55 protein-coding genes and 3 tRNA genes (1 of these 58 only partly in view) are annotated in these 56,400 nt (G+C 58.0%); 30 read left to right on the top strand and 28 right to left on the bottom strand.

Annotation, left to right across the window (positions count from 1 at the left end; all coding sequences use genetic code 11):
- The 4 genes from ACRZ95_RS00290 to grxD form a co-directional block, all read left to right on the top strand.
- Positions 1-1,795, top strand: partial view of a mechanosensitive ion channel family protein gene (locus tag ACRZ95_RS00290; protein WP_170675983.1) — the 3' portion only. 467 nt of this gene lie to the left of the window's left edge; only the last 1,795 of its 2,262 coding nucleotides appear in the window; the start codon falls outside the window, past its left edge; it ends in the stop codon at positions 1,793-1,795.
- Between the two features lie 188 nt (positions 1,796-1,983).
- Positions 1,984-4,143 carry a phosphoribosylformylglycinamidine synthase subunit PurL gene (gene purL, locus ACRZ95_RS00285; protein ID WP_170675982.1) on the top strand — a complete coding sequence of 720 codons (2,160 nt, stop codon included), beginning with the start codon at positions 1,984-1,986 and terminating at the stop codon, positions 4,141-4,143.
- A gap of 138 nt (positions 4,144-4,281) precedes the next feature.
- Positions 4,282-4,518 carry a BolA/IbaG family iron-sulfur metabolism protein gene (locus ACRZ95_RS00280; RefSeq protein ID WP_170373612.1) on the top strand — a complete coding sequence of 79 codons (237 nt, stop codon included), beginning with the start codon at positions 4,282-4,284 and terminating at the stop codon, positions 4,516-4,518.
- Positions 4,519-4,767: 249 nt separating this feature from the next.
- Positions 4,768-5,130: a Grx4 family monothiol glutaredoxin gene (gene grxD / locus ACRZ95_RS00275; RefSeq protein ID WP_170458109.1), complete on the top strand. Its 363-nt coding sequence runs from the start codon at positions 4,768-4,770 to the stop codon at positions 5,128-5,130.
- Positions 5,131-5,137: 7 nt separating this feature from the next.
- Here the strand turns inward: grxD and ACRZ95_RS00270 are convergent, their stop codons facing one another.
- The 3 genes from ACRZ95_RS00270 to ACRZ95_RS00260 are packed head-to-tail and all read right to left on the bottom strand — an operon-like array spanning position 5,138 to position 6,725.
- A complete protein-coding gene (locus tag ACRZ95_RS00270) occupies positions 5,138-5,485 on the bottom strand; it encodes an MliC family protein (protein ID WP_170675981.1) in 348 nt (115 codons plus the stop codon).
- Positions 5,482-5,874, bottom strand: a complete 393-nt coding sequence (locus tag ACRZ95_RS00265) for a cell division protein ZapA (RefSeq protein WP_170638781.1) — start codon at positions 5,872-5,874, stop codon at positions 5,482-5,484. The genes ACRZ95_RS00270 and ACRZ95_RS00265 overlap by 4 nt, the downstream gene beginning before the upstream one ends.
- The gene (locus ACRZ95_RS00260) at positions 5,874-6,725 is read right to left on the bottom strand and encodes a hypothetical protein (RefSeq protein ID WP_170675980.1); all 852 of its coding nucleotides are present in this window, start codon (positions 6,723-6,725) and stop codon (positions 5,874-5,876) included. The genes ACRZ95_RS00265 and ACRZ95_RS00260 overlap by 1 nt, the downstream gene beginning before the upstream one ends.
- 236 nt (positions 6,726-6,961) lie before the next feature.
- Between ACRZ95_RS00260 and tkt the strand changes: the two genes are divergently transcribed.
- A complete protein-coding gene (gene tkt, locus ACRZ95_RS00255; RefSeq protein ID WP_170373607.1) occupies positions 6,962-8,983 on the top strand; it encodes a transketolase in 2,022 nt (673 codons plus the stop codon).
- Positions 8,984-9,033: 50 nt separating this feature from the next.
- Here the strand turns inward: tkt and ACRZ95_RS00250 are convergent, their stop codons facing one another.
- A complete protein-coding gene (locus ACRZ95_RS00250; protein WP_170675979.1) occupies positions 9,034-9,834 on the bottom strand; it encodes a thioesterase family protein in 801 nt (266 codons plus the stop codon).
- A gap of 77 nt (positions 9,835-9,911) precedes the next feature.
- Positions 9,912-10,883 (bottom strand): DUF808 domain-containing protein, encoded by a 972-nt coding sequence (locus ACRZ95_RS00245; protein ID WP_170675978.1) that lies wholly within the window; start codon positions 10,881-10,883, stop codon positions 9,912-9,914.
- Positions 10,884-11,064: 181 nt separating this feature from the next.
- Between ACRZ95_RS00245 and gap (ACRZ95_RS00240) the strand changes: the two genes are divergently transcribed.
- The 3 genes from gap (ACRZ95_RS00240) to gap (ACRZ95_RS00230) all read left to right on the top strand — a co-directional run bounded on the left by gap (ACRZ95_RS00240) (position 11,065) and on the right by gap (ACRZ95_RS00230) (position 13,368).
- Complete coding sequence (gap, locus tag ACRZ95_RS00240) at positions 11,065-12,066, top strand: type I glyceraldehyde-3-phosphate dehydrogenase (RefSeq protein ID WP_170467120.1); 1,002 nt, start codon at positions 11,065-11,067, stop codon at positions 12,064-12,066.
- A 71-nt stretch (positions 12,067-12,137) separates the two neighbouring features.
- Complete coding sequence (locus ACRZ95_RS00235; protein WP_170458101.1) at positions 12,138-12,281, top strand: hypothetical protein; 144 nt, start codon at positions 12,138-12,140, stop codon at positions 12,279-12,281.
- 82 nt (positions 12,282-12,363) lie between these two features.
- On the top strand, positions 12,364-13,368 hold the full coding sequence (gene gap / locus ACRZ95_RS00230; RefSeq protein WP_170675977.1) for a type I glyceraldehyde-3-phosphate dehydrogenase: 1,005 nt from the start codon (positions 12,364-12,366) through the stop codon (positions 13,366-13,368).
- On the opposite strand, the gene coaD is transcribed toward gap (ACRZ95_RS00230), so the two are convergent.
- From coaD to ACRZ95_RS00215, 3 genes are all read right to left on the bottom strand, one after another.
- Positions 13,360-13,851, bottom strand: a complete 492-nt coding sequence (gene coaD, locus ACRZ95_RS00225) for a pantetheine-phosphate adenylyltransferase (RefSeq protein ID WP_170548987.1) — start codon at positions 13,849-13,851, stop codon at positions 13,360-13,362. The two genes, gap (ACRZ95_RS00230) and coaD, sit on opposite strands and share 9 nt — an antisense overlap.
- A gap of 85 nt (positions 13,852-13,936) precedes the next feature.
- A complete protein-coding gene (locus ACRZ95_RS00220) occupies positions 13,937-14,374 on the bottom strand; it encodes a CBS domain-containing protein (RefSeq protein ID WP_170659465.1) in 438 nt (145 codons plus the stop codon).
- Between the two features lie 60 nt (positions 14,375-14,434).
- Entirely contained in the window at positions 14,435-15,337 is a 903-nt protein-coding gene (locus ACRZ95_RS00215) for a LysR family transcriptional regulator (protein WP_170675976.1), read from the bottom strand.
- A 106-nt stretch (positions 15,338-15,443) separates the two neighbouring features.
- On the opposite strand from ACRZ95_RS00215, the gene ACRZ95_RS00210 reads away from it, so the two are divergent.
- Both ACRZ95_RS00210 and ACRZ95_RS00205 read left to right on the top strand, forming a co-directional pair.
- Entirely contained in the window at positions 15,444-16,943 is a 1,500-nt protein-coding gene (locus ACRZ95_RS00210; protein ID WP_170675975.1) for a CoA-acylating methylmalonate-semialdehyde dehydrogenase, read from the top strand.
- Positions 16,944-17,145: 202 nt separating this feature from the next.
- On the top strand, positions 17,146-17,730 hold the full coding sequence (locus ACRZ95_RS00205; protein WP_170676142.1) for a L,D-transpeptidase: 585 nt from the start codon (positions 17,146-17,148) through the stop codon (positions 17,728-17,730).
- A gap of 71 nt (positions 17,731-17,801) precedes the next feature.
- On the opposite strand, the gene ACRZ95_RS00200 is transcribed toward ACRZ95_RS00205, so the two are convergent.
- Positions 17,802-18,278, bottom strand: a complete 477-nt coding sequence (locus ACRZ95_RS00200) for a fasciclin domain-containing protein (protein ID WP_170373597.1) — start codon at positions 18,276-18,278, stop codon at positions 17,802-17,804.
- A 71-nt stretch (positions 18,279-18,349) separates the two neighbouring features.
- Positions 18,350-19,201 (bottom strand): class I SAM-dependent methyltransferase, encoded by an 852-nt coding sequence (locus ACRZ95_RS00195; RefSeq protein WP_170675974.1) that lies wholly within the window; start codon positions 19,199-19,201, stop codon positions 18,350-18,352.
- A gap of 139 nt (positions 19,202-19,340) precedes the next feature.
- Between ACRZ95_RS00195 and ACRZ95_RS00190 the strand changes: the two genes are divergently transcribed.
- The 4 genes from ACRZ95_RS00190 (at position 19,341) to mmsB (ending at position 23,629) form a co-directional block, all read left to right on the top strand.
- Complete coding sequence (locus ACRZ95_RS00190; protein WP_170675973.1) at positions 19,341-20,456, top strand: carboxylate-amine ligase; 1,116 nt, start codon at positions 19,341-19,343, stop codon at positions 20,454-20,456.
- 106 nt (positions 20,457-20,562) lie between these two features.
- The gene (locus tag ACRZ95_RS00185) at positions 20,563-21,705 is read left to right on the top strand and encodes an acyl-CoA dehydrogenase family protein (RefSeq protein WP_170675972.1); all 1,143 of its coding nucleotides are present in this window, start codon (positions 20,563-20,565) and stop codon (positions 21,703-21,705) included.
- A 7-nt stretch (positions 21,706-21,712) separates the two neighbouring features.
- Positions 21,713-22,753, top strand: a complete 1,041-nt coding sequence (locus ACRZ95_RS00180) for an enoyl-CoA hydratase/isomerase family protein (protein WP_480554356.1) — start codon at positions 21,713-21,715, stop codon at positions 22,751-22,753.
- A gap of 3 nt (positions 22,754-22,756) precedes the next feature.
- On the top strand, positions 22,757-23,629 hold the full coding sequence (gene mmsB, locus ACRZ95_RS00175; RefSeq protein ID WP_480554354.1) for a 3-hydroxyisobutyrate dehydrogenase: 873 nt from the start codon (positions 22,757-22,759) through the stop codon (positions 23,627-23,629).
- An 81-nt stretch (positions 23,630-23,710) separates the two neighbouring features.
- Here the strand turns inward: mmsB and uvrA are convergent, their stop codons facing one another.
- The 3 genes from uvrA to ACRZ95_RS00160 all read right to left on the bottom strand — a co-directional run bounded on the left by uvrA (position 23,711) and on the right by ACRZ95_RS00160 (position 26,943).
- Positions 23,711-26,569 carry an excinuclease ABC subunit UvrA gene (gene uvrA / locus ACRZ95_RS00170; protein ID WP_170675971.1) on the bottom strand — a complete coding sequence of 953 codons (2,859 nt, stop codon included), beginning with the start codon at positions 26,567-26,569 and terminating at the stop codon, positions 23,711-23,713.
- A 175-nt stretch (positions 26,570-26,744) separates the two neighbouring features.
- A tRNA-Asp gene (locus tag ACRZ95_RS00165) sits at positions 26,745-26,821 on the bottom strand.
- Positions 26,822-26,866: 45 nt separating this feature from the next.
- Positions 26,867-26,943, bottom strand: a tRNA-Asp gene (locus ACRZ95_RS00160).
- A gap of 289 nt (positions 26,944-27,232) precedes the next feature.
- Here ACRZ95_RS00160 and ACRZ95_RS00155 point away from each other — a divergent pair.
- From ACRZ95_RS00155 to ACRZ95_RS00145, 3 genes are all read left to right on the top strand, one after another.
- Entirely contained in the window at positions 27,233-27,952 is a 720-nt protein-coding gene (locus ACRZ95_RS00155; RefSeq protein ID WP_170675970.1) for a porin, read from the top strand.
- A 91-nt stretch (positions 27,953-28,043) separates the two neighbouring features.
- Positions 28,044-28,118 (top strand) — tRNA-Val (locus ACRZ95_RS00150).
- Between the two features lie 89 nt (positions 28,119-28,207).
- A complete protein-coding gene (locus ACRZ95_RS00145) occupies positions 28,208-29,794 on the top strand; it encodes an APC family permease (RefSeq protein WP_170675969.1) in 1,587 nt (528 codons plus the stop codon).
- Positions 29,795-29,833: 39 nt separating this feature from the next.
- On the opposite strand, the gene lon is transcribed toward ACRZ95_RS00145, so the two are convergent.
- The 3 genes from lon to ACRZ95_RS00130 form a co-directional block, all read right to left on the bottom strand.
- Positions 29,834-32,242, bottom strand: coding sequence for an endopeptidase La (lon, locus tag ACRZ95_RS00140; protein ID WP_170675968.1), 2,409 nt, complete (start codon positions 32,240-32,242; stop codon positions 29,834-29,836).
- Between the two features lie 203 nt (positions 32,243-32,445).
- Positions 32,446-33,576 carry a tRNA guanosine(34) transglycosylase Tgt gene (gene tgt / locus ACRZ95_RS00135; protein WP_170675967.1) on the bottom strand — a complete coding sequence of 377 codons (1,131 nt, stop codon included), beginning with the start codon at positions 33,574-33,576 and terminating at the stop codon, positions 32,446-32,448.
- 63 nt (positions 33,577-33,639) lie between these two features.
- A complete protein-coding gene (locus ACRZ95_RS00130; protein ID WP_170675966.1) occupies positions 33,640-34,551 on the bottom strand; it encodes a nucleoside hydrolase in 912 nt (303 codons plus the stop codon).
- Positions 34,552-34,726: 175 nt separating this feature from the next.
- Here ACRZ95_RS00130 and ACRZ95_RS00125 point away from each other — a divergent pair, with 175 nt between their 5' ends.
- From ACRZ95_RS00125 to ACRZ95_RS00115, 3 genes are all read left to right on the top strand, one after another.
- Positions 34,727-35,617 carry an SPFH domain-containing protein gene (locus ACRZ95_RS00125; protein ID WP_170373587.1) on the top strand — a complete coding sequence of 297 codons (891 nt, stop codon included), beginning with the start codon at positions 34,727-34,729 and terminating at the stop codon, positions 35,615-35,617.
- Entirely contained in the window at positions 35,617-35,895 is a 279-nt protein-coding gene (locus ACRZ95_RS00120) for an NfeD family protein (protein ID WP_170675965.1), read from the top strand. Before ACRZ95_RS00125 ends, ACRZ95_RS00120 begins: the two co-directional genes overlap by 1 nt.
- Positions 35,896-35,985: 90 nt before the next feature.
- Entirely contained in the window at positions 35,986-36,348 is a 363-nt protein-coding gene (locus ACRZ95_RS00115; RefSeq protein ID WP_170483907.1) for an SUF system Fe-S cluster assembly protein, read from the top strand.
- Positions 36,349-36,561: 213 nt separating this feature from the next.
- On the opposite strand, the gene ACRZ95_RS00110 is transcribed toward ACRZ95_RS00115, so the two are convergent.
- The gene (locus tag ACRZ95_RS00110; RefSeq protein WP_480554349.1) at positions 36,562-36,837 is read right to left on the bottom strand and encodes a hypothetical protein; all 276 of its coding nucleotides are present in this window, start codon (positions 36,835-36,837) and stop codon (positions 36,562-36,564) included.
- 270 nt (positions 36,838-37,107) lie between these two features.
- On the opposite strand from ACRZ95_RS00110, the gene ACRZ95_RS00105 reads away from it, so the two are divergent.
- Positions 37,108-37,473 carry a HesB/IscA family protein gene (locus ACRZ95_RS00105; RefSeq protein ID WP_170467154.1) on the top strand — a complete coding sequence of 122 codons (366 nt, stop codon included), beginning with the start codon at positions 37,108-37,110 and terminating at the stop codon, positions 37,471-37,473.
- Here the strand turns inward: ACRZ95_RS00105 and ACRZ95_RS00100 are convergent.
- A complete protein-coding gene (locus ACRZ95_RS00100) occupies positions 37,470-38,381 on the bottom strand; it encodes an isopenicillin N synthase family oxygenase (protein WP_170675964.1) in 912 nt (303 codons plus the stop codon). The genes ACRZ95_RS00105 and ACRZ95_RS00100 overlap by 4 nt on opposite strands.
- 127 nt (positions 38,382-38,508) lie before the next feature.
- Here ACRZ95_RS00100 and tpiA point away from each other — a divergent pair, with 127 nt between their 5' ends.
- On the top strand, positions 38,509-39,258 hold the full coding sequence (gene tpiA, locus ACRZ95_RS00095; protein ID WP_170676141.1) for a triose-phosphate isomerase: 750 nt from the start codon (positions 38,509-38,511) through the stop codon (positions 39,256-39,258).
- A gap of 6 nt (positions 39,259-39,264) precedes the next feature.
- Here the strand turns inward: tpiA and ACRZ95_RS00090 are convergent, their stop codons facing one another.
- The 7 genes from ACRZ95_RS00090 to ACRZ95_RS00060 all read right to left on the bottom strand — a co-directional run bounded on the left by ACRZ95_RS00090 (position 39,265) and on the right by ACRZ95_RS00060 (position 46,961).
- On the bottom strand, positions 39,265-39,576 hold the full coding sequence (locus ACRZ95_RS00090) for a DMT family transporter (protein ID WP_170675963.1): 312 nt from the start codon (positions 39,574-39,576) through the stop codon (positions 39,265-39,267).
- A gap of 153 nt (positions 39,577-39,729) precedes the next feature.
- Positions 39,730-41,106: a TRAP transporter large permease gene (locus ACRZ95_RS00085; protein ID WP_170549035.1), complete on the bottom strand. Its 1,377-nt coding sequence runs from the start codon at positions 41,104-41,106 to the stop codon at positions 39,730-39,732.
- Complete coding sequence (locus ACRZ95_RS00080; protein WP_170373581.1) at positions 41,106-41,783, bottom strand: TRAP transporter small permease; 678 nt, start codon at positions 41,781-41,783, stop codon at positions 41,106-41,108. Before ACRZ95_RS00080 ends, ACRZ95_RS00085 begins: the two co-directional genes overlap by 1 nt.
- A 115-nt stretch (positions 41,784-41,898) precedes the next feature.
- The gene (locus ACRZ95_RS00075) at positions 41,899-42,900 is read right to left on the bottom strand and encodes a DctP family TRAP transporter solute-binding subunit (protein ID WP_170675962.1); all 1,002 of its coding nucleotides are present in this window, start codon (positions 42,898-42,900) and stop codon (positions 41,899-41,901) included.
- A 356-nt stretch (positions 42,901-43,256) separates the two neighbouring features.
- Positions 43,257-44,486: a sigma-54-dependent transcriptional regulator gene (locus ACRZ95_RS00070; protein WP_170675961.1), complete on the bottom strand. Its 1,230-nt coding sequence runs from the start codon at positions 44,484-44,486 to the stop codon at positions 43,257-43,259.
- Complete coding sequence (locus ACRZ95_RS00065; protein ID WP_170675960.1) at positions 44,483-46,216, bottom strand: ATP-binding protein; 1,734 nt, start codon at positions 46,214-46,216, stop codon at positions 44,483-44,485. Before ACRZ95_RS00065 ends, ACRZ95_RS00070 begins: the two co-directional genes overlap by 4 nt.
- Before the next feature lie 265 nt (positions 46,217-46,481).
- Complete coding sequence (locus tag ACRZ95_RS00060; protein ID WP_170638810.1) at positions 46,482-46,961, bottom strand: Lrp/AsnC family transcriptional regulator; 480 nt, start codon at positions 46,959-46,961, stop codon at positions 46,482-46,484.
- 141 nt (positions 46,962-47,102) lie between these two features.
- On the opposite strand from ACRZ95_RS00060, the gene cobA reads away from it, so the two are divergent.
- From cobA to infC, 7 genes are all read left to right on the top strand, one after another.
- Complete coding sequence (cobA, locus tag ACRZ95_RS00055; RefSeq protein ID WP_170675959.1) at positions 47,103-47,879, top strand: uroporphyrinogen-III C-methyltransferase; 777 nt, start codon at positions 47,103-47,105, stop codon at positions 47,877-47,879.
- Positions 47,879-48,193, top strand: a complete 315-nt coding sequence (locus ACRZ95_RS00050) for a DUF2849 domain-containing protein (RefSeq protein WP_170373575.1) — start codon at positions 47,879-47,881, stop codon at positions 48,191-48,193. The genes cobA and ACRZ95_RS00050 overlap by 1 nt, the downstream gene beginning before the upstream one ends.
- 65 nt (positions 48,194-48,258) lie before the next feature.
- Positions 48,259-49,923 (top strand): nitrite/sulfite reductase, encoded by a 1,665-nt coding sequence (locus ACRZ95_RS00045; protein ID WP_170641411.1) that lies wholly within the window; start codon positions 48,259-48,261, stop codon positions 49,921-49,923.
- Entirely contained in the window at positions 49,913-50,674 is a 762-nt protein-coding gene (locus tag ACRZ95_RS00040; protein ID WP_170641409.1) for a phosphoadenylyl-sulfate reductase, read from the top strand. The genes ACRZ95_RS00045 and ACRZ95_RS00040 overlap by 11 nt, the downstream gene beginning before the upstream one ends.
- Positions 50,671-51,078 (top strand): DUF934 domain-containing protein, encoded by a 408-nt coding sequence (locus tag ACRZ95_RS00035; RefSeq protein WP_170641407.1) that lies wholly within the window; start codon positions 50,671-50,673, stop codon positions 51,076-51,078. Before ACRZ95_RS00040 ends, ACRZ95_RS00035 begins: the two co-directional genes overlap by 4 nt.
- Positions 51,079-51,183: 105 nt before the next feature.
- Positions 51,184-52,035, top strand: coding sequence for a ferredoxin--NADP reductase (locus tag ACRZ95_RS00030; RefSeq protein ID WP_170675958.1), 852 nt, complete (start codon positions 51,184-51,186; stop codon positions 52,033-52,035).
- A gap of 116 nt (positions 52,036-52,151) precedes the next feature.
- A complete protein-coding gene (infC, locus tag ACRZ95_RS00025; protein ID WP_480554529.1) occupies positions 52,152-52,742 on the top strand; it encodes a translation initiation factor IF-3 in 591 nt (196 codons plus the stop codon).
- Between the two features lie 54 nt (positions 52,743-52,796).
- Here the strand turns inward: infC and ACRZ95_RS00020 are convergent, their stop codons facing one another.
- The 3 genes from ACRZ95_RS00020 to ACRZ95_RS00010 form a co-directional block, all read right to left on the bottom strand.
- Complete coding sequence (locus ACRZ95_RS00020) at positions 52,797-53,186, bottom strand: hypothetical protein (RefSeq protein ID WP_170675957.1); 390 nt, start codon at positions 53,184-53,186, stop codon at positions 52,797-52,799.
- Between the two features lie 73 nt (positions 53,187-53,259).
- Complete coding sequence (locus ACRZ95_RS00015) at positions 53,260-54,576, bottom strand: aspartate aminotransferase family protein (RefSeq protein WP_170675956.1); 1,317 nt, start codon at positions 54,574-54,576, stop codon at positions 53,260-53,262.
- A complete protein-coding gene (locus tag ACRZ95_RS00010; RefSeq protein ID WP_170675955.1) occupies positions 54,573-55,325 on the bottom strand; it encodes a beta-keto acid cleavage family enzyme in 753 nt (250 codons plus the stop codon). The genes ACRZ95_RS00015 and ACRZ95_RS00010 overlap by 4 nt, the downstream gene beginning before the upstream one ends.
- Before the next feature lie 176 nt (positions 55,326-55,501).
- Between ACRZ95_RS00010 and ACRZ95_RS00005 the strand changes: the two genes are divergently transcribed.
- Positions 55,502-56,314 (top strand): MurR/RpiR family transcriptional regulator, encoded by an 813-nt coding sequence (locus ACRZ95_RS00005; RefSeq protein WP_480554345.1) that lies wholly within the window; start codon positions 55,502-55,504, stop codon positions 56,312-56,314.
- Positions 56,315-56,400: the final 86 nt, after the last annotated feature.

Here is a 56,400-nt window from a genome sequence, read left to right as displayed (position 1 = left end):
CCGCTGGCATGTCCAGACCGAGGCCGAAGCCGAAGGCGATCTCTGGGGCGCTGCCCGCTATCTTTTCGGTCGTTTCTGTCGGGAAATCGCAGGGCTTGTAGTGTTCTACGTGGTCATCCGCGCGGTTGGACGTGGCCTGCTGACGCCCGAGCAAATCACATATGCCGGGCCGTTTGTGTTCTACCTGATCTGGATACCACGGCTGGGTGCCGCCGTCTCGCGCTTTGTGCTGGCGCCGAACAAACCTCATTTCCGTCTGGTCAATATCGACGATCACTGGGCGAAGTATCTGCATCGCAATCTGATCGGGCTGCTGATCCTGATCGGTTTCACCCTGTTCCTGCTGCACTTCAACAACCTGAACGGCATCACAGGGGATGATACGCGTATCGGCTTCTGGCTGAACGCAGGCATCCACATCTACATTGGCTTGATCGCATGGAAAGCGCGTGAAGGTCTGTCGCAGATGATGTTGGGAACTGACCCAGACCACACCAAGTTCGACGAGGAAGTGGCACACTATTACCCCTACTTCGCCATCGCGGTCTCGGCAGCGACTTGGCTGCTGGTCGAGTTCCTGGTGGCTCAGCGCAACCCGGCATCGTTGGCTCTGCTGGTTCAGGGCGCGCATTTCACGACCATGTTCTGGCTGTTGATCGCCCCGGCGCTCGACACACTGATCCGAGGGCTTGTCCGGCATCTGCAACCGCCGATGCAGGGCGAAGGTTCGGTGGCTGAACGCGCCTATAAGTCAACCAAGCGCAGCTACATCCGTATCGGTCGGGTTCTGGCGGGCATTCTTGTCATCTTGATGATCGCCAATGCCTGGGATCTCGATCTGCAGGAAATCGCTGGTGGAGACGCGGATTCCGGCAGCAAACTGGTGCAGTTCTTCATCATCATCGCCGTGGGCTACATCCTGAACGAGGTCGTCTCGCTCTGGATCAACCGCCGACTGGCGAAAGAGATGACCGCCGCGCAAAGCCCGGACGAAGAAGCCGGCGAAGGCGGCGGTGCTGGTGGCTCGCGTCTTGCAACGGTTTTGCCGCTGCTGCGGGTAACGGCTCAGGTGGCGATTGCCGTGATCTTCGTTTTGCTGGCCTTAGGCGCCCTTGGGCTCGACATCACACCGCTTCTGGCTGGTGCTGGTATCCTGGGTCTGGCCATCGGTTTCGGTGCGCAAAAACTGGTGTCTGACATCGTTGGCGGCATTTTCTTCCTGATCGACGATGCCTTCCGCGTGGGTGAGTATGTCGATGTGGGTGGCACCACCGGCACGGTCGAGAAGATCTCGATCCGCTCGATGCAGCTGCGTCACCATCGCGGGCCGGTGCACACCATTCCCTATGGTGAGATTCAGAAGCTGACTAACTACAGCCGCGACTGGGTCATCATGAAGCTGAAGTTCACCGTGCCTTTCGACACCGATCCCAACAAGGTGAAGAAGATCTTTAAGAAGATCGGCGCCGAGATGATGGAGGACGAGACCCACAAGGATGGCTTCCTTCAGCCGTTCAAGTCTCAGGGCGTGTTCGACTTTGACGATGTCGGCATGATTATCCGGGGCAAGTTTATGGCCAAACCCGGCAAGCAGTTCACGTTGCGCAAAGAGATCTTCAACCGCGTCAAGGCCGCCTTCAAGGAGAACGGAATTGACTTCGCCCGCCGCGAAGTGCGCGTTGCCATCCCCGGTCTGGATGACGCTGAACACCTGAGTGAAGACCAGAAAGCAGCCGTTGGCGCCGCCGCTGGAGCGGTCGCGCAGCAAGCGCAGCAACAAGACCAACAGAAGTAAACTCACCCGGCACGCGGCTGTCTCTGTCGCGTGCCGGTACCTCATTTGAGGCTCTGTACGATCCGCACAATTTGCACCTTTGTCCGGTTTGCAACAGGACAGCGCGCGGAAAGTGCCTTTTCTCTTCCCCCCGGCGGTCCCTTCCCCTAAAAGGCGCCAAACATTGCCATCTCGGGGACCGAAACAGGATGCAAGAGCCAGCCATCACACCTGATCTGATTGCCGCCCACGGGTTGAAGCCCGAGGAATACGACATGATCCTCGAGATCATCGGGCGTGAGCCGACATTCACCGAGCTTGGCATTTTCTCGGCTATGTGGAACGAGCATTGCTCTTATAAATCCTCCAAGAAATGGCTGCGCACCCTGCCTACATCCGGCCCTCAGGTGATCTGCGGCCCGGGTGAGAATGCGGGCGTGGTCGATATCGGCGACGGGCAAGCAGTTGTTTTCAAGATGGAAAGCCACAACCACCCGTCTTACATCGAACCCTATCAGGGTGCGGCAACCGGCGTTGGCGGCATTCTGCGCGACGTCTTCACCATGGGCGCGCGCCCGATCGCCTCGATGAACGCCCTGTCCTTTGGTGAGCCCGGCCACCACAAGACCCGCCAGCTGGTCAACGGCGTGGTCGAAGGTATCGGCGGCTACGGCAACTGCTTCGGCGTGCCCTGCGTCGGTGGCGAGGTCCGCTTCCACCCGGCCTACAACGGCAACTGTCTTGTGAACGCCTTCGCGGCAGGTTTGGCAGACAGCGATAAAATCTTCTACTCGGCGGCCTCTGGCGTCGGAATGCCAGTCGTGTACCTCGGTGCCAAAACGGGACGTGACGGTGTTGGCGGTGCGACCATGGCCTCGGCCGAGTTCGACGATACCATCGAAGAGAAACGTCCCACCGTTCAGGTCGGCGACCCCTTTACTGAAAAGCGCCTCATGGAGGCGACGCTGGAGCTGATGAAAACCGGCGCCGTGATTTCGATCCAGGACATGGGCGCGGCAGGCCTGACCTGCTCGGCCGTTGAGATGGGCGACAAAGGTGGTCTGGGTGTCCGTCTGGACCTCGAAAACGTACCGCAGCGCGAAGAGAACATGACAGCCTATGAGATGATGCTGTCCGAGTCTCAGGAACGCATGTTGATGGTTCTGAAACCCGAGCTTGAGGCTGAAGCTCGGGCCGTGTTCGAAAAGTGGGACCTCGACTTTGCCATCGTCGGAGAAACCATCGCCGAAGACCGCTTCCTGATCATGCACAATGGCGAGGTGAAGGCTGATCTGGTCCTGTCGAAACTCTCGTCGACCGCGCCGGAATATGACCGCCCATGGGTCGCGACACCCGAGGCTGAGGAATTGGCCGACGTCCCGCAGATCGACCCGATTGATGGTCTGCGTGCCCTGCTCTCTTCGCCCAACTATGCGGGCAAGCAGTGGGTCTATGAGCAGTATGACACCATGGTTATGGCCGACAGCGCCCGCACCCCGGGTCTGGGTGCCGGTATGGTGCGTGTTCACGGTACCGACAAGGTACTGGCTTTCACCTCGGATGTGACGCCGCGCTATGTCCGCGCCAACCCGGTCGAAGGCGGCAAGCAAGCGGTAGCCGAGGCTTATCGCAACCTGACCGCTGTCGGGGCCAAACCACTGGCCACAACCGACAACCTGAACTTCGGCAACCCGGAAAAACCCGAGATCATGGGCCAGTTCGTAGGTGCAATCCAAGGCATCGGAGCCGCCGTTGGCGCGCTGGATGTGCCCATCGTGTCTGGCAACGTCTCGCTTTACAACGAGACCGACGGTCAGGCGATCCTGCCGACCCCTACCATTGGCGCCGTTGGCCTGCTCAACCACACCGATGAGATCATCGGAAACGAGGTGCGCGAAGGTCACGTGGCCCTCGTGATCGGTGAAACCAAAGGCCATCTGGGCCAATCCGCCCTTCTGGCCGAGGTGTTCAACCGCGAAGAAGGCGATGCGCCCCACGTGGATCTTGAGGCCGAGAAACGCAACGGCGACTTCATCCGCGCCAATCGCGAGATGATCAAGGCCTGCACCGACCTGAGCGACGGTGGCCTAGCGCTTGCCGCGTTTGAACTGGCCGAAGCAGCGGGCGTTGGCGTTCACCTCGACGATGCCTCGACCGAGGTACTGTTCGGCGAAGATCAAGCCCGCTATTTGGTCGCCTGCAACTTTGATCAGGCCGAGGCATTGATGATTGCAGCCGGTCAGGCTGGCGTTCCCCTGACCTCAGTCGGTCGCTTTACGGGCGAAACTGTAAAGATCGGCAGTTCCGAAGCCCCTCTGGCCGAATTGACTGAGGTTTTCCGCCAAAGCTTTGCAACCGCGGTCGCCTGATCACACTACTCTTTCTACAAACCAATAGCCCCGCACCCTGATCGGTGCGGGATTTGCATATGTGAAAGACCTTCCACATCTTGCACGCGCCTTCCCATCGCTCTACATCTTGGGAAAGACCTTCAGGAGTAAGCCTACATGCCGATGAGCGCCCACGAGATTGAAACCCTGCTGCGCGAGAGCTTTCCCAACGCGGAAATTCAGGTTGGCGGCAGCGATGGCGTTCACATGTCCGCCATGGTCGTGGACGAGAGCTTTCGCGGCAAGAACCGCGTCCAGCAACAGCGCGCTGTTTATGCGGCCTTGAAAGGCAAAATGGACGGCCCGGACGGTGACCTGCACGCACTTGCTCTAACCACCAAAGTTCCGGAGTAAAATGGAACATGCGATTGTAATCTCAATTGCGGTTTCCGTTTTTGTTTTGCTCATCGCGCTGTTGGCGCGGAACAACTCAAAGACTGGGCGCAAGACGAGGCGTGGATCGCCGCCCGGACAGGGATAACACCTCCTATATTCCTCCAATCAATCACATGACGCTACAATTAGCTCGGCAGAGACCCATATCCCCAAGGATACGCAAGATTACGCCAAAGCTATGATGCCGAAGAGCAAAGGAAACGCGAAATGACCGACGTGAAGACCCAGATCGACGAAACCGTCAAAGCCAATGACGTGGTGCTCTATATGAAAGGCACCAAAGAGATGCCTCAGTGCGGTTTCTCATCCCGTGTGGCAGGTGTGCTGAACTACATGGGCGTGGACTATGCCGATGTGAATGTTCTGGCCGACGAAGCAGTCCGTCAAGGCATCAAGGACTATTCGGACTGGCCGACCGTGCCGCAGCTTTATGTCAAAGGCGAGTTTGTCGGTGGCTGCGATATCATCACCGAAATGACCCTTTCGGGTGAATTGGACACTCTGTTTGATGAAAACGGTGTCGGCTACAACAAGGACGCAGCCGACAAAATCCGTGAGGCCAATGCCTAATCCGGCCTTAACGGCTGGAGCAATCCTGAAAAATGACCTGTTCACTGGCGGCGTTTGTCGCCAGGAAGCTCACCGTGGCATTCCACCCTTTTGATCGCAGGATATAGGTTCCGTTCGTATCCACGGATTCGTACCGAATGCCCGAACCGCTCTCGACCTGACGCATCGCGACCAGAGAATTGTCGACCATCGTTGCCGCGGCGCCTGAACCGTCCGATGCGTTGAAATAGGTCACTGGTAGCGGAATACCGTTCTCGCAGTTGAAGGTCACCGTCAGTATGTCGATCTCGGCCAATGCCTTGGACGCACATACAAGGGCCACGGCCCCGCAAATCAAGCCGCATGCTCGTTTCATTTTGTTTTTTCCTCGATGTCTGATGCCAGGGCTTCGGCCCGTGCGGCCAATTCGGCCAGTGTATCCGTAACCGAAGGCGGCACGACAGCGACCTCGATCCGTTCGGGTTCGGGTGCAGGCGCGCTGCGTAGCGTTTGAAGCTCGGCCTCAGTTTCGGCCAGCTTCGCCTCAAGCGCTTTGACTTTGTCATCAGTCGCGGCTGTTTTATCCGCCAACATTAGACCGGCCATCAACAACATGCGGGATTCGGGCATACGCCCAATCTGATCCGAAAGCACCTGCGCTTCGTCATCCAGCATTTTCGCGGCGGCCTGCAGAAAACTTTCTTCCCCGTCCTGACAAGACACGTCAAACCCGCGCCCGCCGATATGAATGGTCACTTCGGGCATTACTCAACCTCACCTTCTGCCAGTTTCGCCTGCGATAGCAGAGGCTCAAGGCGCGCCAGAACAGCCCGTGCCTCGGCCGCATCGGTCGCTTGGGCAGCGCGTGTTGCTTCCAACTCCGCTACAGTCGCCTGATTCAACAGCTCTGCATCTTGAACACCCTCTTGCGCCGCAGCGCGTAGGGCATCGACAGAATTGCGGAGTTGCTCGTTCGCCTGCCGCATTCTCTGCAGGTCGTCATCAAGACGTGACATGGCAGCCCCGTGGCTTGCACGCTCGGCCCTCAACATCTCCAGCTCCGCGTTCAGCTCGGCCACCCTTTCGCTATCGGCCAATTCGGCCCGCAAACGGTTATTTTCGGCCTCAATGTCTCCAGCCCGCAAAATAGCAGCCCTCATCTCTTCAATCTCGGCCCGCAGCGTTGCCGGGTCTTCGCTACCTTCCAGATCGGCCCGCAATTGCGCGTTCTCGGCTTTCAGAGCGTCCAGTTCCTCGGTGTTTTCCAGTGCCGCCTTCGCCTCAGCCAGTTCGGCTCGCGCAGCCTCGACCGCAGAAAGCTTGGTTGCGGCTTCGGCCAACTCAGCCCGCAGTGCGTCCACATCGGCCGTAGGCTCTGGAGCAGCACGCAGCGCCTCCATATCGGCGCGCATACCGTCAACTTCCTGCTCGTGGCGTTCCTTCAACGAGGTCAGGCGCTCTTGCAGCTGCGCGTTGGCAACACGCTCATCATCCAGCGCTGCTTGCAAGCCATGATCTGCATCGCCCGCGGGTGCGCTTTGCAGGGCTGTCACGCCCGTGCCAATTCGCTCCATCGCAGCAAGAATGCGTTGCTGTAACTCTTCAATCTGGCTCATGCCCCTGTCACCTCTTAACCAAGGTTCATTCTGTTGCCGAACCGTCCGAATCAAGAATCGGTTCCGCTTGGGCCCAGTCTAGCGGAATGTGAGGGAAAATACCCACTGTTTGGTTTCAAAGGCTTGGACAGCTCTCTTCAAGCGGTGCGACCTTGTTTCGCCCGGTTCTGCTTGCACTTTGAGGGCTGAATGCTATTGAGCGCGCAATCTGCTTCAAACCCAAAGGAACAACGCCCGTGGACCTGACTGCGCTGCGCAATGCAAACCCCGAACACTGGGACAAAGCTGCGGCCATCCGCACCCTGACCCTTGACGCCGTCGCTGCCGCCAATTCCGGCCATTCCGGTATGCCGATGGGCATGGCCGATGTTGCGACCGTCCTGTTCGAAAAGCACCTGAAATTCGACGCCTCGGCTCCGAACTGGCCGGACCGCGACCGGTTCATTCTGTCGGCGGGTCACGGATCGATGCTGATCTATTCGCTGCTTTATCTCACCGGCCACGCGGATGTGACGCTGGACGAGATCAAGAACTTCCGTCAGCTGGGCGCGAAAACTGCGGGTCACCCGGAGAACTTCCTGGTCGACGGGATCGAGACCACAACTGGCCCACTGGGTCAGGGTATCTCAAACGCTGTGGGCTTTGCCATGGCCGAGGAAATCCAGCGCGCGCATTACGGCAAGAAGATCGTTGATCACTACACCTACGTGATCGCAGGCGACGGCTGCCTGATGGAGGGCGTCAGCCAAGAGGCGATCACCCTCGCCGGTCGTCATGAGCTGGGCAAACTGATCGTCTTCTGGGATGACAACAACATCACCATCGACGGCACCGTGGATATCGCCGACCGTACCGATCAGGTGCGCCGTTTTGCGGCCTCGGGCTGGCATGTTATCGAGATCGACGGCCATGATCCCCAAGCGATCGACGCGGCTATCACGCAGGCGAAAAAGTCGAAGAAACCTTCGATGATTGCCTGCAAAAGCCACATCGCTCTGGGTCACGCCGCACAGGATACCTCGAAAGGTCATGGCGCGCTGACAGACCAGGAGCAGCTGAAGGCCGCCAAAGAAGGCTATGGCTGGCCGCATGACGCGTTCGAAATCCCTGCCAATGTGAAATCGGCTTGGGAAGCCATCGGCGCCCGTGGTGCCGCCGAGCGTGCAGAATGGGAAGAGCGTTTCGCGCAAATCTCGGAACGCAAACAGGCCGAGTTCAACCGCGCCTATGCGTTTGAGGCCCCCAAGAAACTGGCCGGTGCGATCCGTTCGTTCAAGAAACAGATGTCGGAAGATCAGCCCAAGCTGGCCACCCGCGCCTCGTCCGAAAAGGTTCTGAACGTTGTGAACCCGATCATGACCGAGACCGTCGGCGGCTCGGCTGACCTGACCGGTTCGAACAACACCAAATCGGCTGATATGGGTGTGTTCCTGCCCGAAAACCGCAAGGGTCGCTACATCCACTACGGTATCCGTGAGCACGGCATGGCTGCTGCGATGAACGGTATGGCGCTGCATGGCGGTATTCGCCCCTATGGCGGCACCTTCATGGCCTTCACCGACTATGCGCGCCCGTCCATGCGTCTGGCTGCGCTGATGAAAATCCCGTCGGTCTTCGTGATGACCCACGACTCGATCGGTCTGGGTGAAGACGGCCCGACCCACCAGCCCGTCGAGCATCTGGCAATCAGCCGCGCGACGCCGAACACCTATGTGTTCCGCCCCGCCGACACCGTCGAGACCGCTGAAGCCTGGGAACTGGCGCTGACCTTCAAGGACAGCCCCTCGGTCCTGTCGCTGACCCGTCAGGGCGTGCCGACCGTGCGCAAGGATCACAAAGCCAAGAACTTGACCGCACAGGGTGGTTACGTTCTGGCGGAAGCCGAGAGCAAGCGTCAGGCAATCCTGATCGCTACGGGCTCTGAGGTTTCGCTGGCGATGGAAGCCAAAGCGATGCTTGAAGCCGAAGGCATCGGCACCCGCGTCGTCTCCATGCCGTGTATGGAGCTTTTCGCCGAACAAGACGAAGCTTACCGCAAACGCGTTCTGCCCGCCGGTGCTGTCCGCGTCGGTATCGAAGCTGCCGTTCGCGCCGGTGGCTGGGACCGCTGGTTGCTGGGTGAGCGTGGTCGCGAAGCCAAGGCAGGTTTCATCGGCATGTCGAGCTTTGGTGCCTCTGCTCCGGCTGGTGAGCTATATAAGCATTTCGGCATTACCGCCGAAGCGACCGTAGCCAAGGTCAAAGAACTTCTGGGCTAATCCAGCCTGCCACAAAATGAAAAGCCCCGGTCCACGCCGGGGCTTTTTTCTTACACGAAGATGATCACGGATTGCATTCCATCCACGATCAAATCGCCTTCTGTGTTCCAAACGCGCATGACCTGCGAACTATAGCCATCGCGGCCTGCGGTCAGTTGGTGCTCCAGTAAGAACCAACCGTCGCGTGTTTGAATATCCTCGGACAACACGTTGAAAATCCAGTTCATTGACGAATTTGGTCCGGGTTTCTTTAGCGTGGGGTAGATAGCTGGCGGTGGGAGGTCAGCGATTGCAATCAACCCCTCCGTCCTGTCCCACATCCGAGGATCGTTGTGTCGGGCCCAAAGGCGCAGATACCCACGTTCTGCCCCCATGAAAGGCAATTCACCCTCGACCTTTCTGACCTCAAAGTTTGCAAGGAAAGGTATCGGCGGTCGCGGCAAATCTGGGGGGAAATAATACTCCGTCATCTCGGGCGCATCTGCGGGTTTGGCAGGGCAGTCGAACGCGACATGGCTGTCTTGCGCGCGGCCAAAGGAAAATGTCGCTTGCGCCGCAACACTGCCACCGATTTCGGCACGAGCGTTGATGGTCGTCACATTGCGCCCCTCGCGCATAACTTCCGTTCTGACTTGCGGCGGATCACTGATCGGCGCCGTGAAATTGACCAGAGCCGATCTGAGGGGCGGTAAATCTTTGTGCCGAATGTAAACCGTTGACAGCATTAGGGCCGACGAAAACCCACCGAATGTTGTGCGGCCTTGCTTCCAGTTCTGCGGCACCTGGTAGCTGAGGCAATCGTCTTGCGCCTCAGCGGCGCTGAGGACATCGAACAGGGATGGCTCGGACATGGGAGCTCCACTTAGCTATTGGCACGTCGAGGATAATCTGACCGCAGGGGGAGGCCAGCAGGACCTAACGTCACCGCCTAGTGGTCTTTTGATGAACCTGAAAACGCCCCCATCACGGGCCCGATGACTTTGGTTGCCAGAGGGATCAAGACCATCCCCCAGGCCAGACCAAAGATGCCGTCCATCGTCGCCTTGGCGATCCACTCCGCCGCGGCCTCCCATTGCGCCGAGACCGAATGACCAACCGCATAAGCCCAGCCATGGATATGATGCCCAAGCCAGCCAAAGCCCAGAACCTCCATCCCGTGGATGACGATGGACCCGCCCACCCACAGCATGGCCGCCGTTCCGACGATCGACAGGGTTTTCATTACCGTGGGCATGGCCTTGACCAACCCGCGCCCCAGACCTCGACCCACCGGCGTCGGAGCGTTTCTGGCCAGATACAGCCCGACATCGTCCATCTTCACGATCAAAGCGACCGAGCCATAGACGGCCACCGTCACCCCCAGCCCAACAACAGCCAAAGTCGCCGCCTGCATCCACACATTCGGAGCCTCAATCGCCGCCAGCGCAATGGTCATGATCTCAGCCGACAGGATGAAATCCGTCTTGATCGCACCTTTGACCTTCTGTTCTTCAAGGTGGCCCGGATCGCGTACATCCATGTCCTTTTCAATGGCGTGGCTACCATGTGGGAACAGAACGTGGAATATCTTCTCGGCCCCTTCGAAACACAGATATGACCCGCCCAGCATCAGCAGAGGTGTAATCAGCCAAGGCGCGAAATTCGCAAGCAACAAGGCGACTGGTAGTAGCAGAATGAGTTTGTTGAAAACCGACCCACGGGCAATACGCCAAATGATCGGCAACTCACGCGCGGGCGCGAAGCCCTGTACGTATTTCGGCGTAACCGCAGCGTCGTCGATAATCACCCCAGCAGTTTTGGCCCCTGCCTTGCCAGCAGCCGCCACGACATCATCCACCGAGGCCGCAGCCACTTTGGCGATCCCCGCCACATCATCCAAAAGGGCCAACAGTCCGCTCATCGCGTGTCCTTTCCTGTCACCTGCCGCAAACGGACCCTACCCGATCCAACAGCTAGCGCAAGCGTTAGCGCAATCTGCCCAGGTTTGCGCTAACACCTTAAAAATATGCCGCTTTTGCCCTTTTGAGATTCCGGTTTCAAGGCTATATGGCCTCAAACGCAAGCGCATTTGGAGACGTCACATGACCATCAAGGTCGGTATCAATGGTTTTGGCCGCATTGGCCGCTGTACCCTGTCGCACATTGCCGCCTCGGGCCGCAACGACATCGAAGTGATCAAAGTCAACGCCACCGGCCCGCTCGAAACATCGGCGCATCTGCTGAAATATGACAGCATTCACGGCCGTTTCCCGCGCGAAGTTTCGATCGAAGGCGACACCATGGATCTGGGCCGAGGCCCGATGCAGATGTTCTCGACCTACGACATGAACGAACTGGATTGGGAAGGCTGCGACGTCGTTCTGGAATGCACCGGCAAGTTCAACGACGGCACCAAGGCAAAAACCCACCTCGATCGCGGCGCGCGAAAGGTTCTTCTGTCGGCCCCCGGCAAGAATGTCGACAAGACCATCGTGTTCGGCGTGAACCACAACACGCTGACCGCGAATGACAACATGGTCTCGAACGGCTCCTGCACCACCAACTGCCTTGCTCCGCTTGCCAAGGTTCTGGACGAAGGTGTTGGCATTGAACACGGTATCATGACCACCATCCATGCCTATACTGGCGACCAGCCGACACTGGACCGTCGTCATAGCGACCTGTACCGTGCCCGCGCGGCGGCGATGTCGATGATCCCGACCTCGACCGGCGCGGCGGCTGCCTTGGGCGAGGTTCTGCCCAACTTGAAAGGTCGTCTGGACGGCTCGGCGATCCGCGTCCCTACTCCGAATGTTTCGGCCGTAGACCTGAGCTTCCGAGCCTCGCGCGACGTGACCGTTGAAGAGGTCAACGCAATCGTTGAAGAAGCTGCCAAAGGCCCGATGCAACGCGTTCTGGGCTATGAGCCCGCGCCGCTGGTCTCGACAGATTTCAACCATACCGAGGAAAGCTCGATCTTCGCACCGGATCAGACCCGCGTGGTCGACAACCGCATGGTCCGCGTGTTGGCGTGGTATGACAATGAATGGGGCTTCTCGGTTCGTATGGCCGATGTCGCCGTCGCCATGGGACGCCTTAACTGATTTTCCCATGATCGCTTGAACAGCTTCGCCCGCTCAGGTTATCTGAGCGGGCGTTTTTGTTCGGGGCCCTCATGACAAATCAAATCGCCATCTGGCTGGCGCTGCTGATCCTTGGCGCAATCATGCTGGACTATGCCCTGTTCGGAACTGAGCATTTTCTGTTCCTCGGCAAGAAACTTTACGACTTTCTCGACTGGCTCGCCTTCTGGCGCTGAGCAAGGTTTTACTTGACTTTCTCGCCGATCTCGCTTTGTTAGCGCTAACTCATTTCGAGCAGAGACTCTGACGGAGCAGGACATGACACTTAAACTGGCCATTAACGGATTTGGACGTATCGGGCGCGGCGTTTTGCGCGCGGTTATGGAGTCGGGACGGACCGACGTTGAAATCGTTGCGATCAACGATCTGGCCAAGCCGGAAATGAACGCCCATCTGTTCGAGTTTGACAGTGTTCATGGCCGCTACTCCAAGCCCGTCACGCTGTCCGAGGCCGGCCTCGACGTCGGCGCGGGTCCGATCCGTCTGACCAGCGAACGCGATCCCGAAGCGTTGGACTGGTCGGATGTCGATGTTGTACTGGAATGCACTGGCGTATTCCGGACCCGGGAAGCGGCTGAACGTCACCTGAAGAACGGCTCCAAGAAGGTTCTGATCTCGGCCCCGGCCCGTGGAGACGGCGGCGTCAAGACGATCGTATTTGGGGTGAACGACTCCGAACTGACCGCTGAGGACACGATCGTGTCGAATGCCTCATGCACCACCAACTGCCTGTCGCCTGTTGCTGCGGCGCTGGATGCCGGATTGGGGATCGTGCACGGCAACATGACCACCGTTCACGCCTATACCGCAAGCCAGCCAGTGCATGACACTGCGGGCAAAGACCCGTACCTGTCGCGCGCGGCGGCTTTGTCGATGATCCCGACAACCACCGGCGCTGCCGCAGCTGTTGGGCTGGTTCTGCCGCAGTTGGCGGGTAAGCTGACCGGTCAGGCGATCCGTGTGCCGACGCCGAATGTCTCGGTGGTTGATCTGGTGGCCGAGGTTTCGCGCCCGACGACCGAGGAAGAGGTCAACGCCCTGTTTGTTGAGGCCGCTGCCAAAATCCCTGGCGTTCTGGCCGCGGAAAACCGTCCGCTGATCTCGATCGATTTCAACCACGACGCGCATAGCTCGACCGTGTCGCTGGCTGAGACCAAGGTCACTGATGGCACGCTGGTGCGCGTGCTGGCATGGTATGACAACGAATGGGGCTTCTCGAACCGGATGCTGGACACAGCCGCCGCGATGGGCGCGTTATCCTAACCGCTCTTTAAGGGCCACATTCACGCGGGGCGTGACGAATTTCGACACGTCCCCGCCTAAACGCGCGATCTCTTTCACCAGTTTCGATGCAATGGCCTGATGCCGCGCTTCGGCCATCAGGAACACGGTCTCGATGGAATCGTCCAGAGCCCGGTTCATGCCAACCATCTGGAATTCATACTCAAAATCCGCGACGGCCCGCAACCCACGCACGATAACCTGCGCGCCCACATCCCGCGCGCAGTCGATCAGCAAGTTCTCGAACGGATGCGCCACGATCTGGGTCCCCGTCTGTTCTGACAGATGCGCGCATTCCGCCTCGATCATGGCAACACGTTCTTCCAGTGAAAACAAAGGCCCTTTGTCGCGGTTGATGGCCACGCCGATCACCAGCTTGTCCACCAGCGCCGAGGCTCGACGGATGATGTCGATATGCCCCAAGGTGATCGGGTCAAAAGTTCCGGGATAAAGGCCAACCCGCATCACGCTCTCCTGCGTTCAAAAAACTCGGCGACAGCAAACACAATCATGCTGCAGGTGCAAGAGGGCGTTATGCCCTGCCCCCCCCTCAATGCCCCATGATCATGCCCTGCAGGGCGTCTTTTTCCATTGCAAGCTCGGTCAGTTGCGCCTTGACTACGTCCCCGAGGGTGACGATGCCGACAAGCTTGCCATCCTCGACAATCGGCATGTGGCGGAACCGGCCTTCGGTCATGCGTGCCAGAATATCTTCGACCGATTCCTGTCGTGTCGCAGTGATCAGGTCCTTGGTCATATAGCTATCGACCGATTGGTTCAGGCACCCGCTGCCGCTGGCCGCCAGTTCTCGGACGATGTCGCGTTCGGACAGGATACCGACGGCCGTGCTGCCTCCGTCCTCTGAGACAACAACTGTACCGATGCGTCTTTCCGCCAGAATCTTCGCCGCCTCGGACACAGTCGCGGATGGAGCGACGGTCACCACCTCATCGGTGGCTTTGGATGTCAGAATGGCTTGAACGAGCATAAAAAAACCTCCGGCAATAACGTACTGTTTTCCAAAGCGTTGCCGGAATGGTCATGTGTGTCAAGTTCCGGCTTCCGCCTCAAGCCGTGCAACTTCGTCGCGAATCCCACGGGTCAATGCCTGCGCAAAGCGGTTGAGGCGTTCGTTTCGCTGATCGCCTTGATGCCGCACCAGATGAAAGCTGCGGGTCAGACTGACCTGATCGGTCAACAACCTGCGCAGGTTCGGATGAAACGGAAGCGTGAAGTCATGCGCAACGCAGATCCCCGCCCCAAGCGCCGCCTTACGCAGCTGAACAGGTACCGAGTTCGATGCAAGCGCCACCCGGTCGATCCCCAGATCGTTGAGGTAATCTAACTCACGATCAAAAATCATATCAGGGATATAGCCGATCAAACGGTGGGCTTTGAGATCCTCGACCGTGCATATCGGGCCGCGTCGGTCCAGATAATTCTGCGCCGCAACCAGATGCAGTTTGTAGTCGCTGACTTTTTGCACCAGCAGTTTGCCTGCGGTCGGAGAGCTGACCGTGACAGCCATATCCGCCTCACGCCGCGACAAGTTGATGATCCTCGGCAAAGCAAGAATTTGAATGTCCAAATCCGGATTCGCGTCGCTTATCTTCGCGCAGACTTGAGGCAAAAGGTAGTTTGCCGAACCATCCGGAGCACCAATCCGAATCTGACCACTCAGCGACTCGGTCGACCCAACCACTGCGCCAGCGGCAGCGCGCATCGCCTCTTCGGCTTGCAGACCGTGATCCAGCAGGCGTTCTCCGGCGGTTGTTAAAATGTAGCCTTGTTGCGACTTAGTGAACAGCTGCGCGTCCAGACTGCCTTCTAACCGGGCGATCCTCCGGCCAACGGTAGCGGGGTCAATCTTGAGAATCCGCCCCGCTGACGACAGGCTTTCCTCACGCGCGACGGCAAGAAAAACGCGCATATCATCCCAATTTGGCGTCATCCCGCCCCACCCCTTGCATTTTTGCAAAGCTCTTTTGAGACATTGCCTCTGTTCAGGTTATTTCTGCAAGCCTATTCTGCGCGCAAACATATCGGAGGAGTTTGCAATGCAAGATCTGACTCATTTCATCAATGGCGAGAACGTGGCCGGAACCTCGGGTCGCTTTGATGACGTTTTCAACCCGGCAACGGGTGAAGTTCAGTACAAATGCCCAATGGCAAGTGCGGCCGAAACCACCGCCGCGATCGAATCCGCCTCGGCCGCGCAACCCGCGTGGGGCGCGACCAACCCGCAGAAACGCGCGCGCGTCATGATGGCCATGGTCGGCCTGATGAACCGCGACATGGACAAACTGGCCGAAGCGCTGAGCCGTGAGCATGGCAAGACCATCCCCGACGCCAAGGGCGACCTGCAGCGTGGCCTGGAGGTGATCGAATACTGCATCGGCGCACCGCAAATGCTGAAAGGTGAGTTCACCGACAGCGCAGGTCCGGGTATCGACATGTACTCGATGCGCCAGCCTTTGGGTGTTGTCGGTTCGATCATGCCGTTCAACTTCCCGGCGATGATGCCTCTGTGGCACGTTGGTCCGGCGCTGGCCTGCGGCAACGCCGTGGTTCTGAAGCCGTCCGAGCGTGACCCCTCCGTTCCGCTGATGCTTGCCGAGCTGTTCATTGAGGCCGGTCTGCCCAAGGGCGTCTTCCAGGTCGTCAATGGCGACAAAGAGGCCGTGGACACCATCCTGGACAGCGAAATCATTCAGGGCGTCAGCTTTGTGGGCTCGACCCCGATCGCGCAATACATCTACAGCCGCGCAACGGCAAACGGCAAACGCGCGCAGTGCTTCGGTGGTGCCAAGAACCACATGATCGTCATGCCCGACGCGGATCTGGATCAAGCCGCAGACGCGCTGGTCGGCGCAGGTTTCGGCGCGGCGGGCGAACGCTGCATGGCAATCTCGGTTGCCGTTCCTGTGGGCGAAGAAACCGCAGACCGTCTGATCGAGAAGCTGATCCCGCGCGTCGAAAAGCTGAAAGTCGGCCCCTACACAGCCGGAGACGACGTGGATATGGGACCCGTTGTGACCGGAGCTGCAAAAGAGCGTATCCTCAGCCTAATCAACTCGGGTGTTGAGCAAGGCGCGAAGCTGGTCGTCGACAACCGCGATTTCAGCCTGCAGGGCTATGAAGACGGTTTCTTCGTCGGCCCGCACCTGTTCGACCACGTGATGCCTGACATGGATATCTACAAGCAGGAAATCTTCGGCCCGGTCCTGTCGACCGTTCGCGCAGGCTCCTACGAAGAGGCAATCGGTCTGGCGATGGACCACGAATACGGCAACGGCACCGCGATCTTCACGCGCGATGGTGACACTGCACGTGACTTCGCCAGCCGGATCAACATCGGCATGGTTGGCATCAACGTCCCGATCCCGGTTCCGCTGGCCTACCACACCTTTGGCGGCTGGAAGAAATCCATGTTCGGTGACCTGAACCAGCACGGCCCAGACAGCTTCAAGTTCTACACTCGCACCAAGACTGTCACGGCCCGCTGGCCGTCGGGCATCAAGGAAGGTGGCGAGTTCAACTTCAAAGCGATGGACTGATCCAAAACCAAATCTGTTCAAACCCGGCCGCTCTGGCCGGGTTTTTCATTGGCAGGGTTCCGCCAAGACCCTCCAAAACCCGGAATCTCACGATAAATTCAAACTGTAGAGGCTGGCTATTTGCGAGCCTGGCAAATATTTTCGGCGCAACTATATTTTCGAGCAGATAGAACCTCCGGAGGTCGCCTTGTCCAAATCCAACATGACTCGCCGTTCGGCCCTTTTGGGGGCTGCATCCGTTCTGGCCACACCTGCCATCGTCCGCGCGCAAAGTTCCGATGCGTTCCCGCAAAGCGAAGACGCGATCAGCACGCAACTGCCGGTACGCCGAAATGTCTCGTCCTTCTCGCAGCAGAACTGGCAAGACCATTTTGATCAGCTGGGTGCGGGCTGCCTGCTGGCCGACATCACCAGCCGCGCGGTTCACTATTGGGGACCGGACGGGACGTATAAACTGTATCCCAGCTCGGTTCCGATGAGTGAAGAGCTGACCAGACGCGGTTACACCAAGGTTGTCCGCAAAGCCGAAAACCCGACATGGACACCGACCGCCTCAATGCGGGAACGCGATCCGTCATTGCCTGTTCGGATGGAGGGTGGTGACCCCGGCAACCCGCTGGGCACGCGCGCGATGTATCTGGGCTGGCCAGCTTATCTGGTCCATGGAACCCACGACACCCGCAAGATCGGACGGCAGAGTTCCTCCGGCTGTATCGGCCTTTACAACCAACATGTGGAAGAGCTGTACCCGCTGGTCCAAATCGGTACGCAGGTACGTTTGGTCTGAGGTTCAAAACCGAGGAACAGCAAAGCCCCGGCCATCAGGACCGGGGCTTTTTGTTTGGCGGGGTGCCAAAGTTATTCAGGCAGAATAACCTCATCGACCACATGGATAACGCCATTGCTAGCTTCGATGTCGGCCTGCACCACATCAGCGCCATTCACGCGGACGCCATTTTTAGCGTTGACGCTCAGGCGATCGCCCTGAACGGTCAGAACCTTCGCGCGCTTGCCAGCGATATCACCCGACATCACTTTGGCAGGCACAACGTGGTAGGTCAGAATCTCAACCAGTTTGTCCTTGTTTTCCGGCAGCAGCAGGCTTTCCACCGTGCCTTCGGGCAGTGCAGCAAAGGCCTCATCCGTCGGAGCGAATACGGTGAACGGGCCGTTGCCCTTCAAAGTGTCGACCAGACCGGCGGCCTGAACGGCTGCGACCAGTGTGGTGAACGATCCCGCAGATACGGCGGTGTCAACGATGTCAGCAGCCTGAGCCTTGATCGGCATGGCAAGTGCAACGGCGGCGGCAGCGCCCATCAATGTGCGACGAAACATGGCTGTCTTCTCCTCTCCAGCTTGTTATGGAAAGGTTTACGGCGCATGTTTCACACCGGATCACTTTAGGATCACTGTTCTTTGATCTGCACCCAGATACTCTGCGCCCGGCCATCGTTCAAAAACGGTAGCGCGTCACACGCATCGGGGCGGTCCTGTTGCAGATAGTACCCCGGCCAAAGCATTGAAAACGCTCCAGATTGCAGAAGGGCGTGCAACATGTACTGCTCACCCCAACCTGGACAGTCGTAGAAAAAACGCTTGGGATATTCGTAAGGTAAAAAAACATCATGCACGTGAATGACAACGCCCGGTTTTAGCGTCGGAATGATGCGGCAGAAGAGATGCGCGACGTCATTGCTCATCCTAACAACATGGCTGGAATCGATGAACAGAACGTCCCCCGCCTCAAGCTTTTCGAACAGAGCCGGATCTACCTCCTCAAGCCTTTTTTGTTCGAACGCATCGACCGCATGCGCGATATCTGCGCGCGGGTACGGGTCGATGGCTGTGATCTGCGTGTCCAACCCTCCGTCAAGAATGGCTTGCCGTGTCACGCGGGTTGAGTTGCCGCAACCAACCTCGATCACGCGTTTCGGTTTGAACCTGCGGATCATCAAATACAGAGCGTCAGCATCGGGGCTATCATAGTAGCCATTGCCCAGCTGGTATCCCGTCTGGTTCCGGGCTGGGTCCTTCAGGGCCTCCAGCGCCTCCTTGTACTGGCCGTATTCGGCGACCAGTTCTGCGATGTCGAAGCCTTCCATCCCTGGTGAAAGCGCGTAAGCGGGGCGCTCCAGCCCGCCTGCCCGCTCGAACGCCTTCAGCCGGGCGCGTTCGTCCTGTTCGGTCACCTTGTCGACCAGCTTCACCCCTAGCTCATCAAGGGCTGCGTTGATCTGCGGGAATTTTCTGGGTTTCACGAGGCCTGCTCCGTTATCGCATTGCTAACCGTTCCTTAGCGCCGCTTGCGGTCGCTCCGCAAGCGGCGCAGCGGCAAACCCTTGGCAAAACGTTGATTTACGTATTCACTGATTGCATTGGAAAACGGCAGGTAGGCCCATGCAACAAGATTTCACGATCGGCATTGAAGAAGAATACCTGCTGGTCGACCGCGACAGCCTGCACCTGGCCGAGGCCCCCGCCGCATTGATGGAAGCCTGTCAGGCCGATTTCGAAGGGCAGGTAAGCCCTGAATTCCTGCAGTGTCAGATCGAAGTTGGTACCCGTCCACACACGACCGTCAAAAGCGCGCGCGAAGATCTCAGGCGTCTGCGCTCTTGTGTTTCAAAGCGGGCCGCCGAGTATAACCTCAGCCCGATCGCCGTGTCCTGCCATCCGTTTGCAGATTGGAAAAAACAGCACCACACACGGAAAGAGCGTTACGACGCGCTGCAACACGCTTTGGGCGGCGTTGCACGGCGGATGCTGATTTGCGGGATGCATGTGCATGTGGGGGTCGAGGACCCGGCCCTACGCGCAGACCTGATGCCGCAACTCAGTTACTTCCTACCCCATCTGCTGGCGCTTTCGGCGTCCTCCCCGTTCTGGAATGGCGAGGATACGGGGCTTTCCTCCTATCGCCTGACCGTGTTCGACAATCTACCGCGTACGGGATTGCCGCCGGTCTACAACAGTTGGAGCGAATACGAACGCACAACCGGCGTCCTGGTCGAACTGGGCGTGATCGAAGACACCTCGAAAATATGGTGGGATCTGCGCCCCTCACATCGGTTCCCGACGCTGGAAACCCGGATTATGGACGTCCAGCCGCGGCTTGAGCACACCTTATCTCTGGCCGCCCTCGTGCAGGCGCTGACCCGTATGCTGTGTCGCCTCAAGGCCCGCAATCTGCGCTGGCGACAGTATGACCGCTTCCTGATCGGTGAAAACCGCTGGCGTGCGCAACGCTATGGGGTCGGCGAAGGGCTGATTGATTTTGGGGATCGGTCGATCAAACCCATGGCCGAGCTGATCGGCGAACTCATGGGAATGTTGGCTGAAGATGCTGAGGCGTTGGGGACCATGACCGAACTCGCCCGCCTGCGTCAGATTGCCGAGACAGGCACCTCGGCCACCCGCCAACGGCGCGTCCATGCCGAAGCTGTCGCGAAGGGCGAAGACCCAGGCCAAGCCGTTGTCCGCCATCTGATCGAAGAGTTTCACGCGGACCTCTAGCGAACTTTACACTCAAACAGCTCTCAGGATTGCTCATCCTGAAATAGTTCTGTAACGATTGCGAAATAAACAATCGTTCAATTCTTTGCCTGTGGGAGGGTGCGCAATGGATTTCGGGCTGACCGAGGAACAAACGGCCATTTTCGATATGGCCTATGGATTTGGGCAGGACAACATCGCCCCATTCGCCCGCCAGTGGGAGGCCGAAGGCACAATCCCCAAAGAGCTTTGGCCGCGCATCGGAGAGCTTGGCTTTGGCGCGCTCTACGTCTCGGAAGACAGCGGCGGGGCCGACCTCAGCCGTTTGGACGCCACCCTCGTGTTCGAGGCGCTGTCCATGGCCTGCCCTTCTGTTGCGGCGTTCCTGTCGATCCACAATATGTGCGCCAAGATGCTGGACAGTTTCGCCAGTGATGAGCTGAAATCACAGGTCATGCCCGATGTGCTGAGCCTGAATACAGTGCTGAGCTATTGCCTGACCGAACCCGGCTCCGGCTCGGACGCCGCCGCGTTGAAGACGCGGGCTGAGCGCACGAACGAGGGCTACACTCTGAACGGCACAAAGGCCTTTATCTCAGGTGGTGGGTATTCGGATGCATATGTCTGCATGGTCCGCACGGGCACGGAAGGTCCAAAAGGAATCTCGACCGTCTATGTCGAAGACGGCACACCTGGCCTCAGCTTTGGAGCGCTGGAACAGAAAATGGGCTGGAAAAGCCAACCCACAGCGCAGGTCCAGTTCGACGATTGCAACATCCCAGCGGGCAATCTGGTTGGAACCGAAGGGGACGGCTTCAAATACGCCATGATGGGCCTTGATGGAGGACGTCTGAACATCGCCTCCTGCTCCCTAGGCGCAGCGCAGGCCGGGTTGGACATGACCCTGCAATATATGTCGGAACGGAAGGCATTCGGGCAATCCATCGACCAGTTCCAGGCTCTGCAATTCCGCCTGGCCGATATGGAGATCGAATTGCAGGCCGCGCGCACCTTCCTGCGGCAGGCCGCCTGGAAACTGGATCAAGGCGCGCCGGATGCGTCGAAATTCTGCGCAATGGCGAAGAAATTCGTGACCGAGACCGGCTCAAATGTCGTGGATCAATGCCTGCAACTTCATGGCGGCTACGGATATCTTGCCGACTATGGCATCGAAAAGCTTGTGCGCGACCTGCGGGTGCATCAGATACTCGAAGGCACAAACGAAATCATGCGCGTGATCGTGGCGCGCCACCTGCTGGCCGGAACCTGAGGGGATCATGCCTGACATCGACATTCGCACGACCGGTCGCGCCGGGCGCATCACCCTGACCCGCCCAAAGGCTTTGAACGCCCTAAGCTATGAGATGTGCATGGCCATCGACACCGCGCTGCGCAACTGGCGCGAAGACGACGAGGTCGACCTGATCATCATCGACGCCGAGGGCGACAAAGCCTTTTGCGCAGGCGGCGACATTGCCAAACTATATGAAACTGGACTTGCAGGGGATTTCTCACAAGGGCAAACCTTCTGGCGCGATGAATACCGCCTGAATGCGCTGATCTTCGCGTACCCCAAACCCATCATCAGCTTTCTGCAGGGTTTCACAATGGGCGGCGGTGTCGGCATCGGCTGCCACGGAACCCATCGCGTGGTCGGAGAGACCTCGAAAATTTCAATGCCGGAATGCGCGATCGGACTGGTTCCGGATGTCGGCGGCTCGTTGATGTTGGCATTGGCGCCTGGGCGGCTTGGCGAATACCTGGGCCTCACCGCATTCCGGATGGGACCGGCGGATGCCATTTACGCCGGTTTCGCAGATCACTTTATCCCTCAGGCCACCTGGCCGGACCTGATCGAATTACTCGAAGCTTCGGGCAATGCCGAGCTTGTCGCCGATCACGCCCAACCCGCGCCCGACGGGAAACTGCAACAGATGCAACCCGAGATCGACCAGCATTTTGCAGGCGAAACGCTCGAGGATATCCTCATCACCCTTCGCTCAGAAGAGACTGATTTCCCGTCGAAAGCGCTGGACATGATGGGTCAGCATTCCCCGCTCTCCATGGCCTGCACGGTTGAGATGATCCACCGCCTGCGCGGCCCGTCCCTGACCATGCATCGTGCATTGGATATGGAGTACCGCTTCACCTATCGCGCCCTGGAACACGGAGATCTCATGGAAGGTATCCGCGCGCTGATCATCGACAAAGATCGTAGCCCAAGCTGGCAGTACCCGGATATGAAAGTACCCGCTGTTGCGGTGTCGAAAATGCTGCAACCGCTTGGCGCAAACGCACTGACTTTTCAGGAGGATTAAGAGATGCAAATCGGTTTTATCGGCTTGGGCAATATGGGCGCACCGATGGCGGCCAACCTTGCGAAGGCCGGGCATCAGGTGACGGGTTTCGACACGGCGGGTGTAAGCGTTGATGGCGTGACGCAAGCGCAATCCGCAACACAGGCCGTCTCGGGTGCCGATGCCGTCATCACCATGCTGCCGAACGGCGACATCCTGCGCGCGGTTGCCAACCAGATCATCCCGGCCATGCAACAGGGCGCGGTGTTGATAGACTGTTCGACCGTCGATGTAGACAGCGCCCGAGCCGTGGCAGAGCAAGCCATCGCTGCGCATCTTCTGTCCGTGGACGCGCCAGTTTCCGGCGGAATCGGAGGAGCCTCGGCCGGTACCCTGACCTTCATGGCTGGCGGATCATCCGACGCCTTTGCCAAAGCCGCCCCCCTGTTCGAAATCATGGGTCAAAAAGCCGTGCATTGCGGTGAGGCCGGTGCTGGACAGGCAGCAAAAATCTGCAACAACATGATCCTCGGCGTCACCATGATCGCAACCTGCGAGGCTTTCGCTCTGGCCGACAAACTGGGTCTGGACCGGCAAAAGATGTTCGACGTGGTCAGCACCTCCTCCGGCTATAGCTGGACCATGAACGCCTATTGCCCCGCTCCCGGCGTTGGCCCCACCAGCCCTGCTGACAATGACTATCAGCCGGGCTTCGCCGCCGAATTGATGTTGAAAGACCTGCGCCTCAGCCAGCAAGCTGCCGAAAGCGCCGATGCCGACACCCCGATGGGCCAAGCCGCTACTGCGCTCTATCAGCAGTTCGTTGAAACCGAAGGTGGTTTGGGCCAGGACTTCTCAGCCATGCTGCCCAGATTTGAAAAACGCAGCCGAGAATAAGGCACAAGGATCCTTCATTCATCTGGCTAAAAATATCCCGGAGCGCGAGGCAGAGCCTCGCAAAAAAAACCGTGTCGCAGCCTATTCAGCCGCGACACGGGTGCCTGAAAGCATTGGCTTGAGGTAACGCCCGGTGTGGCTCCGCTCGACCTCGGCCACCTCTTCCGGTGTCCCAGTCGCCACGATCTCACCACCGCCATCGCCACCTTCCGGGCCGATATCAATGATGTGGTCCGCGGTTTTCACGACGTCCAAATTGTGTTCGATCACGACAACCGTGTTCCCTTGATCGACCAGTTCATGGAGCACTTCCAACAACTTACGTACGTCTTCAAAATGCAGACCCGTCGTTGGCTCGTCCAGAATATACAGCGTCCGCCCGGTTGAACGTTTCGACAACTCCTTCGACAGTTTGACCCGCTGCGCCTCACCTCCGGACAGCGTAGTCGCCTGCTGACCGACCTTGATATAGCCAAGCCCAACACGCGCCAGAGCATCCATCTTATCGCGGATCGATGGCACGGCCTTAAAGAACTCCTGCGCGTCTTCGACTGTCATATCAAGCACATCGGCGATGGATTTGCCTTTGAATTTGATCTCCAGCGTCTCGCGATTGTACCGCGCGCCCTTGCAGGTCTCGCAGGTGACATAGACATCGGGTAGGAAGTGCATCTCGATCTTGATGACACCGTCGCCCTGACACGCCTCACATCGACCGCCCTTGACGTTGAAACTGAACCGCCCGGGCTTGTAGCCACGCGCTTTGGCCTCGGGCAATCCCGCGAACCAGTCGCGGATCGGCGTGAACGCCCCGGTGTAAGTCGCTGGATTCGAACGCGGAGTCCGCCCGATGGGACGCTGATCGATGTCGATGACTTTGTCCAGATGCTCCAAGCCTTTGATCGTCTCGCAGGGCGCAGGCGTCTGGCGCGCGCCGTTCAAGCGCATCGAGGCCGTTTTGAACAGCGTCTCAATCGTAAGCGTCGACTTGCCCCCACCCGAAACGCCGGTCACACAGACGAATTTGCCCAGAGGGAACTCGGCCGTCACGTTCTTGAGGTTGTTGCCCGTCGCTTTCACCACGGTCAGCTTTTTCTTGTTGCCCTTGCGCCGTTCGGCAGGCACCGCAATTTCTCGCGTACCAGCCAGATATTGCCCCGTGACCGAGGCCGCATCGGCTGTTATTTCGGCCGGCGTTCCCTTGCTGACCACCTGCCCACCGTGGACGCCCGCTCCGGGGCCGATGTCGAACACATAGTCGGCCTCACGTATGGCCTCTTCATCGTGTTCGACGACGATCACCGTATTGCCCTGATCTCGTAGGTTTTTCAGAGTGCCTAGCAGGCGATCATTGTCCCGTTGGTGTAGGCCGATTGACGGCTCGTCCAGAACATAGAGTACCCCGGTCAGACCCGATCCGATCTGGCTGGCGAGACGTATACGCTGGCTTTCACCACCGGACAGCGTGCCACTTGAACGCGACAGCGTAAGGTATTCCAAACCCACGTTATTCAGGAATCCGAGGCGTTCACGAATCTCCTTAAAAATCGCTCGTGCGATCTCGTTTTTCTGAACGCTCAGATGGTTCGGCGCGTCCTCGACCCAAGCCAGAGCCTCACGGATCGACATCTCGACTACCTGCCCAACGTGGAGGCCAGCGATCTTCACGGCCAAGGCTTCCGCGCGCAGACGGTAGCCTTCGCAGGTGCCGCAAGGACGGTTGTTCTGGTAGCGCTCAAACTCTTCTCGAATCCAGGCACTGTCGGTCTCACGGTATCGACGCTCCATATTCGGGATGACGCCTTCAAAATTGCGTGTCACCTGATAAACACGCCCACCCTCATCATAGCGGAACTGGATTTCCTCATCCCCAGAGCCGCGCAGAAACACCTGTTGCACCTTCTTGGGCAGGTCTTTCCACGGCGTGTTCTTGTCGAACTCATAGTGGCGCGCGATGGCTTCAATGGTTTGCAGGAAATACGGAGATTTGCCCTTTCGCCACGGTGCCAGGGCCCCGTCATACAGCTTCAGTGTCTGATCCGGCACGACAAGGCGTTCGTCAAAGAACAGCTCAACCCCCAGACCGTCGCAATCCGGGCAGGCCCCGAACGGAGCGTTGAAAGAAAACAGGCGTGGTTCGATTTCGGGAATCGTAAAGCCGCTGACCGGGCAGGCAAAGTTCTCACTGAAAGTAATCCGTTCGGGATCCCCTTCGCGCGGCGCAGTTTCCAGAATTGCGATGCCATCAGCCAAATCCAGAGCGGTGCGCAGGCTGTCTGCCAGTCGCGTCTCCATCCCCTCGCGAACGACGAGACGATCCACAACCACGTCGATATCGTGGCGGAATTTCTTGTCCAGCGTCGGCGGTTCATCCAGTTCATAGAACTCACCATCCACCTTTACGCGCTGGAAGCCCTGCTTGCGCAGTTCAAGAAACTCTTTCCTATATTCGCCCTTCCGGTCGCGCACGATGGGCGCTAGCAGGTAGCCGCGCGTACCCTCCTCCATCGTCATGATCCGGTCGACCATATCCTGCACTTGCTGTGCTTCGATCGGCAGACCAGTTGCAGGGCTGTAAGGTGTCCCCGCACGTGCAAACAGCAACCGCAGGTAGTCATAGATCTCGGTCACCGTTCCAACGGTCGAGCGCGGGTTCTTTGACGTGGTTTTCTGTTCGATCGAAATCGCCGGAGACAGACCGCTGATGTGATCCACATCCGGCTTTTCCATCATATCGAGGAATTGCCGCGCATAGGCCGAGAGGCTTTCGACATAACGGCGCTGACCTTCGGCATAGATCGTGTCAAAGGCCAACGAGGATTTACCCGAGCCAGACAGCCCGGTGATCACCACCAGCTGGTCGCGCGGGATATCCACGTCAATGCTCTTGAGGTTATGCTCGCGCGCGCCGCGCACCTCGATATTCTTCAGCTCAGCCATTCTGGCCCCCAACAAACACGTCCCTCAGAGATAGGCGAGCGGCGCTGAGTCTCCAACAGAAAAGTTAGAACAAACTGTGAACGCACCGATTATTGCCTACACATACTGACATCAGCCCGAAACAACGCCAGCCTCGCGTCAAATACCTATGATTTTCGAAACATTCGAGGGAAAATGGCGCGGTTGACGGGGCTCGAACCCGCGACCCCCGGCGTGACAGGCCGGTACTCTAACCAACTGAGCTACAACCGCGCATCTATTTTCGTGGCCTTTAAACTGGACCAAGTCTGGCAGCGATGGCGCGGTTGACGGGGCTCGAACCCGCGACCCCCGGCGTGACAGGCCGGTACTCTAACCAACTGAGCTACAACCGCCCGCTGCCCGTTCGTTGCTGAACGTTGGGGTGTATTATGGCTACGCTCGCGCATCGTCAAGCGGCGTTTTAAAGTTTTTTGCCAGAAGCCTGATTTTTGTTTGCAGCCGCTCCTCGGCCATCCTTCGAGGTGCGGCCCGTGCGTCCGCGCATTTGTGCCCCACCTGCAACAGCATATTGAAATCGCGCCAAACCCCTACTCATCCTTAACGATAAAAACTAACCAGACATTCATGCGCTTTAGTCTCATTTTGACCCGCGCCAACAAAAACACAATTCGGAGCAGCAACATGAAAAAAATCTTTGCTACCAGTGCATTGACCAGCCTTCTCCTGACCGGCACGGCATATGCCGTCGAGGTGACCGGCGGATATGTGGACCTGGGCTATTCTACCTTCACAGACAGCGATCTTGGCGACGTCTACAACCTTAACGGCGCGGGCGAGCTGGCATTTTCCCGTGCGTTCAGCCTGCAGCTGGATGCCGGCGCTTACCGGTTCGAGGATGAGGACTTTGACGGCACAAGCGTCACCTTGCACGCCAATCTGCATACACAAAACGCGTCATTCGGTGCTTTCTACGGGCAGGACCATATCGAAGACGAGACATTCCAATTCTACGGTGTTGAGGCCGGTTTCGGCGCAGGCCCTGCACAGATCGAAGGGTATCTGGGCTTTCAAGATCTGAAAAAATTCTCTGACGCAGATGGCGTGATCCTGGGCTTTTCGGCCGGAGGAGCCGTCACCGAGAAATGGACTGTGATCGGCAAATACGACTACGTAAACGATATTGAAGGTGCTTTGGACGTCAGCGCATTTTCGATTGGCGCGACCTATAATGTTGGCACCAACGCACAGGTCTACGGCGAATTCGGCGCAGCGCACCTATCCATCGGCAGCGCCAGCAGCACTGAACCGTTCCTAGGCGCAGGTGTCCGTATCAACCTGGGCAACGAACGCGGCACAACCTTCGGACGCCGTGGTGTTCTGGACAAACTGCCCGGCCTCTAAAGAACTTCCGACCCCGGCTAGCATACCGGCCGGGGTCCCGCCCCTATAAGTCTTGCAGCCGGGAATGAGCTGCGATAAGACGTCTGGCAATGGGTGATTAGCTCAGTGGTAGAGCGCTTCGTTCACATCGAAGATGTCAGGAGTTCAAATCTCTTATCACCCACCACCTCCTATTTTCCCATCTCCAGACAACGCTTGTCAGGTCAGAAGACGCATGCGTATCCTTGATATACGCCGTGTAAAGGGTTGACGCAGATGGCCAAATTGAAGCGTGATATTGGCCTACTGGGTCTGACCTTCATTTCCGTCGGCGGCATTATAGGCTCTGGATGGCTGTTCGGCCCGCTCTTGGCTGTGCAACACGCGGGACCAGCTGCGGTTCTGTCCTGGATCATTGGCGCGGTGGCCATGTTTGTTCTGGCCATCACCTTCGCCGAAATCTCGGCCATGCTGCCTATCCCGGGCGGAATCGCGCGGGTTCCCCAATTCTCTCATGGCAACATCGTCGCGATGGCAATGGGTTGGACGGCCTGGATCGGCTACAACACCACCGCGCCTATCGAGGTTGAGGCGATGTTGAAATACCTGGCCCCCTATGCGCCGTGGCTGCACACTGCTGAGACCGGAGATCTGACGAGCGCAGGCGTGCTGGTTGCTCTGTCCTTCATGCTGATATTCGTTGCCGTCAATGCCTTAGGCGTCAAATTCTTCACACGTGTCAACGCCACACTAACCTGGGCGAAAATAGCGATTCCGGTCGTTCTCTCAGCAATCTTGATCGCAAGCAGATTTGAGGTTCAGAACTTCAACCAACCCGACGGGTTCGCCCCATACGGACTGCAGGGCATCATGGCTGCGGTGTCGACTGGGGGCGTGATCTTTTCCTTCATCGGATTTCGTCACATCGTCGATATGGCCGGCGAGGTCCGCAACCCGAAATTCGCCATCCCAGCCGCGCTGGTCCTGTCGATTGTGATGTGTGCGGCCATATACCTTGCACTACAGATCGCATTCATCGGCGCACTTGATCCAACCTCGCTTGCACAAGGCTGGTCCAGTCTCAGCTTCGGCGGTGAAGGGCCGCTGGATGCGGTGATAATGTCTGTCGGTATTGTCTGGTTCCTAAGCGTATTGAATGTCGGCTCAGTCATAGGGCCGTTCGGCAACGGGCTTGTTGCAACAGGATCAAATGCTCGGATCGCCTTGGCCCTATCAAAGAACGGTTTTCTTCCTCATCGAATAATGCAGTTGTCTTCTTTTGGAATACCTCTCTGGGCGCTTTTGCTGAATTTCGGGATCGGAGTTTTGTTCCTGCTTTCGGTCCCGTTTACCACGGTCATCGCATTGAACGGGGCGGCAATTGTCTTGTCTTTCGCGGTAGGGCCGATCGCTGTCGTATGCCTTAGAAAGCTGATGCCAGATCACCCACGCTCGATCCGAATCCCCGCTGTCCGTTTCGTAGGCGCACTAGCCTTCGCCATAGCGACACTGATCGTTTATTGGAGCGGATGGGACACCGTCTGGCGCTTGGGCGTCGCGTTGATCATCGGAATGATCTTGTTGCTGATCCGCTTTCACAATCGCCTGGATGAAATGGACGTGGCCGAAGCGCGTTGGCTGATGCCCTATTTAGTCGGCATCGGTGTAATCTCAATATTTGGCCAGTTCGGAGAGGGTGCTCTAAAATTCATCCCGTTCGGCTGGGATATTCTGGTCTGCATTCTGTTCTCGACGGGGATATTCATGATCGCTGTCCGGTCGTCCTTGGCCGACGAAAAGTTTCAGAAATACATCGAAGAAGAGGAAATTTTGGACCCGAAACAACCAGTTATCGGGCTATAGAAAAAAGGCGGGGACCAGCCCCGCCTTTTTCTTTGTGTCTTAGTGCGCCGTTGCAGACGGCCCAGAGCTTTCAGCCGCTTTTGCTGCCGCAGCCGCCGCCTCTTCTGCGGCTTCGTCCCATTCGATGGGCTCGGGCTCCTCGACCAACGCCCGTTTCAGCACTTCCGAGACGTGTTTGACCGGGATGATCTCCAACCCTTCCTTCACGTTGTCCGGAATGTCGGCCAGATCCTTTTCGTTTTCTTCCGGGATCAGAACCGTCTTGATGCCACCGCGCAGAGCCGCCAGCAGTTTTTCCTTCAAACCACCGATCGGCATCGCATTCCCGCGCAGTGAGACCTCACCCGTCATGGCGATATCCTTGCGCACTGGAATGCCAGTCAGCACGGACACAATCGAAGTCACCATCGCCAAACCGGCCGACGGGCCATCCTTAGGCGTTGCGCCATCCGGCACGTGCACGTGGATATCGATTTTGTCGAACTGAGGCGGCTTCACCCCGATCTGAGGCGAAATCGACCGCACATAGGACGAGGCTGCGTCGATAGATTCCTTCATCACATCGCCCAGCTTACCGGTGGTCTTCATCCGCCCCTTGCCAGGCAGTTTCAGCGCCTCGATATGCAGAAGGTCTCCACCAACCGACGTCCATGCCAGACCAGTCACGACACCAACCTGATCATCCTGCTCAGCTAGCCCATATCGGAACTTCGGCACTCCCAAGAAATCATCAAGATTCTCAGGCGTCACGGTAACCGAGTCAGCCTCTTTCTTGATGATCTTGGTCAGCGACTTCCGCGCCACTTTGGCGATTTCACGTTCGAGGTTCCGCACGCCCGCCTCGCGGGTGTAAGTGCGGATGATCGACTGCAGAGCCTCATCGGTCAGTTCAAATTCCTTGGCTTTTAAGCCATGGTTCTTGACCTGCTTGCTGATCAGGTGCTGTTTGGCGATCTCGGATTTTTCCTCTTCGGTGTAACCGGCCAGCGGGATGATCTCCATCCGGTCCAGCAGAGGCCCAGGCATGTTGTAGCTGTTCGACGTGGTCAGGAACATCACGTTGGACAGGTCATATTCGACCTCAAGGTAGTGATCCATGAACGTGCTGTTCTGCTCTGGGTCCAACACCTCAAGCATCGCCGAAGCCGGGTCACCACGGAAATCCTGCCCCATCTTGTCGATTTCATCCAACAAGATCAGCGGGTTCGTGGTTTTCGCCTTTTTCAGCGCCTGAATGATCTTACCGGGCATTGAGCCAATGTAAGTCCGGCGGTGACCCCGAATTTCAGATTCGTCGCGCACACCACCCAGCGAGATGCGAATGAACTCACGCCCCGTGGCTTTGGCAACGGACTTACCCAGCGAGGTCTTACCCACACCCGGAGGACCAACAAGGCACAGGATCGGGCCTTTCAGCTTTTTCGAGCGCTGCTGAACCGCCAGATACTCAACGATCCGCTCTTTGACCTTCTCAAGCCCATAGTGATCGGCATCCAGAATGTCCTGCGCGCGGCCCAGGTCCTTTTTGACGCGGGATTTTGTGCCCCACGGCAGCGACAGGATCCAGTCCAGATAGTTGCGCACGACGGTGGCCTCAGCCGACATCGGGCTCATGTTGCGCAGCTTCTTCAGCTCGCCTTCAGCCTTTTCGCGCGCCTCTTTCGACAGCTTGGTCTCGTTGACCTTTTCTTCCAGCTCGGCGACTTCGTTCGAGCCGTCCTCGCCATCGCCAAGCTCCTTCTGAATGGCCTTCATCTGCTCATTCAGATAATACTCGCGCTGCGTCTTCTCCATCTGGGATTTGACGCGGGTCTTGATCTTTTTCTCGACCTGCAGAACCGACATTTCGCCCTGCATCAGGCCATAGACCTTCTCAAGCCGCTCGCTGACCGAGAGCGTCTCAAGCAGTTCCTGCTTTTGCTCGACTTCAATGCCCAGATGACCCGACACGAGGTCGGCCAGCTTGGCAGGCTCGGTCGTTTCTCCAACGGCAGCCAAAGCTTCCTCGGGGATGTTCTTACGAACCTTGGCGTAGCGCTCAAACTCGTCCGCGACGGTTCGCAGCAGCGCTTCGGTCGTGGTGACATCGCCAGGGATTTCGGTCAGATACTCGGCGCGGGCTTCGAAAAACTGATCGTTTTCAAGGAATTCCGTGATCTGCACACGCGCCTGTCCTTCGACCAGCACCTTGACTGTGCCATCGGGCAATTTCAGCAGTTGCAGGACATTGGCCAGAACGCCGGCCTGATAGATACCATCCACATCCGGATCATCGACACTCGGGTCTATCTGGCTAGATAACAGAATTTGCTTATCATCCTGCATCACCTCTTCCAGCGCGCGGACCGATTTGTCTCGGCCCACGAAGAGCGGCACGATCATGTGTGGGAACACCACAATATCGCGCAGCGGCAGGACGGGGTATGAGGAATTCAGAGGCTCTTGCATGCTCTATCCTTATCATTGGCAAGACGGCTCTGGTCCCTGCTTGAGGCAACCGCTGGCCGTCTCCTGTCTTGGATGGTTTAAGGTGGGGCTGTTACCGCCCTATTTCAACCTCACCATCGTGTCTCAATGCGCAGCATGACCAAAGGTTCTGCGGACCGCAAGGCGCGCCGGGAAGATATCCACCGAAATTGTGCCGGTGCCTGCTAAATCGGCTCAATATCGCCCTGAGCGCGTTGCGCATGGAAGTTGGCCTGCCAGGCCTCAAACGTTCCAGCGGCAATTGCGTCGCGCATACCCTGCATGATCTCTTGGAAGTAATGCAGGTTGTGCCAGGTCAACAGCATGCCCGAGATCATCTCGTTCGAACGGAACACGTGGTGCAGATAGGCGCGCGAGTAGTTCGAACAGGCCGGGCATGTGCACTCTTCATCCAGCGGGCGTGGATCATCAGCATGACGCGCGTTCTTGATGTTCACCACACCGTGCCGCGTGAACACCTGACCGGTGCGACCGGACCGGGAAGGCAAAACACAATCCATCATGTCCACTCCCCGCGACACGGCGCCTACGATATCATCCGGTTTTCCCACGCCCATCAGGTAGCGCGGCTTGTCAGTGGGCAGGAAATCTGGGGCAAAATCGAGGCAGTCAAACATCGCCTCCTGCCCCTCACCCACGGCCAGACCACCGATGGCGTAGCCTTCGAACCCGATCGCTTTCAACGCCTCGGCGCTTTCTTCGCGCAGGTCTTGCTCCAGCCCGCCTTGCATAATCCCGAACAGCGCGTGGCCGGGGCGATCCCCGAACGCATCGCGCGAGCACTGCGCCCATCGCATCGACAGCTGCATCGACTCGGCAATGCGTTTGCGGTCCGCAGGAAGCGAGGGGCATTCATCGAAACACATCACGATGTCCGACCCCAACAGACGCTGAATTTCCATCGACCGTTCCGGCGTCAGCTCATGCTTGGAGCCGTCGATATGGGATTTGAAGGTCACACCCTTTTCGGTCAGTTTGCGCAACCCTGCCAGAGACATGACCTGAAAACCGCCTGAGTCGGTCAGGATAGGACGTTCCCAATTCATGAACTTGTGCAGCCCGCCCAAACGGTCGATCCGCTCTGCCGTAGGGCGCAACATCAGGTGGTAGGTGTTGCCCAGCAGGATATCGGCCCCGGTGGCGCGCACACTTTCAGGCATCATCGCCTTGACCGTCGCTGCGGTGCCAACTGGCATGAAGGCAGGCGTGCGAACCTCGCCGCGTGGCGTGTTGATAACGCCGGTGCGGGCTTTGCCGTCGGTTGCTTTGAGGTCAAAGGAAAACTGCTGGGTCATGTCATCATCTCGGATCGCGGAACCGGGCAGGATTTGCCCGATCCGCCAGTTCTTTGCAACCCGTCAGGGCAGAGAGGCCACGCGGGCCGTAAACAAATCAACAACTCCTGCCCCGTCAACGTCCCGGCAAACCCAAACCGGGGGCCGCCCCTCATCCGGCACGGTGGCTCCGATTGCCTCGCCTTCGGTTGCAACCTTCAATCCGGTCTGAACGGAGTCGAACATATGATCATGGGTACAGGCGATGACGGCGGTCGAGTCGTGCAGGCCGCAGCCCTCCAACCCACCGATCTCCTTGTAGAACTTCAGATAGAACCGAGAGATATCGCGCAGAAATGCTCCCATATCGGGCGATTTCAGGGCTAGATCCTCGAAATCCGCGCTCTTGTAGAGCGTTTTCAGTGTCACGTCCAAACCGACCAGAACAGTCTCAGGCGGTGCCGAAAACACCGCGTCGGCTGCTTTGGCATCGTGGTAGATATTCGCTTCGGCATGTTCCGTGATGTTGCCGGGGCAATAGACTGCGCCGCCCATGATCACCAGACGTTTGAGGTTCGAGGCGAATTCGGGATCCAGAGCCATTGCGTCCGCGATATTGGTCAACGGGCCGACCGCACACACGACAAGCTCTCCGAGATGTTGACGGGCCATGTCGACCAGAAAAGCGGCCGCGTTCAGGTCGTGGTTCTGCCCAATCTCGGGGATATCGGTCAGATCACCAAAGCCTTCGGGTCCGTGTACGTGCTCGGATGGGCTATGGTCGTCCTCGCCATAGGCAAAGGGCGCGCCCTGCGCCACAGGGATAGCTAGTCCAAGCTTATCAACCAGATAGCGCGCATTGCGACTGGATTGATGGACATGGGTGTTTCCGAAAACGGTGGTCAGCCCGATCAGGTCAATCTCGGGTGCGGCCGCAGCATAGGCAATCGCCATTGCATCGTCGATGCCGGGGTCTGTGTCGATTATCAGTTTCATCCTCACCCGATAGCGCAAGCATTCACAGATGCAAAGCGGTCACTGTCGCTTGTTTCGGCCATCAGTTTCGAGCATTCCGGATTTGCAACCACCCCGGTTCCCGCCATACCAGAGTTGAAATCGGGCGACTCAATCCCCAAATGTATACTATAGTACACAATAAAAGAGGACAGTTATGACAGAAGAGCAGATCATCGGATTGCTTTCGTCGAATATCATTTACCTGTTGGCCGCCATTCTGGTGGTGGTCGTCATCTTCAAAGGTATCAAAATCGTTCCCCAATCTGAGAAATACGTAGTGGAACGTTTCGGACGCCTGCACTCGGTCCTTGGGCCGGGGATTAACTTTATCGTTCCGTTTCTGGATGTTGCACGTCACAAGATATCCATTCTTGAGCGCCAGCTGCCCAACGCAACGCAGGACGCGATTACCAAGGATAACGTGCTGGTGCAGATCGACACCTCGGTCTTCTATCGCATTCTCGAGCCGGAAAAGACTGTCTACCGTATCCGTGATGTGGACGGCGCGATTGCGACCACGGTCGCGGGTATCGTGCGGGCTGAAATCGGCAAGATGGACCTGGATGAGGTCCAATCGAACCGCGCGCAGTTGATTGCGCAAATTCAGGCCAGCGTAGAAACCGCTGTCGACGACTGGGGTATCGAAGTGACCCGGGCCGAGATTCTGGATGTGAACCTCGATCAGGCCACTCGCGATGCAATGCTGCAGCAGTTGAACGCTGAACGCGCGCGTCGCGCTCAGGTCACTGAGGCTGAAGGTCAGAAACGCGCGGTTGAGCTGCAAGCGGACGCAGAGCTCTATGCGGCCGAGCAAACCGCAAAGGCCCGCCGCATTGAGGCCGAAGCCGAAGCCTACGCAACCGGCGTTGTTGCCAAGGCCATTCAGGACAACGGCATCGAGGCCGCGCAGTACCAGGTCGCTCTGAAACAGGTGGAATCTCTGAACGCTCTGGGCAATGGTACAGGTAAACAGACGATTGTTGTGCCGGCCAATGCGCTCGAAGCGTTTGGCGATGCGTTCAAAATGCTCAAAGGGGTTAAATGATGACAGACCCGTTTTGGATGACGTGGTGGATCTGGATGGCGGGCGCTTTGGCGCTCGGCATTCTGGAGATCGTCCTGCCTGGGTTCATCTTTCTCGGATTCGCCATCGGGGCAGCAGGCACCGGCCTGCTGCTGCTGATCCCGGGCCTTGCGCCCTCTCTGCCGGTTCTGATGCTGATCTTCGCGGTTCTGTCGCTGGTCGCGTGGCTGGCCCTGCGCAAGACCTTCGCGCACCCGCATGGGCAGGTGAAAACGTTTGAACGTGATATCAACGACTAAGCACAGGCAGCGCCCAAGAGTCATCGCACGACTGGACGCTGCCAAACCTGTTCCCTATATAAACACTCAGGCAACTGACCCGAGGCAAAGATGACTCACCCGAGTGAACAGTTAGAAGGCACACCCTTGATTGCGCCATCGAGCATTGAACACCCCCTGTACGATCAGGTGGTCGAAGCGTGCCGGACGGTCTTTGATCCGGAAATCCCGGTCAATATCTACGACCTGGGCCTGATCTACACGATCGACATCAAGGACGACAACGCCGTCAAGGTGATCATGACTCTGACCGCCCCGGGCTGCCCCGTCGCGGGCGACATGCCCGGCTGGATCGTGGAAGCCATCGAACCCGTTGCTGGCGTGAAAGAAGTCGACGTCGAACTGACCTGGGAACCGCCTTGGGGCATGGAGATGATGTCAGACGAAGCGCGGCTTGAGCTAGGCTTTATGTAACATCCGCACCTAGCTAAGCCTTTGTCACAAAAGGTTAACCCTTCTGTTACCAAAGTGTAGAGCTACTGTCACAGAACTGCGGGACACATGCGGCGCAAGTGTTTGTATTCCCAAACGCTCTCGCAAATGGGCCTGACTGGAAGACACCGCCCCCCATGATACCGGCCCCGAAATTGGACCGCCCTTGCCCGAGGGCGGTCTTTTTTTTAAGACCTAACTTACCCCGCACTTGGCCTTGATTTCGTCCGATCGCGCATCGAGCTGCTTGATGTAGTCGCCCGACAGCATCTGCAACCGCTTGCCCTCGGTCCCGGTCACCAAACCCAGCAAAGCGCCTGCAGGAGTGATAGCGGCAACGCTTTCCAATTGCTTGTCCTCAGCGTGTTTCTTCTCAGCTGCAATCGCACGCAGATCGCCTTCGGCGGTTGCGCAGTTGATAGGATGTCGTTTCAGAGTTTCATCGGCTGTAGCTGGAACCGACAGGGCCACAAGACTCCCACCAACCAAAAAAGCCCTTAAACTCACCTTCACTTTACCTTCTAACCTATTCATTTTATTATATTATCTCCAAAAAAGATCTCTGATCTCAAGCGCGTGGCTGCGATCACCCAGAAACAGGCTATGCCTATCCTCAATGCGAAAGCAACACTGACGCGGCTGTCCTTTCAGTATCAAATTTCATTTTCTAAGGGCGCTCTGACTTGAGCCTACTGAAAGACGACCCTAAATTACATCTATCGCGCGACGACGGAGACTCAGATGTTCGGCATCCCCGGCAAACAAGCCGTGACCATGACGCCCAAAGCGGCAGAGCAGATCACCCGCCTGATGAAATCCGGCGGCCATGCCGGTCTGCGCATCGGCGTGAAGAAAGGTGGCTGCGCGGGCATGGAATATACCATGGACTACGTGGATGAAGCCGATCCCCATGACGAGGTCGTGGAGCAAGACGGTGCGCGCGTGATGATTGCCCCAATGGCGCAGATGTTCCTGTTCGGCACCGAGATCGACTACGAAGTCTCGCTGTTGGAATCCGGGTTCAAGTTCAAGAACCCCAATGTGGTCGACGCCTGCGGGTGTGGCGAATCCATCAAATTCGACGAAACCCTCGCCCAGCAATCCTAACTTGCATTCAAGTGAACGTAGGTCTCGTTGTACCGCCGGGTCAGGTGCTCTCCGGCAGTGATCACCTGATCTGACGTCGGAGGGGCCACATTCGTGTGGTAAGACGGGTTGAAGAACAGCGGGACCGAGATCCTCTCATTCGTGCCGCCAACCACACGATGCTCGGTCGCCTTGACGCGACCAGCAGTCCAGAACTCCAACATCTCACCAAAGTTGATGATGAACACGCCCGGCTCGGCCTCGACCTTTTCCCAGCTACCATCGGGCATCCGCACCTCAAGCCCCGCAGTGCCATCTGTCGCCAGAAGAGTTACGCAGCCATAGTCAGTATGCGCGCCGATGCCGAAATCCTTCTCCCCAGCCCAATCCGGACGCTGAGGGTAATAGTTGCCACGCAGCAACGCCATGGGCGTGTCAAAAGCGTCGTCGAAACTGTCCGAGCCGCGCCCCAGAGCAACCGCAATTGCGCGCAGAACGCGCATCGCTACATCGCAGGCGTCTGTGTAGTAGGACTGAATAGCTTCTCGGAACCCCTCGGGCTTCGCAGGCCAAAGGTTGGGCGCATAAACGCTAAGATTTTCGGCGCGATATCGGTTTTCGGGCGGCAGCTCAAAGCCGCAATCGAACACTTCCTTGAAATCGGGGTTCGCGTTTGGATCAACCTGCTCGGATTTCGGCGCGCCCCAGCCCCGGTTCGACCCGGTTGACGCCATATCGACCGACTTCTTCTCCTGCTCAGGCAGATGAAAGAAGGCGCGGTAGGCCTCAATCACGTCCTGAACCCGCTCAGCACTTAAACCAGTGTTGCCGACGGTCAGAAACCCCACCTGCCCGACAGCCCGCAGCAATCTGGCAAGCTCATCAATGTCCTGATTGTCCAATTTTTCAAGGTTGAGTTTGTCGATCATGGCGCCCTCGGAATCGCTGCGCGGACCCTGCCTTTCCGGTACCGGAACTGCAACCGGAATTGTAAGGCCGGACCGAGGGTGATATCGCATGGAAAAACCTCAAGATAGCGACAAGGGAGACGCGGAGATGCGGCGCAAACTGGCGGCTGGAAACTGGAAAATGAACGGAACCAGCGCGGCGCTGAGCGAGTTGGACGCGCTCGCCGCGAAACACCCCTCGCCCAGCGTTGATGTCCTGATCTGCCCCCCCGCCACGCTGTTGCACCGGGCCGCTGAGCGCACCGAGGGCACAGGCGTCGCCGTTGGTGGACAGGATTGCCACGCCGCAACTTCAGGCGCGCATACCGGCGACACGAGCGCCGAGATGCTGAAAGACGCCGGAGCCACAGCCGTGATTCTGGGGCATTCCGAGCGGCGCGAGGACCATGGCGAACAGAACGAAGATGTGCGCGCCAAGGCCAACGCCGTGATGGAAGCTGGCCTCCAGGCGATCATCTGCGTCGGCGAAAGCCTTGAGCAGCGCGAGGCCGCCAACACGCTGGACATTATCGGAGGACAGATGTCGGGGTCGATCCCGGACCGCTCCACCGGTGAGAACCTGATTGTCGCCTATGAGCCGATCTGGGCCATTGGAACCGGCAAGGTTCCGACACTCGACGAGATCGGAGAGGTCCATGACTTCATCCGCGCCCGGCTTGAGCGTCGCTTTGGCGAGGGCGTCGGGCGCTCGGTGCGTCTGCTCTATGGTGGTTCAGTCAAACCCTCCAACGCGACCGAAATTTTTGGCGTGTCCAATGTGGACGGCGCGTTGGTCGGTGGGGCAAGCCTGAAAGCGGCCGATTTCTCGGGAATTGTCGAAGCGCTAGAAGCCGCCTGAGGGCCCTCACGTCAGTTTCATCGTAATTAGACCCGCGACAATCAGAACCGCTGCGCAGATACGCGTGGCGGTCACGGCTTCACCCAGAAACATGATGCCAAAAAGAAACGCGCCAACCGCACCAATGCCGGTCCAGATCACATACGCCGTCCCCAAAGGCAGGGTTCGCATCGCGAGCGCCAGTAACGCGAAGGACCCGATCATTGAAACGCCCATCACAGCCGTGGGCCAAATCCGTGTGAAACCGGCCGATTGCTTCATGGCAACGGCCCAGACAATTTCCAACAGGCCGGCAAGTAAAAGAAAAATCCAGGACATCGAGGACCCCTTTTGGATTTCGAGTCGTCCCGAATGATCACCCTTTGTGGGGAGGTCGTCCTCTGACGCTCTAGTTAGGTACTCTGCACCCTTCTTCAAGGCGCGAAAAAACCGGGCGAGAAAACTCGCCCGGTTCGCACTCGATAGCCATTTCTAGTTCGTTATGATTTCCGGTCCCATGAAGGTGTTGGGCAGGAAGGTCGATATCCACGGGATATACGTCACCATAATCAGGAAGACGAACAGAACAGCCAGGAACGGAAGCGCGGCCTTCACGACGCCCATCATCGGCATACCGGCAACGCCCGAGGTCACGAACAGGTTCAGCCCGACCGGAGGTGTGATCATCCCGATCTCCATGTTGACGACCATGATAATGCCCAGATGGATCGGATCGATGCCCAGCTCGATCGCAATTGGGAACACCAAAGGCGCCACGATCACCAGCAGACCCGAAGGCTCCATGAACTGACCGCCGATCAGCAGGATCACGTTCACCACGATCAGGAAGGTCACCGGACCCAGCCCGGCCGACAGCATGGCGCTGGCGATATGCTGCGGCACTTGCTCATCCGTCAGCACATGCTTGAGGATCAGCGCGTTGGCGATCACGAACAACAGCGTGACGGTCAGCTTGCCGGCCTCGAACAGCGTGTGCTTGGTATCAGGGTGGAAAAAAGCCGTGAGCAACGCATAGGGTTTTTTCAGCAGCGACAGGTTCTGCGTACCTTCTTCGGTGCTAAGCGGGCCCATATCCTTGTAGACAAAACTCGCGATGAAGAAGGCATAGACAGCAGCCACCGCAGCAGCCTCGGTTGGGGTAAAGATGCCCCCGTAGATACCGCCGAGGATGATGACGATCAGGAACAGGCCCCAACCGGCCTCGCGGGCGGAAACAAAGATCTCACCCCAGCCTTTCCAATCGCCTTTGGGCAGGTTCTTGACCTTCGCCATGACGTAGATGGTGATCATCAGCATCAAACCCGCCATCAGGCCAGGGATGACCCCCGCAAGGAACATACGCCCGACCGAGACCTCAACGGCGGCCGCGTAGACAACCATTACAATCGACGGCGGGATCAGGATACCCAGCGTACCGGCATTACAGATCACACCAGCGGCGAATTCCTTGGAATAGCCAACCTGACGCATTCCCGCGATGACGATTGAGCCGATGGCCACAACAGTCGCAGGGGACGACCCCGAAAGCGCTGCGAACAACATACAGGCAAACACGCCCGCAATCGCCAGACCGCCCGGAAGGTGCCCCACACAAGCAATCGAGAAACGAATGATCCGCCGCGCGACACCTCCGGTCGTCATGAAGGACGACGCGAGGATGAAGAACGGGATCGCCAGGAGTGTAAAGTGCCCCTCGAACGCCTCAAACAGCGTGCCTGCAACCGAAGCCAGTGAGCTGTCGGAATAGATCAGCAGGAACAGGGTCGAGCTGAGGCCAAGTGCCACCGCAATCGGAACCCCGATCAGCAGCAGGCCGATGACCATGGAAAATAGAAGTACAACGTCCATTAGTCATGCTCTCCTTGCTGCGCACGAACCTCTTCGATCTCGTCCTCAACCTCGTGGCTGGCGACCAGACGGTCCGCCTCACCCCGCCAGATCTGCACAGCGACCTGCGCAAAGCGGATCACGAGCAGCAACATCGACAGTGGCAGGATGAAATAAGGAACAACTTTGGGCAGCTTTTCGTAGTATTCGCCGTAGTTGATCAAGTCCTCCAGAAAGCGGAACGGCGCGATCATCGGGATATCGTCAACCTCGTAAAAGCTCTGACTGCGCGCGTCGAAGTTCAGACCCGTGGGAAACCAGCGCCCCGAGGTTGGCGGCAGATCAGCGAAGACAGCCCAATAGTCATAAGACCCCTTCAGCAACAGCAGCGAAAACGCCAGGCAACAGGCCACCGAGATCAGCGCCAGAATCCGGCGCGGCGCAGGGGCCAGCATGTTCAGGATCGCATCCACACCCAGATGGGCGTGTTTCTTGACGGCGTAGGACGCCCCCAAAAGCACCAGCCATCCAAACAGGAAGACCGTCAGCTCAAGCGCCCACAGGATATTCGAGTTGAAGAAGAACCGCGCGATCACGTTGGCAAAGGTCACGGCCGTCATCAGGCCAAGTAGCACCGCGATCAGGGTTTCTTCGATATGGTCGACCAGCCCAGCCGGGCCGGATTTCGCACCAGACATCTATCTGTCCCCACATTTTTTGTGATGATGAGAGTGTTGGGGCGGGCCTTTGTTTGGCCCGCCCGGCCTGCGCGCAGATTACTCCCCAGTCCCCAGCGCGCGGCCTGAACCGGGATCAGAACCCAGCGTTAATGGCCTGAGCGGCGTCGATCTTGTCCTGACCTACGTCATCCGCGAACTGGTCCCAAACCGGCTTCATTGTGTCGACCCAGGCCTGACGCTGTTCGGGCGTCAGCTGACGAATGATACCACCCGCTTCGGTGATCGAGGCTTTGGCAGCTTCGTTCACGGCAAAGGCCTCTTTGTTACGGGTCTCGGTGACCTCAGCCAGAATGTTCAGGAATTGATCACGCACTTCGGGGTCGAGGCTGTCCAGCCAGTCCACCGAGGTCACGACCAGATAGTCGATGATACCGTGGTTGGTCTCGGTGATACCGTCCTGCACCTCGAAGAACTTCTTGCCGTAGATGTTGGACCAGGTGTTCTCCTGCCCATCGACAACGCCCTGTTGCAGAGCGCCGTAGACTTCCGAGAACGCCATCTTTTGCGGGCTTCCACCGATAGCTTCCATTTGCGCAACCAGCACGTCCGAGGACTGCACGCGGAACTTCAGACCATCTGCATCAGCCGGTGTTTCCAGCGGCTTGTTCGCCGACATCTGCTTCATGCCATTGTGCCAGAATGCCAGCCCCTGCAGACCGCGGCGCTGCATGCTGTCCTTCATTGCCTGACCGGCATCCGAGGCCTGGAAGGCATCCACTGCGTCAATGTTCTTGAACATGAAAGGCAGGTCGAACAGGCGGAACTGCTTGGTGAACTTTTCGAATTTGGACAGCGAGGGTGCGGCCAGCTGAACGTCGCCCTGAAGCATCGCCTCAAGAACCTTGTCATCATTGTAAAGCGTCGAGTTCGGATAAACTTCAACGCACATAACGCCCTGCATCTCGTCATTGACGCGCTGTTCCAGCAGCGACGCAGCGATGCCCTTCGGGTGCTTGTCGGTGTTCGTCACATGCGCGAACTTCACAACGATCTCACCGTCGTCACAGGCAGCCATGCCCGCCGTCGCCGTTACTGTCAAAGCCAGCGCTGTGGCTGCTGTTGTTAGGAATTTCATCTGTTTTCCTCCCAGACTTCCTCGAATTGTCTCATCGGCCCCATCTCGGCACCGTATAGACGGCAGTGAACAGACTGCTTCACGGTGAAACAACAATTTGTAACAGACTTTGGGATGTCAGGATTTATCTCTTTAAAACAGCGCATTAAAACCTAAGTTTAAAACATGAATTTTGACTATGATCGCACATGTGCGAAATCTCGCACATCTCTCGACGACGCCGTGCGGAATTCCGCACAGTTTTTTCGAATCACCCCCGAATCGCTTCGACACCACCCGCAGTCCGCCAATGCGGACTGCTTGGCCCGACAGCTCTAACCGCATGCAAATGAGGGCAAAGCTGGTGGGAGGCCTACTTATCGACGGTAGTCTTCGGGTCGAATCTGATAGCGCGCCAGTTTGTCGTAGAACGTCTTGCGCGGCAGCTTCAACGCCTTTGCCGCGTCCGAGGCCTTGCCGTTGTGCCGCCCCAACGCAGCGATCAGCAACGAACGCTCTACCCGTGCCATCTGCTCGTTCAAGCCCAGATCCGTCGTCTCGGTAACCTCCTCGGGCATCCCTAAAACAAACCGCATGGCCGACGACATCAAAGAGCGCGCATTGCCCGGCCAATCGCTGGCCATCAACGCTGCAAGATGCTCAGGTGACACGTCCGGCTCAGCGATCCCCGCCTGCTCGGCGGCCTGGGCAACATAGTGACGAAAGAGGGTCGGGATATCCTCGGGGCGCTCCGCCAGAGACGGTATGCGCACCCGCATTACATCCAAACGGTAGTAGAGATCGGCGTTGAATCGGCCCTCGGCAGAGATCGCAGACAGGTCCGAGGTCGTGCCCGCAATAATCCGCGCCCCTGCACCGCGCTCAATCACGTCCAGCGCTTCATACTGAGTCGATTGCGGCATGGCCGATATCTCGTCCAGAAACAGGGACCCGCCCTTTGCATCTTCGCATGCTTGGGTGAAGTCCTGAACACTCAACCCAGCCGCCGCGCGTTTGACGAAAGGTCCCTGCCCAACGGGCGACATCAGATGCACGACCTCGGCGACTTTGGAAATCCCGCTGCCCGCCGGGCCGGTGACCAGCACCTCGGCGCCCGTCGGAGCAACACTGCGCACCCGCTCACGCAAGGTCTCGGCCTGAGGGGAGAGGCCGAACAAAAGCCGCGCCGCAGGGTCTCCGCGTTCCAGCTCTGATTTCAGCGCGCGTTGTTGGATGATATGCGTTCGGGCATCAAACGCCCGGTCCAGCACCGCCAGAAGGTCCGCCGCAGCACAGGGTTTCTCCAAAAAGTCGAACGCCCCCTGCCCCATGGCCTGAACCGCCATCGGAATGTCACCCTCACCCGTCAGCAAAACCACCGGCAACTCCGGGTCGATCTCTTGTGCGTAACTAAGCAGATGAAAGCCATCCCGCCCGGGCATCCGGATATCTGACAGGATTACACCCGGGAAATCAGATCGAATGTGGTCTTTGGCCGCCACAAAAGATCCCGCCGCAATCGGTTGATACTCCGCCAGTTCGAGGGTCTGGGCCAATGCCTCACGCACAGCAGCGTCGTCGTCCACCAGCAAAACGACCCGAGTCATGCCGCCTTTTCCTTCTCACAAGGCTCCAACTCGACCGTGAATTCTGCCCCTTCTTCCGTGTTGATCCCACGGATATTGCCCCCGAAGCTCTGGACCAGACCGTAGGAGATCGAGAGCCCAAGCCCCATCCCTTCGGAAGAGCCAACGGCCTTGGTCGAATAAAACGGCTCGAACAGCTTTTCCGTGTTCTCGATGCCCGGCCCGATATCCCGCACTGTGACCGAAAGCCTTTCGTCGCAATGAACCTCGATCTGAATGCGGCGGTCTTCCTGCTGGCTCATCGCGTCGGCCGCGTTGTTGATTAGGTTCACAAAAACCTGCACCAAACGGACCTCGCCGCCCCAAGCAAGGACAGGATGTTCGGGCGCGGTCCAATCCAGAGAGACATTTTCGGAACGCAGCCGAGCCTCGGTCAACTCGACAGCAGCGTTCAGAACCTGCACCAGATCCACGCGCCCCATCGGTTCGCTTTCATTGCGGGCAAATGCGCGTAAGTTCTTGATAATCCGCGCCATACGCGCCGCCATTTGGGAAATGCGGCCTAGATTTTCCGCGGCTTTCTCAGATTTCCCTCTCTCCATGAAGGCGGAGCCGTTTTCGGCATACTGCTGGATCGCCATCAAAGGCTGGTTCAATTCATGGCTGATCCCAGCGGACATCTGCCCCAGAGCGCTCAGCTTTCCGGCCTGCACAAGATCCGCCTGCGCGCGTTTAAGGGCGGCTTCGGCTTCCTGCCGCTCTGAGATCTCGCGACGCAGTGCGGCGTTTGCTTTCGTCAGATCTTTGGTGCGTTTTGCCACACGGGTTTCCAGCACTGCGTTTGCCTCTGTCAGCGTACGCCTTCGTTCGGTCGCCAGAAACAGCAATGCGCCGAAAGCCAAACAGAGGGCTGCAACTGTCGCGGCCTGCAAGCCGGCCAATCGCCGGGCCGGAGCGACATCCATCAAAACCTCACCGGTCATGCCGATCACTGGCAATTCCTTGACAAGATGCAAAGCCCGGCGCGGCAGATATGGACTCCAATCCAGCGTCCAGAGTTCGTAAGGCCCCAAGCGCCGCGCCTGAAAAGACACCGTCTGGCCATCAGGTGGGGACAAGCCAATCTCTGCGCCCACACGTTGCCACATCAACAATTCCAATCGGTTTGAAATGAAGACCAGACCGGAGTGATCAACAAAGAACACCGCTTCGGTGCTGCCGCGCCAAGTTTGCTCAATGTCCTCAACGTCGGCAATCACGATCAAAGCCCCGATCACCGCACCGCTCTGATCAAAATCGGGTGCAGCATAGGTGAATATCCGATTGTCGGGCCCCGGCAGGATACCATGTGCGCTTCCCAATGCGCCTTGCATGGCGCGTGTGAAGGCCGGATTGTCTTGGACCGAGCCTGCGACGCCTTCATGCGCAGAGGCCAGAACCGTCCCTGACCGGTCGGCATAAAGAACATCGACCGCCGCCGTTTTATCCGCGACCTCCAATAGCAAAGCCTGCGCGGTGGCGCGTCCGGATAGCGTATTCAGATCTTCTAGCACCGGGTGGTTGGCCATTAGCACCGCCAGTTCCTGATAGACCTGCAATTGCGTGGTCAAGCGATCCGCCGCCAGATCCAGATCCGCCTCGGCCTTCTCGCTGAGTTGAAACACAGCCTGCCGGTAGCCATAAGACCATACGGCCGAAGACAAAACTCCGACCATCAGTAGAAATCCGGCGATAACCCAAATGCGCTGCATGTCCTACGATTTCGCATTGGCGGCGCCTTATAGCAAGTCTGCACAAGTTCCAAAAAGCTTCGTGCCAGACTGCATAACGCGGCAAAGACGACATAAATCAGCCTCCGGGCGGCCGAAAGACTTAGAAAAACCGCGCTAGCGCGCGATGCCTCCGGCGGGGATATTTAGGGCCAGATGAAGCATGGGATCCTTTATTCATCTGGCTAAAAATATCTCGGGGGAGTCGCCCCTTCAGGGGCGGCGAGGGCAGCGCCCCAAACTCGTGTTAGCCATCGACCAAAGCGTTGAGAGGCAGCATCGTGGTCGACTTGATCTCTTCCATCGACAAAAGCGCAGTCACATTATGCACGCGCACTTCTGAGATCAGTTGTTGGTAGAACTGATCATAGGCACGGGCATTCTTGACTCTCACTTTCAGGATGTAGTCGATGTCCCCTGCCAGCCGATGGGCCTCTTGGACTTCGGGTTGATCACGCAGGGCCTTCAGGAACTTGCGCTGCCATTCGGCCTCATGCTCGGACGTTCGGATTAAGACAAAGAACGTGGCCTCGAAACCAAGCGCTTCGGCATCAAGCAAAACGGTCTGTTGACCGATGATACCGGCCCCTTTCAACTTGCGGATTCGATTCCACACAGGCGTCTTGGAACTGCCGACCTGCGCCGCTATTTCGTCCAGAGATTGGCTGGCATCGCGCTGCAGCTCAGCCAGAATTTTCCGATCTGTGTCGTCTATTCGCACCGACATTCCAATTTTCCTTACGTTTCGAAACCAGCGTTCCAAATTTCAAATACAACAGAACGCATGTTCTTATTTGGCGCGACATATGGCGCTATACCGGGAATATTTCCTATATATCAGGACAAGTCAAACCAACTGGAACAGAAGATGACGCAGTCGGAGTCAAAACATATCCTAGGCCACGTCGATTTTGTCGGCGCAGGACCCGGTGATCCGGATTTGCTCACGCTCAAGGCGCTCAAAGCCTTTGAGCGGGCGGATGTCGTGCTGCATGATCGCCTGATCAGCGCAGAGGTTCTGAAACTGGCTGGTCAGTCCGCCGTTCTGGTCGATGTGGGCAAGTCCGGTTTCGGCCCTTCGTGGAAACAGGAAGACATCAACGCGCTGCTTGTCTCGCACGCGCTCAAAGGCCAGCGTGTTGTACGTTTGAAATCGGGCGACCCGACCGTCTTCGGGCGTCTGGACGAAGAGACTGAGGCCGTCGCGGCCGCAGGTATCTCGTGGCAGATCGTTCCGGGTATCACTGCAGCCTCTGCCGCCGTGGCTGGGATCGGTCAAAGCCTTACGCGTCGCGGTCGCAACTCCTCGGTTCGGTTTCTGACCGGTCACGACATGAAAGGGTTTGCGGATCACGATTGGGCGGCCCTTGCGCGTGAGGGATCAGTTGCGGCGGTCTATATGGGCAAGAAATCAGCACGCTTCATTCAGGGGCGCCTGATCATGCACGGCGCCGACCGCCAGACGCCTGTGACGCTGATCGAGAACGCCTCGCGCCCTGACCAACGCATTCTGGAATCCAATCTGGACCGTTTACCCAAGGATCTGGCTGCTGCCGAGATGAACGGCCCAGCCCTCATGTTTTATGGTCTCGCTCCGCGCCAAGCGGCCCTGGCCCTGACTGAATTCAAAAAGGAGCATGCCTGATGGCCCGCGCTTTTACCCCCAAAGTCGTCACCGCCAACGATCTGCTCGAAGGTGACGTGATCTATCAGACAGAAGACGACCGCTGGTCGCGCGAACTGTCCGAGGCCGAACTGATCACCGATGAGGCACATGCGCAGGTCCGTTTGCTGGACGCAGCGCGTCAGGCGAACAAGATCGTCGGCGCGTATCTGGCCGATGCCGTGGCTGGTGAAAACGGCCCCGAACCCACCCATTTCCGAGAGGAGTTCCGCCGCACCGGACCCTCGAACTATGCCCACGGAAAGCAGGAAACACAGTCGCAGCCCCGGGCCTGACCTCCGGCCCCTTTCTCCCCATTAAGGCCCCTAGGTTTCGGGGCTGCATTTAAGGACAGCTACACATGTATCGCTACTCCGAGTTTGACACAGCATTCCTGGCCGAGCGTAACCGTCAGTTCCGCGCACAGGTCGAACGCCGCATCGACGGCTCGCTGACTGAAGATGAGTTCAAGCCGCTGCGCCTGATGAACGGCCTGTATCTGCAGCTGCACGCCTATATGCTGCGGGTTGCCATTCCCTACGGCACGCTCTCCAGCGCACAGATGCGCCAACTGGCACTTCTGGCCGAGAAATGGGACAAGGGCTATGGCCATTTCACCACCCGCCAGAACATCCAGTACAACTGGCCGAAACTGAAAGACGTGCCGGATATGCTGGACGCGCTGGCCGAAGTTGGCATGCACGCCATTCAGACCTCGGGCAACACGATCCGTAACGTGACAGCCGACCACTTTGCCGGTGCCGCCGCGGATGAAATCGCCGACCCACGCCCATATGCCGAACTGCTGCGCCAGTGGTCAACCGACCACCCGGAATTCCAGTTCATGCCACGTAAGTTCAAGATCGCCATCACGGGCTCGGAAAACGACCGGGCCGTGATCAAAGCGCACGATATCGGTCTGCAACTGGTCGAACGTGACGGCGTTCTGGGCGCCCGTGTCATCGTAGGCGGTGGTCTGGGCCGGACCCCGATGATCGGCAAGGAACTGTCCGAGTTCGTCGTTTTCGACGACCTGTTGGCTTACCTCGAAGCCACCGTTTCCGTGTGGAACCAGATCGGTCGCCGCGACAACAAGTACAAGGCACGCATCAAGATCACCGTGCACGAGCATGGCATCGACGCCATCCGTGCCAAGGTCAACGAGCGCTTCCTGAAGGTTCGCCCACAGTTCAAGGGTGCCGACATGGCCCTACTGGAAGAGATCAAGGGCCATTTTGCGGCTCCTGCCTTCCACGAAGGTTCGGTTGCGTCCTTTGAGTCGGCCTACACCAATGATCCGGTCTTCCGGTCGTGGGTCGACACCAACATCGCGCCGCACAAGAACGCGGACCACGCTATCGTCACGATATCGATCAAGAAGCACGGTAAAACGCCGGGCGATGCGACAGCCGAGCAGATGCGCGTCATGGCCGATCTGGCCGAAGAGTTCGCCTATGACGAGCTGCGCATCAGTCATGAGCAGAACGTGATCCTGCCGCATGTCCACAAATCGGACCTGCCTGCGATCCACGCGAAGCTGAAAGAGTACGAGTTGGCCACCGCCAATATCGGTCTGATCAGCGACATCATCGCCTGCCCCGGCATGGATTATTGCGCGCTGGCCACGGCCCGCTCGATCCCGGTTGCGGAACAGATTGCGACCCGCTTTGACGAGTTGAAGCTGGAGCATGATATCGGCCACCTCAAGATCAAGATCTCGGGCTGCATCAACGCCTGTGGTCACCACCATGTCGGCCATATCGGCATTCTGGGTCTGGATCGCGCAGGCGTCGAAAACTACCAGATCACTCTGGGCGGCGACGGCACCGAGACCGCGGCCATCGGCGACCGCACAGGCCCGGGCTTTGCCTATGATGAGATCGTTCCGGCCGTCGAGCGCATCGTCGACACTTATCTGAACCAGCGGGAGAGCGCGGAAGAAACCTTCCTGGAAACCTACCGCCGCGTCGGTATGGCGCCCTTCAAGGCTGCACTCTACCCCGAGGCACAGGCTAATGCCGCTTGATCTGATCCAGACGGAACTGGGCAAAGACCGCGCTGAACTGACCGAAAAGGTCAACGCGCTCAACGCCCGGTTCCGCCATCACTCGGCGCATGACGTCATGCATGGAGCGATTGAGGAAATCGACGATCTGGCTCTGGTCTCAAGCTTTGGGGCCGAGTCGGTTGTTCTGTTGCACATGGCTGCCGTTGTCGACCAGATGACGCCGGTTCTGTTCGTTGAAACCATGATGTTGTTTGCAGAAACGCTTGAATATCAGCAAGACGTCAGCGAACGCCTCGGCCTGAAGAACGTCAAGATCATCCGCGCCGAGGATGAGGACATTCAGCGTGAGGACCCCTATGGCGCGCTGCGTCTGCGGGATACGGATGCGTGCTGCAACCTGCGCAAGACCTTCCCGCTGCAACAGGCCCTGACCGGCTATCGCGGTTGGATCACCGGTCGCAAGCGGTTTCAGGCGGGCACCCGCGCTGCGCTCGAGTTCTTTGAGGTCGAGGACGGCACCGGCCGGATCAAGGTCAACCCGCTGGCCCATTGGGCGCCCGAGGACGTGCGCGCCTATATGGACGAAAACAACCTGCCCCGCCATCCGCTGGTGGCCAAAGGCTATCCCTCGATCGGCTGTGCGCCCTGCACCTCGCCGGTCAAGGAAGGCGAAGACCCCCGCGCCGGACGTTGGCGCGACCAGAACAAAGAAGAATGCGGCATCCATTTCGTCGATGGCAAAATGGTGCGCGCTGGAGAGAAAACATGAACGTAATTGTATCGGATGAGGGGTTTTCCCCCGATGACTGGACCGACGGCTTTGTCACGCTTGAAGACGCGGCCAATGATGTTGTGGCGCTTGATGTGGCCTCGGACACCGACCCCGATGAGCTGGTCCAGCGCCTTGGCAACGCCCAGATGGTGCGGGTGGATTTCCCCTCCTCGGCGGATGGTCGCGGTTTCACCATTGCCCGCGTGCTGCGCCTGAAAGGCTATACGGGCCGTTTACGCGCCAAAGGGCAGGTTCTGGCCGATCAATACGCCATGGCCCGCCGCAGCGGCTTTGACGAGGTCGAGATCGACGACGCCCTTGCCTCGCGCCAGCCCGAAGATCAGTGGTTGGCCCGCGCCAACTGGGAAGAAAACAACTACCAAGCCCGCCTGCGGGGCTGACCCCACATCGCCAGCTTGTGGCACAAAAGGGGCATTTCGCCCCTTTTCCTGACTTGGATCAAAGATTAAACGGAGATGTCGGTTTAGCAGACCGATAGCGAAACGATGACAGAGATGAAGCCCGTGAGTGAAGCAACCGCCGTAAAGGCCCCCGTTCTGCCGGACGCCCAGACCGTGACTGAGGTCAAACACTGGACCGACAGCCTGTTCTCGTTCCGGGTGTCGCGCCCTGCGACGCTGCGTTTCCGATCGGGTGAGTTCGTGATGATCGGCCTGATGGGCGATCCTGATCCGAAAACCGGTCGGCAGAAACCGCTGCTGCGCGCCTATTCGATTGCGTCTCCGTCCTGGGACGAAGAGCTGGAGTTCTACTCGATCAAGGTACAGGACGGCCCGCTGACCTCGAAGCTGCAGCACATCCAGCCCGGCGATCAGATCATCCTGCGACCCAAGCCCGTGGGCACACTGGTGCATGACGCCCTGCTTCCAGGCAAACGCCTGTGGTTCTTCGCCACTGGCACCGGCTTTGCCCCCTTTGCCTCGCTGCTGCGCGAGCCTCAGACCTATGAGGACTATGACGAGGTGATCATCACCCACACCTGCCGCGAAGTGGCCGAGCTGGAATATGGCCGCCAACTGATCGAGAACATCCGTCAGGATGAAATGCTGGCCGAGCTGATGGGCGAAGGCTTTGCCAACAAGATTCGCTACTACCCCACAACGACTCGGGAAGAGAGCCCGAAGATGGGCCGCATCACCACCCTCCTGAAAGACGGCACTGTATTTGCCGATCTGGGGATCGAAGGCGGTATCAAGCCGGAAACCGACCGAGCGATGGTCTGCGGCTCACTGGCATTCAACCTGGACATCAAGGAAATCCTCGAGGAATTCGGCCTGCGCGAAGGCGCAAACTCGGAGCCCAAAGAGTTCGTGATCGAAAAAGCATTTGTCGGCTGATCAGCCTGTTTGGCCGAGTCCATCGGGTCCCGGCCAGCTGATTCCTTTGTTCAATCGTGGGAATTTCCAGTCTTTAAGCCTTTATGCTGCTTGAAACACTGCGCGCACCCGTCTAAATTCCCACCTCGAAATTCTGCAATCATCAAAGGAATGAACCCATAGCTCGCAGACCCCACAACGCGCCGCCGCAGAGAGACACTGGCCCGCGCGTCAATGAAAAGATACGTGCCCCCGAAATCCGCCTGATTGGTGCCGAAGGTGAAAATGTCGGGGTGGTTCATCCTGCCAAAGCCATGCAACTTGCCGCCGATGCCGGCCTTGACCTGGTCGAGATCTCGCCCAATGCGAACCCGCCGGTCTGCAAGATCATGGACTTTGGCAAGTTCAAGTACGAACAGCAGAAACGCGAAAGCGAAGCCCGCAAGAAACAAAAGATCATCGAGGTGAAAGAGGTCAAATTCCGGCCCAACACCGACACGCATGACTATGAAGTCAAGATGAAGAACGTCTATAAGTTTCTGGAAAAAGGCGACAAGGTCAAAGTCACCCTTCGCTTCCGGGGCCGTGAGATGGCGCACCAAAACCTGGGTCGCGAACTGCTGGAGCGCGTTGCTGAAGACATCAAGGAACTGGGCAAGGTTGAGAATATGCCCAAGATGGAAGGTCGGCAGATGATTATGATGATCGGCCCGCTGCCGCAAAAATAACTCGCTCCGTCACCGCAAATTCCCAAGCCCCTTCGATCTCCGAAGGGGCTTTTTTCATCCTGCCTTCCGGGTGCGCATCCAAAGGGCTGCATCCCGCAAGTCGAATACCAACGAGATGACATCGACAATCAGCAGCAGCCACAGGAACCGAACATAGTTGGGGTTGAGCGAGTCTGCTGCGCTCAGCATCCCCAAAACCACAATGACCAGAGGTACCCAGCACAGGATATGTGGCAGGGCCATCGCCCCGCTCATCCCGCGCGCGGCGATCATGATCGGCAGGTTCAACGCCATCCCCGTGATCGCAAGAGCGGCAATCAAAACCCCCTGCGGCTGGTCCAGAAAGAACAGCGGCATCAGGTTGACCGGAACCAAAATCACGGCCAACCAGATTTGCACCCAAAGGGGTAACCCTCGGAAACTATGCCAAATATCCTGCGCCATGGCCGCGCCCTCTTTTCATTTCGCGTCAAACCTACTGAATTTGGTTGGGGCAAAAAGGGCTGTCACGGGATTGTCAGATCACAGCGGCGATCGCCCGGCCAAGCTTGGCGACAAGCTCGTCAATCTGCTCCTCTTCAATGATGAAAGGCGGAGCCAGAAGGATGTGATCTCCGGCCTTGCCGTCGCGCGTTCCCGACATCGGATAGCAGATCAACCCCTCGGCCATTGCGGCCTTTTTGATCTTTGCAGCCACCCCCAGCGCCGGATCGAACGGAGTTTTGCTTTCGCGATCCGCGACCAGCTCAATCCCGCGAAACAGGCCCCGGCCTCGGATATCGCCCACATGGGCGTGCTGCCCAAAAGCTGTTTCCAGCGTTGACTGAAGTTTACCCCCCATCACACCGGCCCGGGCGGGCAGGTCTCGGCTGGTCAACTCACGAACCACCGCCAAGGCCGCAGCCGTCGCCACCGGATGGCCAATATAGGTATGGCCATGCTGGAAAAAGCCCGAGCCCTGTTGGATCGCATGATAGATTTTATCCGTGCAGAGCATCGCTCCAATCGGTTGATACCCGGCCCCCAACCCTTTGGCGATGCACAGAATATCCGGCGCGATACCATCGTGATCGCAAGCAAACAGATGCCCGGTTCGGCCCATCCCGCACATCACTTCATCGAGGATCAGCAGAACCCCGTATTGGTCACAAATCTCGCGAATACGCTTGAAATACCCCTCGACCGCCGGAACAGCACCAAGGGTCGCCCCGACAACCGGTTCCGCCATGAAAGCCATGACCGTTTCCGGTCCAAGACGCAGGATCTCCTGCTCCAACTCATTCGCGACGCGTTGACCGTAGTCAAAGCTGCTCTCATCCGCGGGCTTTTCTGCGTACTCATAACACGCCGCGATATGGGTCATCTCGATCAACATCGGCGCGAATTGCGCCCGCCGCCAAGCATTACCTCCTGCAGACAAGGCACCGAGCGTATTGCCGTGATAGCTTTGGCGACGCGCGATCACATGGCGACGTTCAGGTTGACCGATCTCAAGGAAATACTGGCGCGCCAGTTTGATCGCCGCCTCGGTCGCCTCGGAGCCGCCGGACACGAAATACACCCGGTCCAGATCGCCCGGAGCATGTTGGATCAACAGATCGGCCAGCTCTTCCGCCGGTTCCGAGGTCATGAAGCCACTATGGGCAAAGGCGATCTGTTCAACCTGCTGCTGAACAGCCTCTATCACCGCGTGGTTGGAATGCCCCAAACAAGACACGGCCGCATCGCCACAATCCAGATAGCGTTTGCCGTCGGCATCAATCAGGTAACACCCGTCACCGCCTGCCGCGATGGGCAACTCGGCCTTGGTGTGGCGCGGAAACACATGGCTCATTCTTGTTCTCCTTTGATCAACGACACGAGTGCTGCAACTGACGCTGCGTTGTTCGCCCAGGTTTGACCCGAGGAATCCGTCAGGCTGTTCTCAAACCCGACGCGCACATCTCCGCCCTGCCGCGCGGCCTTCAGCAAACACGCATGTTCTTTTGCCCCAAACGCGCAGAGCATCCACGGACCACCCTCTAGCGGAAACTGATCCAGATCGTCAGGCACAGATTCCTGCCCTGTCGCATACCGGCCCAAAACAAACAGGCGATCCACCTGCCCGGCCCTCACAACGCCTTCAGCCTGTAGTCGCGCCAACAAAGCCGCGTCCTCAGCATCATAGAGGATATGTTGAACGCGCGTCCCCTGATCATGGCACAGGCCGTAGACCCGATCCGCCATCTCCGCGACTTCGCGCACAGAGATCGAGGCCCAAGTGGGGCGCACTTGCCGCAAGCACTCGAATTGAGCCTCTACGTCATAGACCCCTGCCGCTTCGGTCGTGATCTGCACCTCCAGACCCGGCAACTGCTGACGCAACTCACCCAGGGCTTCACGATACAGCCCCGCATCCAAAGAGTGCCGCCCCTCCGAATCCCGGACATGCAGATGCAGCCCGTCCGCTCCGGCTGCGTGGCAGTCATGCGCGGTTTGAAGGGTTTCCCGCAAGCTCACCGGTAGCAGAGGATGATCCGCATGCCCGCGCCGCGCCCCATTGGGAGCAACAAGGACATATGGTTTTGGGGCGGTGGACGTCATTAAACTCTCCGTTCTGTATGGGTTCGATCTACGCTCATCCAGATCGTTTTCAATTGGCAATTCTAAAAACATATGTTTTCTTCTGTTTTATGACCGATGCGCTCAGCCCTCTGATCTCTGCCCTCCGGCAAACAATCGACCAAATGCCTCCGCAACTACAGGCGGCAGCTAAATATGTGATAGACCATCCGGGCGACTTTGGCCTCGACCCGATCCGAACGACCGCGACAAAGATCGGTGTCAGCTCAAACGTTCTTGTCCGCCTCGCCCAGCGGATGGGCTTTGATAGCTACAACGGCTTTCGCAGCCCCTTTCGGCGAGCCCTGGTCACGGATGGCGAGACCCGCTTGGATCAGGATTGGTTGAGCGAGGATCGAACAGATGCTTCGTACGACACCGCTCAGGCAGGGTTTGCGCGCAATGAAATGAACGTCGTGGCAAGATCCCTACGTTTGATGGATCCGGAGAAAACAAGCGCCGTGATCCAGCTTATCTTAAACGCTAACCGCTGCTTCATAACAGCAACGCGCGCAAGTTATGCGCTCGCTCATTACTTCCACTATGCAGGCCGCATGGCCCATCCGGGTTTACAGCTGATCCCGCGTCACATGGGGTCCGCAACCGACGATCTGCTGGATGCGGGGCCGAATGATTGTCTGCTGGCCATAACCGTTCGACCCTATTCGTCCGAGACGATCCGAACCATGCGCTTCGCCGCGGACCGAGGTTTGAAGATCATCCTTATCTCGGACAGCGACATGATCGCACCCGGTATTCGCCCGGACCTGAGCCTGCAGATCAGCACGCGGTCGATGCACCACTTCTCTAGCTTCTCCGGAGCGATGGCCGTTCTGGAATGCCTGCTCAGCCACCTATTCGCAGTTGGCGGAGAAAACGCCCTGCGCCGCGTGGAAGCCTATGAGAAAACACGCGAAGACACCGGGGCCTATTGGCAACCTGCAAAGCTACCGAAGATTAGAAAACCATAGCAAAAGCCCCGAGGTTTTGCCCGGGGCTTTAGGGTTTGTTGTTTTTGTGTTTATGCGCAGTCTTGGACGGCACGTTTTGTCATGAC

The organism is Ruegeria sp. AI3 (genome assembly GCF_056541245.1).
This window is presented reverse-complemented; position numbering and strand designations above follow the sequence as displayed.

Bases quoted from the DNA above. Each gene is read 5' to 3' on its own strand.
- ACRZ95_RS00050 (WP_170373575.1), top strand. From the start codon at position 47,879: ATGGCCCGCGCTTTTACCCCCAAAGTCGTCACCGCCAACGATCTGCTC.
- ACRZ95_RS00250 (WP_170675979.1), bottom strand. From the start codon at position 9,834: ATGTCCGAGCCATCCCTGTTCGATGTCCTCAGCGCCGCTGAGGCGCAA.
- ACRZ95_RS00090 (WP_170675963.1), bottom strand. From the start codon at position 39,576: ATGTCCTGGATTTTTCTTTTACTTGCCGGCCTGTTGGAAATTGTCTGG.
- ACRZ95_RS00010 (WP_170675955.1), bottom strand. From the start codon at position 55,325: ATGACGTCCACCGCCCCAAAACCATATGTCCTTGTTGCTCCCAATGGG.
- ACRZ95_RS00015 (WP_170675956.1), bottom strand. From the start codon at position 54,576: ATGAGCCATGTGTTTCCGCGCCACACCAAGGCCGAGTTGCCCATCGCG.
- coaD (WP_170548987.1), bottom strand. From the start codon at position 13,851: ATGCGGGTTGGCCTTTATCCCGGAACTTTTGACCCGATCACCTTGGGG.
- ACRZ95_RS00280 (WP_170373612.1), top strand. From the start codon at position 4,282: ATGCCGATGAGCGCCCACGAGATTGAAACCCTGCTGCGCGAGAGCTTT.
- grxD (WP_170458109.1), top strand. From the start codon at position 4,768: ATGACCGACGTGAAGACCCAGATCGACGAAACCGTCAAAGCCAATGAC.
- ACRZ95_RS00085 (WP_170549035.1), bottom strand. From the start codon at position 41,106: ATGGACGTTGTACTTCTATTTTCCATGGTCATCGGCCTGCTGCTGATC.
- ACRZ95_RS00210 (WP_170675975.1), top strand. From the start codon at position 15,444: ATGCAAGATCTGACTCATTTCATCAATGGCGAGAACGTGGCCGGAACC.
- ACRZ95_RS00215 (WP_170675976.1), bottom strand. From the start codon at position 15,337: ATGACGCCAAATTGGGATGATATGCGCGTTTTTCTTGCCGTCGCGCGT.
- lon (WP_170675968.1), bottom strand. From the start codon at position 32,242: ATGCAAGAGCCTCTGAATTCCTCATACCCCGTCCTGCCGCTGCGCGAT.
- ACRZ95_RS00220 (WP_170659465.1), bottom strand. From the start codon at position 14,374: ATGCTCGTTCAAGCCATTCTGACATCCAAAGCCACCGATGAGGTGGTG.
- gap (WP_170467120.1), top strand. From the start codon at position 11,065: ATGACCATCAAGGTCGGTATCAATGGTTTTGGCCGCATTGGCCGCTGT.
- ACRZ95_RS00065 (WP_170675960.1), bottom strand. From the start codon at position 46,216: ATGCAGCGCATTTGGGTTATCGCCGGATTTCTACTGATGGTCGGAGTT.
- tpiA (WP_170676141.1), top strand. From the start codon at position 38,509: ATGCGGCGCAAACTGGCGGCTGGAAACTGGAAAATGAACGGAACCAGC.
- tgt (WP_170675967.1), bottom strand. From the start codon at position 33,576: ATGACCCAGCAGTTTTCCTTTGACCTCAAAGCAACCGACGGCAAAGCC.
- ACRZ95_RS00045 (WP_170641411.1), top strand. From the start codon at position 48,259: ATGTATCGCTACTCCGAGTTTGACACAGCATTCCTGGCCGAGCGTAAC.
- ACRZ95_RS00145 (WP_170675969.1), top strand. From the start codon at position 28,208: ATGGCCAAATTGAAGCGTGATATTGGCCTACTGGGTCTGACCTTCATT.
- cobA (WP_170675959.1), top strand. From the start codon at position 47,103: ATGACGCAGTCGGAGTCAAAACATATCCTAGGCCACGTCGATTTTGTC.
- ACRZ95_RS00245 (WP_170675978.1), bottom strand. From the start codon at position 10,883: ATGAGCGGACTGTTGGCCCTTTTGGATGATGTGGCGGGGATCGCCAAA.
- ACRZ95_RS00105 (WP_170467154.1), top strand. From the start codon at position 37,108: ATGTTCGGCATCCCCGGCAAACAAGCCGTGACCATGACGCCCAAAGCG.
- ACRZ95_RS00125 (WP_170373587.1), top strand. From the start codon at position 34,727: ATGACAGAAGAGCAGATCATCGGATTGCTTTCGTCGAATATCATTTAC.
- ACRZ95_RS00190 (WP_170675973.1), top strand. From the start codon at position 19,341: ATGCAACAAGATTTCACGATCGGCATTGAAGAAGAATACCTGCTGGTC.
- ACRZ95_RS00120 (WP_170675965.1), top strand. From the start codon at position 35,617: ATGACAGACCCGTTTTGGATGACGTGGTGGATCTGGATGGCGGGCGCT.
- ACRZ95_RS00075 (WP_170675962.1), bottom strand. From the start codon at position 42,900: ATGAAATTCCTAACAACAGCAGCCACAGCGCTGGCTTTGACAGTAACG.
- ACRZ95_RS00035 (WP_170641407.1), top strand. From the start codon at position 50,671: ATGAACGTAATTGTATCGGATGAGGGGTTTTCCCCCGATGACTGGACC.
- mmsB (WP_480554354.1), top strand. From the start codon at position 22,757: ATGCAAATCGGTTTTATCGGCTTGGGCAATATGGGCGCACCGATGGCG.
- ACRZ95_RS00180 (WP_480554356.1), top strand. From the start codon at position 21,713: ATGCCTGACATCGACATTCGCACGACCGGTCGCGCCGGGCGCATCACC.
- ACRZ95_RS00185 (WP_170675972.1), top strand. From the start codon at position 20,563: ATGGATTTCGGGCTGACCGAGGAACAAACGGCCATTTTCGATATGGCC.
- ACRZ95_RS00155 (WP_170675970.1), top strand. From the start codon at position 27,233: ATGAAAAAAATCTTTGCTACCAGTGCATTGACCAGCCTTCTCCTGACC.
- ACRZ95_RS00100 (WP_170675964.1), bottom strand. From the start codon at position 38,381: ATGATCGACAAACTCAACCTTGAAAAATTGGACAATCAGGACATTGAT.
- ACRZ95_RS00030 (WP_170675958.1), top strand. From the start codon at position 51,184: ATGACAGAGATGAAGCCCGTGAGTGAAGCAACCGCCGTAAAGGCCCCC.
- ACRZ95_RS00060 (WP_170638810.1), bottom strand. From the start codon at position 46,961: ATGTCGGTGCGAATAGACGACACAGATCGGAAAATTCTGGCTGAGCTG.
- ACRZ95_RS00070 (WP_170675961.1), bottom strand. From the start codon at position 44,486: ATGACTCGGGTCGTTTTGCTGGTGGACGACGACGCTGCTGTGCGTGAG.
- ACRZ95_RS00020 (WP_170675957.1), bottom strand. From the start codon at position 53,186: ATGGCGCAGGATATTTGGCATAGTTTCCGAGGGTTACCCCTTTGGGTG.
- ACRZ95_RS00265 (WP_170638781.1), bottom strand. From the start codon at position 5,874: ATGCCCGAAGTGACCATTCATATCGGCGGGCGCGGGTTTGACGTGTCT.
- ACRZ95_RS00270 (WP_170675981.1), bottom strand. From the start codon at position 5,485: ATGAAACGAGCATGCGGCTTGATTTGCGGGGCCGTGGCCCTTGTATGT.
- ACRZ95_RS00260 (WP_170675980.1), bottom strand. From the start codon at position 6,725: ATGAGCCAGATTGAAGAGTTACAGCAACGCATTCTTGCTGCGATGGAG.
- ACRZ95_RS00200 (WP_170373597.1), bottom strand. From the start codon at position 18,278: ATGTTTCGTCGCACATTGATGGGCGCTGCCGCCGCCGTTGCACTTGCC.
- ACRZ95_RS00130 (WP_170675966.1), bottom strand. From the start codon at position 34,551: ATGAAACTGATAATCGACACAGACCCCGGCATCGACGATGCAATGGCG.
- ACRZ95_RS00205 (WP_170676142.1), top strand. From the start codon at position 17,146: ATGACTCGCCGTTCGGCCCTTTTGGGGGCTGCATCCGTTCTGGCCACA.
- uvrA (WP_170675971.1), bottom strand. From the start codon at position 26,569: ATGGCTGAGCTGAAGAATATCGAGGTGCGCGGCGCGCGCGAGCATAAC.
- ACRZ95_RS00040 (WP_170641409.1), top strand. From the start codon at position 49,913: ATGCCGCTTGATCTGATCCAGACGGAACTGGGCAAAGACCGCGCTGAA.
- ACRZ95_RS00080 (WP_170373581.1), bottom strand. From the start codon at position 41,783: ATGTCTGGTGCGAAATCCGGCCCGGCTGGGCTGGTCGACCATATCGAA.
- purL (WP_170675982.1), top strand. From the start codon at position 1,984: ATGCAAGAGCCAGCCATCACACCTGATCTGATTGCCGCCCACGGGTTG.
- ACRZ95_RS00115 (WP_170483907.1), top strand. From the start codon at position 35,986: ATGACTCACCCGAGTGAACAGTTAGAAGGCACACCCTTGATTGCGCCA.
- ACRZ95_RS00235 (WP_170458101.1), top strand. From the start codon at position 12,138: ATGACAAATCAAATCGCCATCTGGCTGGCGCTGCTGATCCTTGGCGCA.
- gap (WP_170675977.1), top strand. From the start codon at position 12,364: ATGACACTTAAACTGGCCATTAACGGATTTGGACGTATCGGGCGCGGC.